The following is a 57,671-nucleotide window of genomic DNA, read 5'->3' as shown; positions in this document are numbered from 1 at the left end:
TTTCAAATATTTTGCTGAGACGTTCAACTTCTTCTGCTAAACTCTTGTTATTTTCCTTAGCATGGGCAAGGTAACCTGGTAATGCTTTGACCAATTTTTCAACCACTTTGTGTGATTCGATTTCACGAGTGAAAATATCATACAAGGCGTTGATTTCTTCTTGAATCTGCTCATTCTCATAGAGTGCATTATCTAATTCAAGAGCAGCAACATTGGCAAGATTGGCTTTCAATGCCGCATGCAGTTGTTGGAAACGTGCTTCCAAGTCGGTCTCTGTAAAATGATAACCAGATTCCAATAGTTTGCGATAACCAGATTCCAAATCTTCCAATTGGTCAGGAAGAGTTGTTTGTAGATCCTTCACAATTGCAGGAACTTTTTCAACAATGTGAGTCAAGGCTACAATATGGTTTTCTGCTGTGTCAAGAATTTCAGCAGCTTCAACAGGGTCACCTGATGAATTCAAGGTTACAAATTTTGAAAACTCAACTTGAATATTTTCAGATTGCTTCTCAATTTCGGGAAGCGCTGGGCCATACGCATCTGGATCAGAAGCCACTTGTTTTTGCAAGTTTTCAAACATATCCAAGGCATGAACAACTCGACCGCTATTCATTTCTTCTTTTTCTTTTAATTCAGATAAAGCTTGACGGATGGCCTTGATATCTTCATCAATTAATTGAACCTGACTCTCAATATTTCCAATTGCTTGCTTGGCTTTTAAAAAGCGGAAAGAATTGTTGTAGCCTTCTGCTTCAAAGAGGTTGTTCTCAATATCAGCAAAAGAATTGAGGGATAGGTCCACCCATTTTTGATTCCATTCACGAAATGCAACTTGACTTTGACCAATCAAATGCATATTCTTCACAGCCTCTACTTCATCATTTACCGGAAGGTTATACAACTCTTCTTTTCGTTCTTCCAGTGCTGCTAGTAAGGCTTCGTTACGCTTTCTCAATAAGACTGCCACTACATATCCTAAAACCAAAAGGACCCCAATGACAATAATGAGAATAATTAGTCCACGAGACATATAAAAACTCCTTCATTAAATTACTTGAAAGTAATCGTAGTTATTATATCATAAATATTCGAATAATTGGCAAATATCGCAGAATTTTATACATCAAGTGTACTATATTCGGCATTTTCTTCGATAAATTCACGGCGAGGTTCTACTCGATCTCCCATGAGCATATCAAAGATTTTATCTGCTTCTGCTGCATCATCCACTGTTACACGAGCCATGAGGCGGTGTTCTGGGTTCATAGTTGTTTCCCAGAGCTGATGATCATCCATCTCACCCAAACCTTTGTATCGTTGAATCGTTGGTTTGGAGCGACCTTCAGAATAGCGTTCTAAAGCCGCAGCCAATTCTGCTTCTTGGTTGACTCCTGGTTGAATGTATTCTTTGATCTCACTACCGACTTTTACACCATAAATTGGTGGTTGGGCGATATAAACATAGCCAGCCTCCAAAACGGGTTTCATATAGCGATAGATCAAGGTTAGGAGGAGGGTTCGAATATGAGCTCCATCGACATCGGCATCCGTCATGATGACTAATTTTTGATAACGGGCTTTTGATACATCAAATTCTGCACCAAAACCGGTTCCCATAGCTGTGAAAAGACTACGAATTTCTTCGTTGGCCAAAATCTTGTCCATGCTAGCCTTTTCCACGTTGAGGATTTTCCCACGAATAGGGAGAATTGCCTGGAACTCCCGGTTCCGACCTGATTTAGCAGATCCTCCGGCAGAATCTCCTTCGACGATGAAGAGTTCTGTCTCAGCTGGATTGTTAGATGAACAGTCTGCTAATTTACCAGGGAGGTTTGAGATTTCTAAACCAGATTTCTTGCGGGTGACTTCTCGGGCTCGCTTAGCAGCAACACGCGCTTTGGCAGCCAGAATTCCCTTTTCAACAATTTTCTTAGCAATCTGCGGATTTTCCAACAAGAAATCAGAGAAAGCATCGCTGAACAAACGGTTGGTAATCTTCACCACTTCAGAGTTTCCAAGTTTGGTCTTGGTTTGTCCTTCAAACTGTGGATTTGGGTGTTTAACAGAAATGACGGCTGTCAATCCTTCCCGAACATCTTCCCCTGTGAGATTCTCTTCATTGTCCTTGAGAAGTTTATTCTTACGAGCATAGTCGTTGATAACACGGGTTAAGGCTGTACGGAAACCTTGCTCATGAGTTCCACCTTCATGGGTATGGATGTTATTGGCAAAGCTCATGACGGTTTCGTGATAACCAGTCGTATACTGCATAGCCACTTCAACCGTGATATCATCCATTTCGCCATCAGTATAAATCGGAGTTTCGAAGATGACATCCTTGTTTTCGTTGATGTATTCTACATAACTAGCAATCCCACCTTCATAGTGGTAATCTTTCGTTTGCTCCTGGCCTTCACGCTTGTCTGTAATCGAGATCCGTAAACCACGGTTCAAGAAAGCCAACTCTTGAATCCGTTTGTTCAATTTCTCAAAATCAAATTCAGTTGTTTCTGTGAAAATTTCTGGGTCTGGAGTAAAGTGGACTGTAGTACCAGTTCGATCTGTTTCACCGATCACTTCAAGATCTGCAACGACTTGACCGCGTTTGTATTCTTGGTAATGAATTTGGCCATTCTTATGGACGTGTACATCTAGCTGAGTCGACAAGGCATTTACGACGGATGACCCAACTCCATGTAGTCCTCCAGAAACCTTGTAACCACCACCGCCAAATTTTCCTCCTGCATGGAGAACGGTAAAGACAGTTTCTACTGCCGGACGGCCTGTTTTTTCTTGAATATCAACCGGAATTCCCCGTCCATCATCGATGACTGTAATCGAATTATCAGCTTCGATAAAGACTTCGATATGGCTAGCAAAGCCAGCAAGGGCCTCATCGATAGAGTTATCGACGATTTCCCAGACCAAATGGTGAAGACCTTCTTTAGAAGTGGATCCGATATACATCCCCGGACGCATCCGAACTGCTTCTAAACCTTCTAAAACCTGGATCTGACTGGCATCATATTCTTGGCCAGTCGTTTCTTGTTTCAATTCTTCTGTCATTCTTTCCCTTTTCTAATTAAAAATATAGGCACTTAATTGATCCATTGAGTCAAACAAATAGGTCGCCATGCCAGCTCTCTGGCCAGCTTCAATATCGATCGGGCGATCTCCAATCACCAAGCCTGACTCAATTGCATACTTGTCTTTTAAATACAACATGGAAGTAGGATCTGGTTTACGTGGAAAACCGTCATCAGCTGTCACTACTTCTGTAAAGTAATGACGAATCCCTGTTTTTTCTAGGATGGTCTCTACATGATGGTCACGGTGAGAAACCAAAAAATGACGGGCTCCGTCTGCTGTCAGACGATCCAATAACTCCTCAGTCCCCTCGAATAAGCAGGGGATTTCAAGAGCTTCCTTCTCTCGCTTTTTATACTCTCCCAAAAAGTCTGGAAAGTCTGAGGCAAATTGCTGAACAGCATAATCCGTTGAAACCTTTAAAGCTGCATAAACAGAATCATGATCAGCCTCCCTTTGGAAATAATGTAAGGTCGCTACAAAAGCTTTTGTAGAGGTCTCATAATTGTCCAATAAAGTCCCACCAAGATCCCATATAAAATCATGATAATCCATAGCTTCAATTATACCATAATTTTCGAAAAATTGCTTGTAAAGTCAATGTTTTCACGGTTTTTTTACAGTCTTCTCCCTCCTATTTTACTTTCATTCAAAAAGCATTTATATTTTAAGAAATCCAGACGATAAAAAAATGAAGGCAGGAAATTTCTACCTTCATTTTTCTTCTCACCATCTAAGGTGCCGACGTTCCAAAAACATCTTGATAGAGCATGCCTTCTCTTAATTTTGTTGCATCTCCACCAAAATGCTTGACCAATGCATATGAAAAAGCAAGTGCCGTTGCAGGGCCCCGACTGGTCAAGATCTGACCATCCTGAACCACCGCTTCTTTCACATAGTGTCCTCTTCCAATTTCTTTTTCAAAGCCATCATAGCAGGTGTAGTGTTTTTTATCTAGTAGACCTGCCCGATCCAACACAATCGGGGCTGCACAAATAGCTGCAAGGCTTTTTCCTTGTTCATGGGCTTCTTTTAAAGACTGAATCAAGCCTTCATGGTCGCGTAGATTCGCCGCACCTGGCATCCCTCCTGGAAGGACAATGCCATCAAAATGATCCAATGAACCGGACCAGACCTCATCTACCTTCACTGTGATGCCATGGGAACCTGTCACTTCTTGATCAAATCCAACCATCTGACACTCGATTTCTGCTCTTCTCAAGACATCGACAACGGTCAAGGCTTCTATTTCCTCAAACCCACTTGCTAACATAACTGCTACTTTTGCCATATCAAATGATTCCTTTCTCGTGTAGTCGACTGAGTTGTTTTTGCCTCAATAGTCGACTTTCTTTTTTTCGTTCTTCACTTACCCGATTTTGATGGCTCATCGATAACAACAAGCCAATCCCAATGAGGTTACTAACAATAGCTGATCCCCCTTGTGAGATAAAAGGCAAGGGAATTCCAGTTAGAGGCAATATTCCTGTTACAGCCCCAATATTTTCAAATATGTGGAAGACTAACATCATAATAAACCCAGTCGAGATATAAGTATAAAACTGGTTATTGGATTTCAGAGTAATCCGCAACATTTTATAGACTAAAAACATGTATAAGAGGAGAAGAACCAAACCTCCTACAAAGCCAAAATCTTCCGCAATGACCGTAAAAATCATATCACTCTCTCGGACAGGGATCAACAGGTTGGACACATTAAAGCCTTGCCCCAATAAACCACCGCTTGCGATTGCCAACTGTCCTTGAGCCTGTTGAAAAGTCATAGTTTGAGCATAGTCAAAAGGATTCAACCAGGCTAAAATACGATTCATCTGATAGGTAGGCATCCCCAGAGTTTGATGGAGAAAGGCCCGCCCACCGTCGGATAGAAAGACGGCCAAAAAGAGAGCAATTCCACCTGCGAGGGTCAAAAAGACTGGTAAAATGATTTTCCAAGAGACCCCTGAAATAAGGACTACTCCTGAGAAGATAGCCATAAATACCAAGGAGGTTCCAAAATCATGTTGAAAGGCTAGAAGCCCTAGGACCGGTATGGTATAGGCAGCAATTTGGAGAATGAGAAAAAAGTCTTTTTTTAGCGTCCGATCTTCTTCCCTATTGTTTCGTAAAAAATGAACAATCGCACGAGAGACCATCAAGATATAAGAAATTTTCATAAACTCTGATGGCTGAAAAAGGCTGATCCCCTTGTAAGCCACCCAGTTTTTAGAACCGGTCGAAGCAACCAGGGTTGGGTTGTAAAAATAAAGGGGCAAGACCATTAAGACCAAGCCAAAGACATACAAATAGGGCGTTACTTTCCATAAAAATTCTGTATTAAAGAGCATGACGACAAAACTAATCATACATCCTAAAACAATCCAGGCAACCTGTTGGCCTAAAATTGACCAAACCAAGTCAGGATAATCATTCGAAACTGCAATGTAGACTGCCACCACTCCAAATGCCAATAATAACAGAACAGTGGTGATCAAGGAGAAATTTCCTCTAAGTTTGAAAGACTGACGTCTCTTCATTTCATCTCCCTTTCATTTAGATTCCTAAAACGTGTTGAAGTAGCAAACTAGAAATGGATACAGCTACCCAGGCAACAAGGCCGATGAGGAGAGGAGCCACCCCCTGCTTACGGAAGGCCTGAATAGACACTTGACTTCCAATGCCAACCAAGGCCATGGCCATCAAATATTGTGACAACCATTTACAGAAGGGAATCCAAGAACTTGGAAACCAGCCAAAGGACGTCACTAAAGAAGCCAAAAGGAAGTAAAAAATAAACCAAGGAACAATTTTACTCAATGCCACTTGCTTGCCTTCTCGATCCTGTTTCGACCGTCCTAGAAGTTTTAGTCCCAACATCCCAAAACAGATAGGAATTATCATCAGAGCTCGGGTCAACTTCACAACCGTAGCCACTTCACCCGCTGCTTTACTATAGGAAAATGCGGCCGCTACAACAGATGAGGTATCATTAATAGCTGTTCCTGCCCAAAAACCAAATTGCCGATCCGTCATAGCAAGGAGGTGACCAAAGAAAGGAAAGAGGAAAACCGCTAGGATATTAAAGAAAAAGATGGTCGACATGGACAGAGCGATGTCATTTTCATCAGCTTCTAGAACGGGAGAGGCTGCCGCGATTGCAGACCCTCCACAAATAGCTGTCCCCATTCCAACCAAGGCAGTTAAGATCTTTGGAGCTTTTAAGAGGTAGCCCATTGCAAAAGCAGAGAGAAAGGCAATACTGATGGTCGGTAAACTAATGACCAAAGAAGAAAGGCCCAATTGGGTCACCTTTTGAAAGGACAAGGTAAAGCCCATCAAGATAATGGAATATTGCAAGAGTTTTTTCCCTGAATAGGCTAGTCCCGGCCTGCTATTTTGAGGCAAGAGTTGACTAGCATTCAAGAGGATCCCACATAGGATAGCAAAGAGACTAGAGCCAAGGATAGGTACTGCTTTTCCTAACACCATAGATAGTCCTGCTGTGAGAGCGGCTAGCAAGACACCGGGAACATACTGAGTTCCATTGGGTTTTTGATTCATGTTAACTCCTAAATTGTTCAACAACTTCTTTTACTTCTCCTGTCTTAGCAATGACAAGAGGAGCTATTTTCTCTAAACTAGCTTGAATCTGCGAACCATATTGACGATTTAATAAGCGTTGATCTAATAAAATGACCAGAGATTCTTGCTCGCTCGAACGACTCGAGCGTCCAAGAGCCTGCTTCAAGCGTAAGATAGCTAGTGGCAAACTATAATCATAGAAAGGATTTTTCCCTTCTAGACGCAAGGTTTCGTGCAGCTTTTGTACAAAGAAATCACTTGGATTATCAAAAGGAATGCGAGGGATGACTTGAATGATTTTTGCTTGCTGGGCAAAATCGACCCCTTCCCAAAAACTACCGGATCCTAAAAGGACGGAAGCTTCCCCTCTATCAAATCGGCGTTTAATAGTTGCTGCTTCACCATTCTTATACTGAGCCAGATGACCCACTGTCATCAGCTGAGAAGTTGCTAAAAGCAAGTCCTTGGAAGTGAACAAGGCAAAGAGAGGCAAGCCAGTAGCTGCTAGATCATCCAAATAACTTGCTAAAGAGCTAGCTAATTCCTCTTGCGTCAAATTGGTCAAATCAGGAAATTCTCGATCGATGAAGATGGTTTGTCCTTGATGATAGGACAGTTCTTTCCCAATGAATTGGTAATTCTCAATTCCTAAAATCGAGGCTAGATTGACCTTTTTACTAATGGATAAGGTAGCTGAGACCAAGAGAAGTCTGGTAGTTGTTGGAATAAAGTCTTGAAGGGAAACCAAGCCCTCTCTTCCAGACTGCAAGCGAATTATCGGATGCTGATTCTCTTGTGTACGATCAATCCAAAAAATTTGAAAACGAGGATCAAAGACCGTTTTTAATGCAGCCAAGACTGGACTATCTAGTTCAGATAAATCCTGGCGAATTTTTTTCACCTGTTCCGCTGTTAGTTCGACCTTTCTGCTACCCGATTCAAGATGTTTGAGTAGAGCATTCAATTCAAATTGGAGACTTTCAAGGATCCGTCGTTTCAACAAGGATTTTTCTATTTCAATCTCCCGTTGCAGATCTAGCATGAAATCCGATAAGGATAAGGAAGCCCTTGAAAACTGCTCCAATGAAAAATAAAGTTTTTGTGCTTCATCCACCACTAGAGTCCGATTTTCTACTAGAGAAGGATCATCCTCCAATCGAGTCAATAAATAGGCATGATTGGTGAGCAAGACTCGACTCATTTTGGCTTTTTCTTGACCGAGACGCCAAAAATCTTCTGTGTAAAATAAAGATTTTTTTGATAGCTTCCCATCATGACGGATTCGTTGAACAAAATTCCCGTAACGATGGAGCTGTCCCACTTCGTTTAGATCACCCGTCCTTGTTTGGGTCAGCCAGACTAGCAATTGCATTTTGAACCGATTCCATAGGCGATTTTCCTCTGGTTCATGCAAGATTCGAAAGAACTCATCCAGTTTTAAATAATTTTGAGGACTTTTTAGGCTATGAAAAGAAGTCTGAAAAACGTCCTCAGTCGTCTTAGCTTCCTGCTGCATAATCTGGTCTTGTAAGACCTTGGTTGGAACACTGACGACAATCTGGTCCCTTGTATGCGCTAGTAAGGGAAGGAGGTAGCCATAGGTTTTTCCAATCCCAGTAGGTCCCTCGATAAAGGTTGCTACTTCTCTTGAAGACTGAAGACTTTCTTCAATTGACTGGGCAAACTCTTGCTGCAAGGGACGGGGTTCCATGCCCATTAACTGGATATTAATAGCAAACTGATCAGAAAAATTCTTGGCATCTCTTTTGATTAGAGGCTTACGAAGAAAAATCCCATGATGAGATGTCAAGTCCTCTTTATGAAAAGCTCCCGCATCCTCGAATGCATCCTCTATCAAGAGTCTCGACTCGTAAATCAGATTATCAGAAAATGACAGCAAGGTTTCCACCAATTCCCTTGGTAAGGAAGCAATCGTTTCACGAAGCTTAAGAAATAGCTGGGCGGTTGCTTCCGCATCAGAAATAGCTGAGTGGGCATGGTCTAGAGGAATCGCCAATTCTTCACACAGGCTACTTAAATTATATCTTTCTAGGGTTGGGAAAAAGACTTGGGCCAATTCAACCGTATCGATCCGGGGGGTTATGAGCTCAAAACCTTCCCAAAACAATGATTCTGCCAAGAGATTGGCATCAAATTTGACATTATGAGCCACAAAGACAGCATCTTCAATCAGTTCGTATACTTGTCTGGCTACCTGTGAAAAGTCAGGGGCCTTCTTTAGTTGCTGATTGGTAATGCCAGTCAGTTGGCGAATATGTTCGTCTAGTTCCTCATGGGGGTTGACATAAGTCTCATAGGTCTCTACAATCTGCCCATCTTGAATGATGACAATCCCGATTTGAATAATTTTTGCATTGCTGCTTGCACTGGTCGCTTCCAGGTCCACGACAGCATATTTTCTTTTAACATTCGTCGTCATAGCACTTAAAATTATATCATTTTCCGACTCGCTTTGCTTGGGTTTTTATGACATTGAAGGAGCCAAATCCAACCAAGCGATGATTCTTCGGTTTCTAGAGGCGTTTTAGTCAGCTATTTTATCATATTTTTGATAGACTAATAGAGAAAGGAGCTCTTATGAAAATCCACCGTATTGTCAACCCCATCGCTTATGAAAACACCTACCTACTTGAAAACGAGCACGATCTTCTCGTTGTTGACCCTGGCAGTGCTTGGGAAAATATCCGAAAGCGCATTGATCATCTCGCAAAACCAATTGCTGCTATTCTCCTAACCCATACCCACTACGACCATATCATGAGTTTAGAGAAAGTGCGGGAAACTTATGGCCATCCACCTGTTTATGTAGATGCTCATGAAGCGACTTGGCTCCAAAGTCCTGTGGACAATCTTTCCGGACTAGACCGACATTCTGACTTAATGGATGTGATCTGCCAGCCAGCCGAAAAGCATTTTGACTACCGAACAGCTTACCATTTGAAGGACTTCCATTTTTATGTCCTTCACACACCCGGACATTCCATCGGAGGTGTCTCTATTGTTTTTCCTAACGATCATCTCGTCTTGACAGGTGATGCCCTTTTCCGAGAAACCATTGGCCGGACCGATTTGCCGACAGGAAGCGGTCCCCAACTCCTAGAAAGCATCGAGACACAATTACTCACTCTTCCCTCCTCTTACGCAGTTTACCCAGGTCATGGCAATGATACCACCATCGGTCATGAAAAAATGTTTAATCCCTTCTTTCGAAATCGTTAAAAAAGAGAGTGGGACAGAAATCGGTCATTCGTTAGAATTCGATTTCGTCGTCCCACCTCCGCACAGTTGAGTAGGGGCTATAAAAGCTGATGAAATTAGCGTAGTAGAGCCCACTCAACCACTGCGTCTTGCTCGACAATCCAAAGACAATTGAGAGGCTAGGACTTTTGTCCCAGCCTCTCTTTTATATTCTTAAATCTTCAAAAAACGTCTCATTGAAATAGATGAGCCAATCGCTCCAATTAAAATACCGAGACCAAACAATCCACCGACCATAATCGGAACAAGAATGTTTGGACTGTATAAGAACAATTTCTGATCTTGTAGGGTATTGTACATGGACTTGTAGACAATATTATAGACATAATAGAGCAAGAGAGCAGGTGGAATTGCACCAATCAAGCCAATCCACGCACCTTCCAAAAGGAAAGGAGCACGAATATAGCCACTCTTAGCACCTACCAGACGCATAATCTTGATTTCTCGACTCCGTGAAATAATGGTAATCCGAATCGTATTGGAAATCAAGAAGACTGCGATAAAGATTAGTAAACCGGCACCAATCAAGCCCCAAATACGGATGAAGTTTCCGAGAGCAAAGAGACGTTGAGTATCAACTCCTCCATCTTTTACTTCAGACACCCCTTCAATTTTCTTAGCGGCCTTGGAAACTTCTTTCACATATTTAGGAGCCGTTGTCTCTACAAAATAGGCATCATAGAGAGGATTGGCATCCCCATCAAAAATTTTCCAGTTGTTACCGGCAGTCTTGATCAAGTTTTCATATTGTTCTTCCTTGCTAGAGAACTCAACCTTATCAACATTCTTCATGGCTGTCAATGCATTATAGACTTTCTTGTAGTCTTCATTATCAACCATCTGCCCTTCTTTTTCTATCTGCGGGCTTTGATCTTGTATATCCTTGCGCATATAGACAACAATTCGTACACTATTTTGAATATCATCTGATAGCTTAATCGTATTCGCAATCACTGAGGCAAAAATCGCTACTAGTCCGAGTGTAATCATCACCGAACTAACCGCAGCAATGGTCATCCAGCCATTCCGTTTTAAACTTTTAAATGATTCAATGAGATGGCGGAAAAATCTTCTAATCATCGTATCCGTACTCTCCTTCCGCTTCATCCCGTACAACACGTCCATTTTCAATGGCGATAACACGGTGACGAAGTGTATTTACAATTTGGCTATTATGAGTCGCCATCAAAACAGTGGTTCCTTGTAAATTAATTCGCTCCAAGAGATTCATAATTTCCCAAGAATTATCTGGGTCCAAGTTCCCTGTCGGTTCGTCCGCGATCAATACTTTAGGATTGTTCACAATAGCACGCGCAATGGCGATCCGTTGTTGCTCACCACCTGAAAGCTCATTTGGAAATGAACGAACCTTGTGTTTCAAACCAACAAGATCTAGCACTTCCATAACGCGTTTCTTAATGTTGCGACGACGCTCTCCAATTACTTCCATTGCGTAGGCAATATTTTCATATACCGTCTTTTTAGGAAGCAATTTGTAGTCTTGGAAGACTACCCCAACATTTCGACGCAACATCGGAATATCGCGTTTTTTAATTTTATCTAGGTCAAAACCAGCTACTTTCAAGGTTCCTTTATCATGTTTCACCTCACGGTAAAGCAAGCGAATAAAGGTTGATTTCCCTGCACCAGAAGGTCCTACAATATAGGCAAATTCTCCTGGTTCAATATGAACGGTCACTCCTCGAAGAGCTGTCGTTCCGTTGTCATACTTTTTGACAACATCTTTCATTTCAATCATTGACATGTATTGAAAATTCCTTTCCACAATTTATATAGAAGGAGGGCTTTAATTGAGACGCCATTTTAAATAGGCATCAATAAAGCCATCAATATCTCCGTCCATTACTTTATCAACTTGGGCTACTTCGTAACTCGTACGATGATCCTTCACCATGGTATATGGTGTAAAGACATAGGAGCGAATCTGACTTCCCCAGGTGATTTCTTTTTTATCACCCTTTAAGGAGTCCACCTCAGCCGCCTTCTTTTCTTGCTCCAATTGATAAAGTTTTGCCTGCAACATTTTCATTGCACGGTCACGGTTTCCGTACTGAGTCCGGTCAACCGTCGAAGCCACTACAATCCCTGTTGGGATGTGGGTCAATCGAACACCTGTTGAAACCTTGTTGACATTTTGTCCACCAGCTCCACCTGAACGGAAGGTATCCATCTTGATATCATCATCTCGGACTTCCACTTCAATCGTATCATCCAATTCTGGCATGACTTCAACTGACGTGAAGGAAGTATGACGACGCTTAGCTGAGTCGAATGGCGAGATCCGTACCAAACGGTGGACACCCATTTCTGATTTCAACAAGCCATAGGCATGCGGTCCTTCGAAGGACAGCGTCACTGATTTAATCCCAGCCTCGTCTCCTGCCTGATAGTCCAAGACTTCCACTTTGAAACCATGAGCATTTCCGAAGCGGGTATACATCCGAAGGAGCATATCTCCCCAGTCCTGAGCCTCAGTACCTCCAGATCCTGGATGGATTTCCAAGATTGCATTATTATTATCATAGGGTTCTGATAAGAGAAGCGTCATTTCATAACTGGTCATCATCTTATCCAACTCTATCAACTTCTCTTCTAGCTCTTCGTGAACGGATTCATCTTCTGAGAGAAACTCAAGAAGGATTTCGGATTCATCAAACAAGTCTGTCATTTGATGGAAATTCTCGTAGGTTTGTTTCAACTCATTTAATTCCTGAGATGTCTTTTGCGCTGCAATATTATCATCCCAAAAATCAGGTTCTGTCATTTTGTTTTCCAAAATGGCAATTTCTTCTTCCAGACCCTCTAAGTCAAAGAGACCCCCTGAAAGAAGCTAATTTTTCACGATTCGCGTCAATTTTCTGACGGATTTCTGAAATATCCATAAGTACCTCTTTCTAAGTATCAGTCTATTATACCACAAACCCCGTCATTTGCACATAGTAAGAGATAGTAGGAATCATTTGTCCTACAAAAATCGCATAAAACCAAGCCGTTGTCACTTCCTTTGTTACATAATTGTTAGATTTGTTACATGTTGGTTAACTTTCTTTTTCTTATCAACTTGTGATACACTAGTGATATGACACGTATTGGTTTTATGAGTGACCTGCACCTGGATTCCAATCAGTTTGGCGAGGCCGAACGCATGCAACTCCTTCAGGTCCTACAAGAAGAACAGATTGATCACCTTCATCTAGCTGGTGACATTTCCAATGACTTTAAGCAGATGAGTCTCCCCTTTATTCAGGACCTCCAAACCCAGCTCCCTGTTTCCTTTAATCTGGGCAATCACGATATGTTATACCTCTCAGAGGAGGAAATCCATCAGTATGATTTTCAAGTCCAGACCTTTGGAGATAGCCATTTAGTCAGTCTTGCTGGTTGGTACGATTATAGCTTTGTCCCTGAAAAGAGCAAGGAGGCCCACCTACGTACCAAAAATACTTTCTGGTTTGATCGAAGATTGGAACGTCCCTTAGACGACCCAACAATCACGCAAGAAGTTCTCTCCCAATTGGATCAGGTACTAGCTTCTTTAGATGGTAGAATCATCGTCGCTCTTCACTTTGTTCCCCACAAGGATTTTCTCGTTAGCCACCCCTACTTTCAGAAATTCAATGCCTTCTTAGGTAGTCAAGCTTTTCATGATCTCTTTGTAAAACATGGGGTAAGAGATGTAGTCTTCGGACACTTACATCATCGCCATTCTTCCAGAATCATCGATGGTATCCAATACTCCACGAGACCCTTAGGCTATGTCCGTGAGTGGCAATTGACGGAGGATTTTTTCAAGTCCTTCCCTCAGTACAAGATTTCCCAAATGTATCGTCTTCATAAACGCTACAATGCTGTGAAGGACTTACCTGAATTTCATCAATACAAAAGACAACATTTAGCAAATGAATTTCGTCAAGCTTTAACCATCCTTGACTACTAAAAAAATAAAAAGATTTCGATTCAAAAAGGAGCCGAAATCTTTTTTCGTTAAAATAGCTTATTCTTCTGTTTCAAGGAGATTCTTTGCAACAAGAGCTGCAAAGACACCACCAACGATTGGAGCAAGGATAAAGATCCAAATTTGTTGAAGGGCTGCACCACCTACAAAGAGAGCAGGAGCCAAGCTACGAGCTGGGTTAACAGAAAGACCTGTAATGTTCAAACCTACAAGAATGATCAAGGTCAAGCTCAAACCGATCACAAGTCCAGCAATTTTCCCATTTCCTTTAGAAGCTGATGTCACTGTCATAATGACCAAGATAAAGATAAAGGATGCAATCACTTCGAACAAGAATCCGCCAAGTGGAGTTACTCCTTTAGCCAAGGCATTTTCACCAAGACTAGCTGTTGACATACCAGAATTGGACAACAGGAAGAAAACAGAAGCAGTCGCAAGGAAAGCTCCCACTACTTGCGCTACAATGTAGTTGACCAAGTCTTTAGATGACAAGCGTTTGTTGACAAACATAGCAATAGAAACAGCTGGGTTCAAGTGGGCACCAGAAACAGTCCCAATAGAGTATGCTGCTGCAACAATAGACAAACCAAATGCCAAGGCAATTCCTAAATGACCAAGACCTTCAGTCCCATTTCCAAAAACAACAGCGCCAGTCCCGATAAAGACAAGCATAAATGTGCCGATTACTTCAGCAAAAAACTTTTTCATAATATAGTTTCCTTTCTTCAAACTGTCGTCTAGTTTATCAAAAATCAATTCTGGACTCAAGAAATATGCCCAAACATTTCTGCACACAAAAAAAGCCATCTGAAGATGACTTTTCAATGCTTAAATAGCGTTTTTATCCTTACCGAGTGCACGTTGGACGGCTTTGACAATTTCAACAAGAACCACAATCATAATTGCACCTACAGCAACCACCAACCATTGCGTCAAACTCAAGTTTGAAACGTGGAAGAGTTTATTAAATCCAGGTACCATAATGGTTGCCATTAAGAGAATAAAGGCTACTGGGATAGACCAGTTAAAGGTCTTGTTCTTGAAGAGTCCCACTTTAAAGATCGATTGATAGACCGATTTCACGTTAAAGGCATGGAGCAATTGGATTAAACCGAGAGTTGCAAAGGCCATAGTAAGGGCATCCGCATGGATTTCTGCGTGACTCTGGTGCTCTGGGAAAAGAATTGCCCATCCGTATACGCCAAGTACCAAGATAGTTTGGAAGATTCCTTGATATAGGATGGCTCCAAAGACCCCACCGTCAAAGAAGTTGGACTTACGTCCACGAGGTTTGTGGGTCATGACACCTGGCTCAGCTGGTTCCACACCAAGAGCGATAGCTGGTAGGGTATCTGTTACCAAGTTAATCCATAATAGATGCACTGGTTGAAGAACGTCCCAACCAAAGAGGGTTGCAAAGAAGATAGTGAAGACCTCAGCCATATTAGCAGACAAGAGGTATTGGATGGATTTTTGGATATTGGAGAAGACCTTACGTCCTTCTTCAACTGCTACGATAATGGTTGCGAAGTTATCATCGGCAAGGACCATATCAGAAGCTCCCTTAGAAACCTCTGTACCAGTAATCCCCATACCGATACCAATATCAGCAGTCTTAAGTGATGGCGCATCGTTGACCCCGTCACCAGTCATGGCAACAACCTTGCCTTCTTTTTGCCATGCTTTCACAATCCGAACCTTGTGCTCAGGCGATACACGCGCGTAAACAGAGTATTGCTTGAAGACTTTTTGGAATTCTTCATCAGAGAGCTCATTCAATTCAGCCCCTGTGAAGACATGGTCTTCTGTATCATTTGGATCGATGATACCGAGACGTTTGGCGATAGCTTCCGCTGTATCTTGGTGGTCACCAGTAATCATGATTGGACGGATGCCCGCCTCCTTAGCGACACGAACAGCTTCTGCAGCTTCTGGACGTTCAGGGTCAATCATGCCGACCAAACCAGAGAAGATAAGGTCAGATTCAACAATTTCAGATTCCAAGGTTGGAATTTCATTGCTGGTCTTATAAGCCATCATCAAGACACGAAGGGCTTGTTTGGCCAAGTCTTTGTTGGTAGCAAGGATAGCATTTTTATCTTCTTCTGTGATTGGGCGAACTTCTCCGTTGACTTCGATGCGTGTCACGCGTTTGAGCAATTGGTCAGGCGCACCCTTGACAGCGATAAAGTAAGAGCCATCTGCTTCCTTATGAATGGTAGACATGAGTTTACGGTCTGAGTCAAATGGCAATTCAGCCACACGTGGCTCATCCTTCAAGACTTCACGAACATCAAAGTTGTGGTCCAAACCAAACTGTACAAGAGCTGTCTCCGTTGGATCACCAATCAGCTTGCCAGATGGATCCACCTTGGTGTCATTGGCAAAGTTCATGATACGGAGGGTATTATTGCTAACAGCAATTTCAGATGCCGAGCTTTGCAATTGACCGTTGGTATAAACTTTCTCAACCGTCATTTGGTTCATAGTCAAGGTACCTGTTTTATCAGATGCGATGATTTCTGTTGAACCAAGAGTTTCAACCGCTGGCAATTTGCGGACAATCGAATTACGTTTTGCAAGGGTTGTAGTTCCCAAAGATAGAACGATAGTTACAATGGCAGGAAGCCCTTCTGGAATAGCCGCTACTGCAAGGGCAACTGCCACCATCAAGCCTTCTAATGGATGTTCACCACGAACAAAGACACCAACCAAGAAGGTAATCACTGCAATCACAATGATTAAGTAAGTCAAGGCCTTAGATAATTGTTCCAGGCTTTGCTTCAATGGTGTCTCTGTCTCGTCGGCATTAGCCAACATATCTGCAATCTTACCAACTTCTGTATACATACCAGTGTTAGTCACAACACCAATACCACGACCGTAAGTTACGTTTGAGTTTTGGTAAGCCATGTTAACACGGTCCCCGATACCAGCATCCGCTTCAACAAGTCCTGTCACATCTTTTTCAACTGGGACAGATTCCCCTGTAAGAGCTGCTTCTTCGATTTTAAGGGAAGCCGCTTCAAACAAGCGCATATCTGCAGGCACCACATCTCCAGCTTCAAGCAAGACGATATCTCCAGGTACCAATTCTTTCGAGTCAATCTCAATAACATGACCATCACGACGAACACGGGCCATCGGGCTAGACATATTTTTCAGAGCTTCAATGGCTGCTTCTGCTTGACCTTCTTGGTAAACACCAAAGGCAGCATTCAAGACAACAACGGCCAAGATGATAATAGCATCTGTTAAACCATCCATCCCTTCTGTAATCACAGAAAGTGCCGCTGCCGCAAGCAAGATGATAATCATCAAATCCTTAAATTGATCAAGGAATTTAGCTAGTAGGCTACGTTTCTCGCCCTCTTCCAACTCATTACGACCATAAGTCGCTAAACGTTCTTGAGCTTGAGCAGTTGACAAACCTTCGATAGATGAATCCAATTTCTTTAGGACTTCTTCTGCGGTTTGTGTGTAAAACAAGTCTTTATTTTGTTCTTTTGACAAAACAGTCTCCTCCTTTTTTGGCCTGTTTTTTAAAAAAACAAGTCTCGCTGTTTAATATAGTGCCGGAAATAATTCGTAATGACGACACTATCGCGGTTTCCCGCCAGCTACTCCCTTGAGTGGTTTCATTATACCACAACTCGTAAAAAAATCAAGAAAAACTACTGATAAACTAGTCTTCCCAAGTCAATTCTAAGTGATAGGTAGCGAATTGCTGACTTTCATCTGCCGTCAACAACTGATAAGACAAACCAAGCCTATTTTGCTCCAATCTATATTCCTGAGTATCAATCACAAACTGCTGCATGCCTAGGGGAGTTGGAATGAGCGCATGACCTTTCTCTGAAGCTATAAATTTCATGATGGATTTTGGCGTTGAAAAGCGCGTCATGGTCAATTCTTGATTATGAAATTTCAAAGCGACTTTTTCGCCTTCTTCGTTTACGTAAAGCAGATAGTGATAGCCACCTTTTTCCTTCCATTCCCCTTCGTAATATTGATCCATCACTTCCACTTGATCATCAAATTGAATCTGATTTTGTATTCTAATCTTCAAAAGTTCCCATCCTTTCCCTCTTTCCTTTATTTTACCAAAAACTTCTTTCTTTTTCCTATTGCAACCATCTCTCGATACCAATTTAGGCCGTTTTCTGCTATAATAGAGGCATGAATGAAAAAGTATTTCGGGATCCTGTACACAACTATATCCACGTGGATCACCCAGTCATTTACAAGCTCATTAATACAAAGGAATTTCAACGACTACGTCGCATCAAACAGTTGGGAACCTCTGGGTTTACCTTTCATGGGGGCGAGCATAGTCGTTTTTCGCACTGTCTAGGAGCCTATGAAATCGCTCGTCGCATCCTATCGATCTTTGATGAGAAATACACTGACCAATGGGACTCGAGCGAATCCCTTCTTACCATGGTTGCCGCCTTGCTCCATGATATCGGACACGGCGCTTATTCGCATACCTTTGAAGGGCTATTTGATACTGATCATGAAAAAATGACCCAGGAAATTATTACCTGTCCTGAAACAGAAATCTACCAGATATTAATTCAAGTAGCACCTGATTTTCCTCAAAAGGTAGCCAGTGTTATCGACCACACCTACCCTAATAAACAGGTAGTGCAGTTAATCTCTAGTCAGATTGATGTCGATCGCATGGATTACCTTCTACGAGACGCCTATTTCACTGGTGCTTCTTACGGAAATTTTGATTTAACTCGTATATTGCGTGTTATTCGCCCAGTAGAAAACGGAATTGCTTTTCAGGTCAATGGGATGCATGCGGTTGAAGATTATGTTGTTTCTCGCTACCAAATGTATATGCAGGTCTACTTCCACCCGGCTACTAGAGCGATGGAAGTCCTATTGCAGAACCTGCTCAAGCGGGCACGTCATCTCTACCTTGCGCATAAAGAGTTCTTTCAAGCGACTTCTCCTCGACTGATTCCATTTTTTGAACACCAAGTTAGCCTAGCCGATTACTTGGCTTTGGATGACGGCGTTATGAATACCTACTTTCAATCTTGGATGGAGAGTCCTGACTCTGTTCTCTCTGATTTGGCTCAGCGTTTTATCAATCGTAAGGTTTTCAAATCCATCCTCTTTCAAGATAAGGATGAAGAACAATTAGCTGCTCTCAAACAATTGATTCAAGAGGTCGGTTTCGATCCAACCTATTATACAGCTATCCATCGAAACTTTGACCTTCCTTACGACGTTTACCGACCAGATTCAGAAAAACCTCGTACTCAAATTGAGATTATCCAAAAGGATGGAAATTTAGCTGAGCTATCCCTTCTCTCTCCTATCGTTGCTTCCTTAGCCGGTAGCAGACAAGGGGATAACCGCTTCTATTTCCCAAAAGAAATGTTGCTTGAAAATAGCTTGTTTACACCTCAACTACAATTATTCCAGTCCTATATTGTTAACGATACCTTCACAGGAGAAAAAGATGAACATTAAACTTGTTGCCCTTGATATCGATGGGACCCTTTTAACATCTGACGGCCAAGTAACCCCCGAAGTTTTCCAAGCCATCCAAGATGCCAAAGCTCAAGGGGTCCATGTTGTCTTAGCAACTGGTCGTCCTCGTTCTGGTGTCCTTCGATTGTTAGAAGAACTTCATTTGGATCAGCCGGGTGATCTCGTCATCACCTTCAATGGAGGGCTCATTCAAGACGCCCACACTGGTGATACTCTCCATGAAGAACACCTCTCCTACAATGACTATTTAGATATTGAAGCACTAGCTCGCAAATTAGCTGTTCCTATGCACGCTAGTACCAAGTCTGGCATTTATACAGCTAATCGTAACATTGGTACCTATACCGTCCATGAAGCCAAATTGGTCCACTCGGATCTTTTCTACCGGACACCAGAAGAAATGAAGCAGCATACGGTTCTCAAGTGTATGTATGTCGACGAACCGGAAGTCTTAGAAAGAATCTTCTCCTCTATTCCAGATAGTTTTTACGACCGTTTTACGATTGTGCGTTCCGCACCTTTTTACCTTGAAATCTTGCCTAAAACAGTTGATAAAGGCCGGGCGCTCTTACACTTAGCGTCTAAGTTACACTTAAGTCCAGACCAAGTGATGGCGGTCGGCGATCAAGAAAACGACCAGGCTATGCTAGAAGTTGCTGGCTTCCCAGTCGCGATGGACAACGCTAGTCCTGAATTAAAAGAGATTGCTAAAGTTGTTACGCGATCCAACGATGAGTCGGGTGTTGCTTACGCCCTTAGAAAGTGGGTACTCCATTAATGTATACTTACAAAATCGGCATTACTGCCGAAGAACATGATGAATTCGTTAAAACTAGCCCCCAAACCAATTTGCTTCAGAGCTCCGATTGGGCAAAGATCAAAGACAACTGGGGCAATGAGCGCCTTGGCGTTTACCAAGATCACAAACTAGTCGCTGTCGCAAGTATTTTAATCCAACCACTTCCACTTGGTTTTACCATGCTCTATATCCCACGTGGACCTATTATGGATTACCAAAACAGCGAATTAGTAGCCTTCATGCTCCAATCCATCAAAACATATGCTAAAAGCAAGCGTGCTGTCTTTGCCAAATTTGATCCCTCTCTTTTCCTAAGAAAAGGATTAATCGGCCAAGATGTAAAAGATCAAGAGGCTACTTTAGCTATAATCCAATCCTTAAAAGAATCTGGAGTGGAATGGGTTGGACGGACAGAAGACATGGGAGAAACCATTCAACCACGTTTCCAGGCCAATATCTACAAGGAATACTTCACTGAGGACCAACTGTCCAAATCTACCAAGCAAGCCATTCGGACTGCTCGAAATAAAGGAGTTGAAGTCATCTTTGGAGGCACTGAACTCTTAGACGAATTTGCAGCTCTGATGAAAAAGACAGAAGCGCGAAAAGGCATCCATCTTCGTGGAAGAGACTATTATGAGAAACTGCTAACAACCTATGCAGGACAATCTTACATCACTCTATCAAGAATTAACTTGGCTGAGCGTCTTGCTTCACTCAAAGAGCAACTGAAAAAAAATCAAGCAGAAGCTAATCGTTTTAACGAAAAAACAAAACCAGGCAAGATCGATAATAACCGTCAAGAAAAAGAACGCTTGGAAGAAGAAATCCAATTTCTCCATCAAGAGCTAAAAGCAGGCCAAGAGATTGTTTCTCTTTCTGGAACCTTAACTCTTGAATTTGGAGGCACTTCAGAGAATGTCTATGCAGGAATGGATGAGAACTTCCGCCGCTATCAACCAGCCATTTTGACCTGGTATGAAACAGCCCAGCATGCCTTTGACCGTGGGGCTGATTGGCAAAACATGGGCGGAGTTGAGAACCATTTAGATGGAGGACTCTACCACTTCAAATCAAAATTTAATCCAATGATTGAAGAATTTGTTGGTGAATTCAACCTCCCAACAAGCATGCTTTATCCCCTTGTTAACAAGGCCTATCAATTACGAAAAAAACTAAGAATTAAACAGTAAGGTGACCTATGACATTCAAGATTATTAGTAGGGAAGATTTTTACCAACACTCTCTTACTACTTCCAATCACTCTTTTTTACAGAGTATTGAAATGGCTGATTTGCTTCATAAAAGAGGCGCAACTATTCATTATATTGGATGGGAAGAGCAAGGAACATTAGCTATCTCTTCCATTTTATACAGCCTACCTATGACGGGAGGCCTGCATTACGAAATCAATAGTGGGCCAATCGTTACGGATACTCGTTACCTACCAGATTTTTACAAAGCATTACAGGCTTATGTAAAAGAAAATGGTGGTATCGAATTCATTTTAAAACCCTATGACCACTATCAAGTTTTCGATAGCAATGGAAATCCGACTGAAGAAGAGCAAAAACAGCTCCTCCAATCATTACTGGATCTTGGCTATCAATTTGATGGCTTACAAGTGGGCTATCCCGGAGGAGAGCCTGTTTGGCATTATCTGAAGGACCTCACCGATTTTGATCCCAAATCTCTCCTAAAATCCTTCAACAAGAACTGTAGCCGGAATATTACGACTGCCCTCAACTATGATATTTCCATTCGAAATATTAGGAGAGAGGAAATCCCTCAGTTTAAACAAATTATTGAGGAAACTGGAAAACGTCAAGGCTTTGAAGACAAGAGCCTTGACTACTACTACGATCTCTATGATACCTTTGGAGACAAGGCAGAATTTCTCATTGCTGAAATCAATACAGCTGATGCACTCGCTTACTTGGACCAGAAGATTTCCTTGCTTAATCCTTCATCCAAACAATATGAGCAACAGCTACAAAAATTAGAGAAACAAAAGACAATTGTCCGGGAGACCTTGGCTGACGAAACAGTTGAAACAGTGCCCTTGGCCTGTGCCCTGATCATCTATAATCCATCAGAAGTGACCTATTTGTTTGGTGGTTCGTATACCAAATATCAGAAATTCTCTGCTGCCTTCTTGATTCAATACCATGCCATGAAGCGTGCATTAGAAAAAGGAATCACCTTATACAATTTCCTAGGCATTCAAGGGATCTTTGACGGCTCAGATGGTGTTCTTCGTTTCAAACAAAACTTTAATGGCTATATCGTCCGTAAGATGGGAACCTTCCGTTATTACCCAAATCCTCTGAAATTCAAAACCTTGTCCTTGATTAAACGACTCTTAGGACGCTCATAACAAACAAAGAGGCTGGGACAAAAGTCCTAGCCTCTCAATTGTCTTTGGATTGTCGAGCAAGACGCAGTGGTTGAGTGTGCTCTACTACGCTGATTTCATCAGCTTTTACAGCCCTACTCAACTATGCGGAGGTGGGACGACGAAATCGAATTCTAACGAATTACCGATTTCTGTCCCACTCTCTTTTTAGACAATAAAAAGACGAGAAGTCTCTCGCCTTTTTTATTCTGCATTAGTTTACGAAGTTCAACAATGCCAAGAAGCTTTCTGGATCAAGGGATGCACCACCAACAAGAGCTCCATCAACGTCTGGACATGCCATGTATTCAGCAACATTTTCAGGTTTCACTGAACCACCGTATTGAACACGTACTTTGTCAGCTACTTCTTGACCGAAGTCAGCAGCTACAACGTCACGAACAACTTTACACATTTTTTGTGCGTCGTCTTGTGAAGCTGATTTACCAGTACCGATTGCCCAGATTGGCTCATAAGCGATAACAGATGCAGCTACTTGTTCAGGAGTCAAACCAGCCAAAGCAGCAGATACTTGAGCACCTACGAATTCAGCAGCTTTACCAGCTTCGTAAGTTTCAAGGCTTTCACCACAACAGATGATTGGAAGCAAACCATTTGCAAAGATTGCTTTTGCTTTTTTGTTGATATCTTCGTCTGTTTCGTGGAAGTAGTCACGACGTTCTGAGTGACCGATCACAACATAGTCCGTACCGATTTCTTTCAAAACTTGTGGGCTAGTTTCACCAGTGAAGGCACCAGCGTTTTCAAAGTAGCAGTTTTGAGCAGCAACTTTAAGGTTAGTTCCTTTAGCTGCAGCTAATACAGTTGTCAAGTCAAGAGCAGGTGCAGCAATACCAGCTTCAACAAGATCAGATGAAGGAAGTTTTGATGCTACTGCTTCAACGAATGCTTTTGCTTCTTCTGGGTTTTTGTTCATTTTCCAGTTACCAGCAATAAATGGTTTACGTGACATTTCACATACCTCGTTTTTCTAATTTTATACTACCTATTTTACCATAATTTTCGTGATAATGAAAGGTTGCACAAACTCTTTTACTTTTTAAAACAATAAAAACCCCGTCTTCACGGGGTTTTCTGTCTGTCTATATAATTGTTAATCTGGGAACTAGATCGAATTAAGCTTCGATTTCAGTAACCATACCTGAACCAACAGTACGTCCACCTTCACGGATAGAGAATGTAGTACCTTGTTCAACAGCGATTGGGTGGATCAACTCAACGTCGATAGTCACGTTATCACCAGGCATTACCATTTCAGTTCCTGCTGGAAGTTCGATAGATCCAGTTACGTCAGTTGTACGGAAGTAGAACTGTGGACGGTAGTTGTTGAAGAATGGAGTATGACGTCCACCTTCTTCTTTAGTAAGGATGTAAACTTCACCTTTGAATTTAGTGTGTGGGTTGATTGAACCTGGTTTAGCGATAACTTGTCCACGTTCGATTTCATCACGTTGGATACCACGAAGAAGCACACCAACGTTGTCCCCTGCAAGACCTTCGTCAAGTTGTTTACGGAACATTTCAACACCAGTAACAACCGCTTTTTGGATTTCTTCTTTAATACCAACGATTTCGATTTCGTCGTTGACTTTAACGATACCACGGTCGATACGTCCTGATGCTACAGTACCACGTCCAGTGATTGAGAATACGTCTTCGACTGGAAGAAGCAATGGTTTGTCAGTATCGCGTTCTGGTTCTGGGATGTACTCATCAACAGTGTTCATCAAGTCCATGATGATGTCTTCGTATTTAGCATCACCTTCAAGAGCTTTAAGAGCTGAACCTTGGATAACTGGAAGGTCATCACCTGGGAAATCGTATTCTGAAAGAAGGTCACGGATTTCCATTTCAACCAATTCAAGCAATTCTTCATCGTCAACCAAGTCAACTTTGTTCATGAAGACGATCAAGTGTTTAACACCAACCTGACGTGAAAGAAGGATGTGCTCACGAGTTTGTGGCATTGGTCCGTCAGTTGAAGCTACTACAAGGATAGCTCCGTCCATTTGAGCGGCACCAGTGATCATGTTTTTAACGTAGTCCGCGTGTCCTGGAGCGTCGATGTGAGCGTAGTGACGTTTTTCAGTTTCGTACTCAACGTGCGCAGTGTTGATAGTGATACCGCGTTCGCGTTCTTCTGGAGCAGCATCGATAGACGCATAGTCTTTAGGTTGGTTAACTGATGAAGGCAAGCGACGTGCCAAAACAGTTGTGATAGCTGCAGTTAGGGTAGTTTTACCGTGGTCAACGTGTCCGATAGTACCAATGTTAACGTGTGGTTTACTACGATCGTATTTTTCTTTTGCCATTTGAGTAAAAGCCTCCAATAAAATATATTTTATAGATAGACAGTAGGCAATACAGTCTAACTTTCCTTACTATTTTATCAAATTTCGTCTAAATTGCAAGTGTTTTACTAGCTTTTTTTCTTATTTCTTTTTTCTTAAAGGAATTTATCCAAATGAAAGTTTGTGAAATCTCATTTCCACTTCTTTTTTGAAATAAACAGCTAGATATTTCATTTTTTGTGACCTATTTTACGTGTTTTTCACAATCATTTTCACTTTATTCCAGTAAAAAAACCAATCCCTTTAATTGGGATTGGTTTTAAGGGGTCACGATTAACCAGAATTACGCAATCCTGTCGCGACACCATTGATCGTGATATGAATCAACTTGTCCTGATCGGCAGGCAATTCACCGCGTCTTTGGCGTTTAATTAATTCTAATTGAATATAGTTCAGAACATTAAAGTATGGCATACGATAATCTAAACTATCTTTTAGATAAGGGTTCTCAGCCAAGAGTTCATCATGACCTTCAATCTGTAAAATAACATCCTTAGTCAATTGCCACTCGTCCAGGATAATATTGAAGATGTCACGAACCTCTTCTTCTTCACACAGCTTGGCGTATTCAAAAGCAATGTTCATATTGGCTTTTGAAAGCACCATATCTACGTTTGAAAGAAGAGACTTGAAGAATGGCCATTTTTGGTACATATAACGTAAGGTTTCAATGTTTTCAGGATCAGCATCAATAAATTCTTTAAAACTGGACCCTACACCGTACCAGCCAGGGAACATCACGCGGCTCTGTGACCATGAGAAGACCCATGGAATGGCACGCAAACCACCGATTTCTTTGATGGTCTTACGGGCTGCTGGACGGGAACCAATATTGAAACTAGAAATGGCCTTAATCGGACTGGATTCGAAGAAGTAATCATAGAAATGTTCATTGCCAAAAACCAGTTCACGATAAATATCATAGCTACGATTGACAATCTGATCCATAATCTCATTGTACTGATCGGACATGCTCTTTTCACTCTTCATCTTAGCAATCATCCGGTTAATTGTTGCAGAGACCAACATTTCTAAGTTGTAATAAGCTGCATCCTTATTCCCATATTTGTTGCCAATGACCTCACCTTGCTCAGTCAAACGAATTCGGTCATTAATGGATCTTAATGGTTGTGAGGTGATAGCTTCATAGGTTGGGCCACCACCACGACCAACCGTTCCACCACGGCCATGGAAGAAGGTGATCTTGACACCAAATTCGTCGCCAATCGCTGTTAATTGTTGTTGGGCCTTATAAAGAGTCCAACAAGAAGATAGATAACCACCGTCTTTATTACTATCTGAATAACCCAGCATAATTTCTTGGTAGTTATTCTTAGAAGCAATCCATCGTTTAGCTATTGGAAGTGAAAGATACTTTCTCATCGTATCCTCAGACTGATCTAAGTCTTCGATCGTCTCAAAGAGGGGAACAATTTGCACACGTGCGCTTTCCTTATCAATCAGTCCCACTTCTTTCAACATAATGGCCAACTCAAGCATATCAGATACACTGGTCGCGTGAGAAATAATTGTTTGACGAATGACATCTTCTCCTAAGCGGTCTTTTAATTCACGCGCTGTTTGGAAAATAGCTAATTCTTTCTCAAGCAATTCTGATTTTTCTGCATGGGTAGCAGATAAAATCCGAGGATCTTCTAACAACTCTTGTAACAGCAACTCGCACTTTTCGTCTTCTGACAAATCACTGTAGTGATCATTAATCCCTGCTTCTTTTAATAGTTCTGCAACACAGGCTTCATGGACACTCGAATCTTGACGCATATCAATCGAAGCCAAGAAGAATCCAAAGACTTCTACTGCTTCTAATAACTCAGCAAACTCACCTGAGATTAAAGCCTCTGCCTTATTTTCAATCAATGATTCTTGAATCAGGGTCAAATCCTGTTTAAATTCTTCAACTGTTTCGTAATAAGGAGGACGATCTTCTGCCAACTCTTGGATAGCACCACTGATACGGGTACCGATATAATCGGAAACCACTCCTTGTTGATGGGTGTGAGCACCGAGAAGACGTTCAATTGGATGGCGCTCATCTACTGTTGAGCCAACTACTGACCATTCCTTAATATTCAATAAGGTTTGGACCAATTTGGATTGAATATAATGGAAGGCTCGACGGTAGGGTTCCTTCTCTCTAAAGACAGAGGTATCACTCGAACGGGCCGCCATCTCTTCAACCGCTTGACTGGTTTTTGAAAGATTGGTAGAAAGGGAGAAATTCCGATATAGGCTAGATATTTTCTGAATATAGTAGTTTAGAATAACTTCACTTTGAATGGTAGCTGATCGCTTCAAGGTCTCAGCAGTTACAAAAGGATTCCCATCCCGGTCTCCACCAATCCACATTCCCATCGTAATCGGTTTAGGTTGCTGTAACTCGATCCCTTGCTCCTTGGCAAGACGTTTGTATTCCAACATTAAGTTAGGAACAGCCTGAAGGAAGGAACTATTATAGTATTCCATGACATTGGTAATCTCATTTGTTACCTTGAGTTTCTTTTCACGGATCATATCGGTTTGCATCATAATTTCAATATTTCGACGCAAATTATTGTACCATTTGGTCTCGTTCATCAAGCCTGCTTTTACATCCCGGTGTTGGCGCAAAAGGCTGTGAATCTGAGTGGTTAGGTCCAACATGGTTTTCCGTTGCACTTGGGTCGGATGAGCTGTCAATACTGGTACCACGTTGAGGCGTTCCAAAATTTCCTGAGCATTTTCAGTCTCAGCCACCTGGCGGATGGTTGACGATAGTTTCCCTAGATAGTCCTGTCCCACATTATTCTGATGATTGATTTCAAAAGCCAAATCGACATCTTCAGAGATATTAATCAATAAGGGGAGAATGGCAAAGTATCGAGAAATCACGATCATCTCTTCATTTGATAGCTCTCTAACAATTTGATCCAATTTTAAATAGTCTTTTGAGACAGATAGTTTTTTCAATTCAAGAATCTTATCAAAGGTTTCTGGACTCACCAAATTTTTAGCAATGTCTTCTAAAATAGTGGTTAAAATCTCAACTTCTTCTTTGATAATCTCTTTGTTGGTATAGCTCTCTAGTTTTTGTAAAGTCATGATAACTCCTTTCTTTACTCACTCCGGCTTAGTAATAGCTTTGGATCTTCTGAGGCTTCTCGTATGAAGGAGCCTCTTGAATAGCCAGGGCGCGCTTTTCACTCGCATCAATATTTAAGACAAGGGCAATCGCAATAGATAAGACCCACAAACTATTTCCTCCTTGTGATAGGAAGGGGAAGGTCACCCCTGTCGAAGGAATCAACCCAGAAATCCCACCAATATTAATAAAGGTTTGAGTCAGAAGCATCCCTCCTATACCGATGGCCATCATCGAATTAAATGGATCTCTTGCCCGTATCCCCACAAGAATAATACGCAAAATTAAGAAGAACAACAAGGCTAAGATGAGACTAGCTCCCACAAAACCAAGTTCTTCAATGACGATCGAAAAGACAAAGTCTGTATGTGCTTCTGGCAAATACCCTTGCTTTTCAATCGAATTTCCAAGCCCTAAGCCAAACCAGCCCCCATTACTCATGGCGTAATAGGAATTGGCCAATTGGTGTCCAGAATCTGATAAATCATTAAAGGGATTATAAAAAGCACTGAAACGTTTCGCTACATATCCAAAGACAGGGATTTTAGAAAATCTCTCAACCCCAATTAACTTGATGGAATAAAGGAGAACAGTCGATCCCCCCACTAGCATAGCTAATAGGCTTGAGAACCAGCGGTAGGCTATCCCACTTGCACTAATCATGATTAAAGTTGTTAGTGCGAGAATGGTCGCATTTCCTAAGTCTGGCATGATTACTACAATAGCGATCAAGAAGAGCACCATCCAACGCCAATCTGCCAAATCACGAGGAATCCATTGATTATGGGTAAGTGCCTGGTAATCATATTGCTGAATCTCTTCTTGCTTTTTAGAGAAAACCAAGGCCAAATACCAAACTAGGATAATTTTCAAGTACTCAGCTGGCTGAATAGAGAAACCTCCAAAATTCAACCACCCATGCGCCCCATTCACCGTGTCTGTGATAAAACGCGATAGCAAGAGAAGGATCGTCTCCGCAATGATAACAATCCCAATGAAAGCCTTTTTCTTAAGGTTATTCAATTTCACCTTATAGATAAAGAGAATGGTAACCAAACTCAGAACAAAAAAGATTCCCTGGCTTTTGATCATCCCAAAAGGACTAACTCCTTTTTGGATGGCTAATGCACTCGTTGTCGAGTAGACAATAATCAATCCTAATATTGACAAAAGGAGGTACGGAATCAGGATTGAATAGTTTAAAAAATGACGTTTTTCTAATTTCATGTAACACCCATACTTCTAATTTTCAGTCTTCATTATATCACCTTTCAATAGTAAAAAAAAGGAAATACCAAATAAGATTCGGTTTTCACCTGTCATAGAGGATTAATCAGATCAGTCTAGCCCTTTTTTTCCTCCTACTAGCTTAGTCCAAAAAAGTAATCCGCATTTTTACGACAATCGTTTGTTTTTGCGCTTTCAGACCCTTTGTTTTGCCTTTTTCCATCTTTTGCGGTAAAATGATTCTGTATGAGAAAAAGGATTAAACCAATTGTCCTCTTCGTCTTTTTCTTAAGCATCTTTTCCTTTCTGCTCATTTCTAAGACAGTAGCAGATATTCAAAGGAATCAACTTGCTAGAAGCAAGACCACACAAGAGGCAAAGAAAACCAATCAATCAAAAGTCCCATCTTCCTCTTCTTCTGACTCAGTAGAAGAACTAGATCAAGAATTTTTGAATCGACCAATTATCGACATCTCTGGTTGGCAATTACCAAGCGAGATTGATTATGATCTCTTAGCACAGAATGTTTCTGGGGTCATTGTTCGCGTTCATAGTGGCGCTCAAGCTAAAAAAGAAAATGCTGCGACTTATTTAAATGGAATAGACAAATCATATGAAACTCATATTAAAGAGTTTCAAAAACGAAATATTCCAGTTGCGGTTTATGCTTACGTAGCTGCCAAGGACAAAAAAGAAATGGAAAAGGAAGCAGAAGAGTTCTATCAGGCATCCAAAAAATACAAACCAACCTATTATTGGCTGGATGTAGAAGAAAAAACCATGGGTGATATGAACGCCGGAGTGGAAGCCTTCCGTGCCAAGCTAGCATCATTGGGAGCCAAAAATATCGGAATCTATATCGGGACCTACTTCATGGAAGAACATAGTATCTCCACTGATAAATTTACCGCCCTCTGGATTCCAACTTATGGTTATGATGACGGCTATTACAATGCAGCTCCATCTACTGATGATGAATATGATCTTCACCAGTATACCTCTCAAGGGCAATTGAATGGCTTCACCCACTACTTGGACTTGAACCAGATTGCACCCACACAAGATCAAGAGAAAATCTACCGAAAACTATTTACAGTAGAAAAGAATTAAAAGAGGCAGACGCCTCTTTTTCTCTTAAACTGCAACTCAAAGAGTATGATATAATATTAGAAAATTTAGAGAAAGACAATAGTAAGATGGCGAAAAAACAAAAAGTAAAAAAAACATTGGTGGAACAAATTTTGCAAAAAGCAAAGATCCCCCATATGGGATTACAAATCAATGCCCTTGAAGGAATAATTCCAGAAGGGATTAGGACTGAGCAAATTTATAAGACATTGGCCCTGACTGGTGATAAAACTGGTCCTGTTATCGGAATTGTTCCCATCTCTGCCCACCTGTCAGAGAAAAAATTGGCCAAACTATCTGGCAATAAAAAAGTCAACATGATTCCACAGAAAGACTTAGAAAAAACAACAGGCTATGTCCACGGGGCCAATAATCCTGTTGGCATTCGACAAAAACACAACTACCCTATTTTCATTGACCAATCTGCCTTGGAACTAGATCAGATGATTGTCTCTGCAGGTGAAGTTGGTCACAGTATTCAAATCAAGGCACAAGATTTAGCTGATTTTGTCAAGGCTAGCTTCGAAAACTTGGTCGAGTAAAGGATAAAACCACTATGAAACTATATTTTGTCCGTCATGGACGCACTGAGTGGAACGAGGAGGGCCGTATTCAAGGGGCCAATGGCGATTCACCACTTCTTCCTTCTTCCATCCAGCAAATCAAAAAACTAGGGTATGCTCTTTCACCGATAAGATTTGATGCCGTCTTTTCTAGTGATTTAAAACGAGCAGTCGACACCGCCCAACTGATTATGGATCAAAATCAGTTCCCCATCCATGTAGAAGAAATCTCTGATTTGCGGGAATGGAGTCTAGGACAATTGGAAGGATGTAAAATTGATACCATTCGATCCAAATATCCTCAAGAAATGGATGCTTTCCGCCACGATCTATCACAATTCCATCACGATCTATTCGATGCGGAATCCCTTTCTGATACAACCAAGCGGACCTTTGATTTTGTGAAAAGCTTGAAAGGAAAAAAATTCGATACCGTTCTTATCGTTGGCCATGGGGCTAATTTAACCGCTTCTATCCGGACCCTACTTGGCTATAAACCAGAAGAACTTCGCAAAAATGGTGGTCTCACCAATGCCAGTGTGACCATTTTGACTACAGATGATTTTGAGCACTTTGACCTCTTACAATGGAATGATACTTCCTATTTGGAAGACTAAAAAACACTGATAGCAAGATAATTGTTTTAGAATAGAGGCAAAGTCTATTTAGAAACTTTCCTTAGGTGAATGCGGACGTCAGCGAACTTCGAAGAAGTTCCATGACTTAGTTTTGGACCTAAGGTTCCAAAACTCCCGAGTTCCTGAAACAATTTAGTTTCAGGAACTTTTCTCACTGCGGAAAGTTTTTAATCTTCTTAAATAACAAAAAAATAAAAGTTATTTTTTGAAAATCATCTAGTTGTCTTATGTAAAACAGTAGTCTGTATACATTCAAAAACACTGATCTTGCGATCAGTGTTTTCTTTTAGCTTATTTCATAGTTGGGAAGAGCAATACGTCACGGATAGTAGTTGTATCAGTAAGGAGCATGCAGAGACGGTCGATACCGATTCCCAATCCTCCTGTTGGTGGCATACCATATTCAAGAGCTTCTACATAATCGTAGTCAATTCCAGTTGCTTCGTCGTCTCCCAATTCTTTGGCGCGTGCCTGCGCTTCGAAACGCTCCAATTGGTCGATTGGGTCGTTCAATTCTGTAAAGGCATTAGCATATTCCTTGGTCATGATGAAGAGCTCAAAACGATCCGTGAAACGAGGATCTTCGTCATTCTTCTTAGCCAATGGAGATACAGCTACAGGGTGTCCATAGACAAAGGTTGGTTGTGTCAAGGTTTCTTCTACATATTCCTCGAAGAAAGCATTGATGATATGCCCCACTTCAGTGTAGTGTTTTTCAACTGGCACATGTTTTTCTTTGGCAAGGGCTGCTGCTTCTTCAAAGCTCATTTCCTGCCAGAAGTCAACACCAGCAATTTCCTTGATGGCATCCACCATGTGGACACGCTTGAATGGTTCATTGATCTTGATTTCAGTTCCTTGGTAGTTAACAGTACCATCCCCATGAATGGCTTTCGCAGCGTGTTGGATAATCCCTTCCGTCAAGTCCATAATATCTTGGTAGTCAGCATAGGCTTGGTAGACTTCGATGGAGGTGAATTCAGGGTTGTGGGTAGCATCCATTCCTTCGTTACGGAAGATACGTCCGATTTCATAGACGCGCTCCATTCCACCAACGATCAAACGTTTCAAGTGAAGCTCGGTCGCGATACGAAGTACCATGTCAATGTTTTGGGCATTGTGGTGAGTGATAAACGGACGCGCAGATGCTCCACCAGCTTCATTGTGAAGAACAGGTGTTTCTACTTCAAGGAAGCCTTGACCATCCAAGTAACGACGGATTTCTGAAATGATTTTCGAACGGGTTACAAAGCGGTTAAAGCTTTCACGGTTCGAAATCAAATCCAAGTAGCGTTTGCGGTAGATGGTTTCCACATCAGACAAGCCATGGAATTTTTCAGGCAAGGGACGAAGGGCTTTAGACAAATGGGTGATGTGAGTAGCTTTGATGGAAAGTTCACCCATGTCTGTCCGCATCACTTCACCTTCTACCCCAAGGAAATCTCCAAGGTCAGCCTTTTTGAAAATTTCATAATTTTCTTCACCGACCGCATCTTTCCGAACGTAAATTTGGATTTGACCTTCACGGTCTTGAAGGTGGGCAAAGCCAACCTTCCCTTTCCCACGTTTGGTTACAAGACGACCCGCAATAATGGCCGTTTCGTTCAAATCATGAAGTTGTTCTTTATCTAATTCTGAATATTTTTCTTTCAATTGACCAGAATCTGCAGTTCGTTCGAATCGCTTTCCAAATGGGTCGATTCCTTGTTCACGAAGGGCCGCCATCTTTTCGCGACGGACAATCTGCTGGTCATTTAATTCTTCCATATGTTCAGTAGTCATTTGGAACCTCCTAAGTTATTCTCCCCTATTTTATCATATTTGACGGGGAAATACACTATTCTTGAGCAGGAAAAATGAAAAAAGGAATGGAAGGAAAGGGTTCCTTCTCCCTTTTCCATCACATTCCATTCATTCATGATCAAATTCTGCTTCATCCGATTCAAGCATGTAGGTCATTCATCCTTATTCATAGCGAAGAGCTTCAATCGGATCGAGTTTTGATGCCTTGCTTGCTGGTAAGATACCAAAGACAATTCCGACACAAGCTGAAAAGATGATACTTCCGATAGCCACTGACATGGAGACGACTGGTGGTCCTTCTAGAGCACCTGCGGCAGCTGTGGCGATGAGGGCATTGACACCATAAGCCAATCCCAGACCGAGAATTCCTCCCATCATGGTCAAGACCATGGATTCGATGAGGAATTGAATCAAGATTTTTCCACGAGTAGCTCCAAGAGCTTTTCTCAGACCGATTTCACGTGTCCGCTCAGTCACAGATACCAACATGATATTCATGACCCCAATCCCACCAACGAGAAGGGAGATTCCTGCAATCGCTCCGATGACTGTTGTCATAATACTGAGCATTTGATTGGTCTGCTCCAAGATACTATCCATGTTAAAGATTTGGAACTCTCCTTGGCGAACTCCCGATAACTCGGTTAATTTTTTCGCTGCTTCGATCCCAGTTGGTTTAATCTGTTTGACATCTGGGATATGTACCACAATAGTAGAAATTTCTTCTGTTCCAAATTCTGAAGCTACTTGGGTATTGGCCATCAAGGCACTTCCTCCAGAAGAAACCCCGTATAATGCAGATCCAGCATTTGGATCCTTGAAGATCCCTACCACCCGATAGTTGTTGTCTCCGACAGCAACCACTTGGTTGAGGGCACTTTCCGTCCCAAATAAGGTCGAAGCTAAACCTTCATCCAACATGATGACCCGTGAGAAACTCTGATAATCTGAAGGATTTAGTTTTCTTCCTGAAACCAATTCAAATTTTCTTACTGAGAAATAAGTATCATTAACCCCCATGATATTGACCCCTTCAGATTTTTTCTTCTGATAGGAGATAGTGGCATTGGCCGTATTTCCAACATAGTAGCCATCAATACCAGGAATCTTGGTTAATTCCTTAACCCATTCTTCTTGAACGACGGGTGGTGTTTCAAGGATTGGGTTGTCAACGTCCTCGCTAGTTTCCTCTCCATAGCCTGCTGGCGGTGACATTCCTTGGTCTTCTTCACTGGCAACACCGCCTTCGCCACCACCTTCTGCGCCTCCTTCTTCTGAGACAGGTTCTGGGCCAAGATTAAAACCAGTCATGTAGCCACTCTTTCGAGCGGAGTAGGAAATCTGAACATATTGTTGATCCTTGGTAAAGGTCTTAGTCACTCCCGCTTTCATCCCATCTCCGAGAGCCATGATGACAACGACTGAGGCAACCCCGATGATAATCCCTACCATGGTTAAGAACGATCTCATTTTATGTCCCATAATGGAACTAATAGCGAATTTCCAGTTCTGCATCAGGCCCTCCTTTCGTTGCGGCTATCCGAAGAAATCACTCCATCTCGAATGACAATCTGACGTTTGGCATAGGCAGCAATCTCTGTTTCGTGGGTCACCATGATGATAGTTTTCCCTTCTTGATTGAGGGCTGTCAAAAGCTCCATAATCTGATCGCCGGTCTTGGAGTCGAGAGCTCCTGTTGGTTCATCCGCTAAGATAATAGAAGGATGATTGACTAAAGCACGCGCGATGGCCACCCGTTGTTTTTGCCCTCCGGACAGTTCCGAAGGAAGGTGGTGCATCCGCGTATCTAGCTCAACTTTCTTTAAAAATTGTTCAGCTAATTCCTTTCGTTTAGAAGGATTTACTCCTGCATAAATCAAGGGAAGCTCGACATTTTGAAAAGCATTGAGTTTTGATAGAAGAAAGAATTGTTGGAAGACAAAGCCTATTTGCTCATTACGAACCTGGGCTAATTTCTTCTCACTGAGATTTCCAACTTCTTCCCCCTCTAGCCTGTACTCACCGCTGGTCGGACGATCTAGAAGTCCAATGATGTTCATTAGGGTAGATTTACCAGACCCGGAAGGTCCCATAATAGCTAGAAATTCCCCTTCTTCCACATCTAAATGGATATCCTTTAATACCTGTAGGGTTTGATCGCCATTTTGATAACTTTTATTGATGTTTTTCAGCTCAATCAATTTTGTCATATTTTCCGACCTCTTTCCCATCTTCCAAATCGCCAGAAGGGTTGGTGATGACTTGAGCATCCTTGTTCAAACCAGATAAGACTTCTTGATTTTCTGCATCTGCATTTCCTAAGGTAACATTGACTTTTTTAGCCTTGCCAGCTTCAATGGTCCAAACATAGCTTTGATCGCCATCTGATAAGACACTGGTCACAGGAACTAAAGGATGGATGGTTGAACTTTTTACTTCAATATTGACAGAGAAACCTTGTTTCAAATCACCAATCTCACTGGTAATGTCTACCGTAAATGGATATTTAGCTCCCCCTGTTCCTTGTCCAGAACCTGCGGCATTTGCACCAGCCTGACCTGCATCTGTCGGATAGTTGGCAACGTAGCTAATCTTTCCGGTCCATTTTTTTCCAGGATAGACCTTAGAGGTTAAGGTCACTTCCTGACCAACTGAAATGTTGGCTAGATTGTATTCAGACAACTCACCTTTTACTTGAAGGTTACCGTTGCTAACGATATGAACCAGAGTTTGGTTGGTTCCGGTTGTTGATTTGGAAACATCTTTATTGACTTCTACAACCGTTCCATCTGTACTACTTTTTACGGTTGTAGCATCCAACAAGGCCTTGGCTTTTTCCATATTGGCTACTGCATCTGCACGAGCATCGCGCAAATCACCCACTTGTGTATCCAAGGAGCGTTGGGCTTGAGAGGCCGAACTACTATCTGCTTCCTCATCCCCTGTTGTGTCAATGGTCACTCCATTGGTCAAGAGATCGTTCAATTGACGATCTGCCTTATTGACCGCACGTACCGCCGCGTCATAGGCAGATTGTGCTTCTGTACTACTATATTGAACAATAGCTTGTCCAGCGGTTACTTGATCCCCGACATTCACTAGGATAGATTGCAAATCTCCTTTGGTTCCGTCAAAGTAAATATATTGTTCTTGATTGGCTGTGACCTTACCTGTCAATAAAACAGAAGAAGCAATTGAACCTTCTTTCACGGTTTGTACCATAGGTGTCATATTGACCATTTCTTCAGGGCCACTACTTGATTTTCCAAAAGCAAGCCAGCTCCCCATTCCTACAACTGCTATTGCAGCACCTGTCGCTGTAATCATTTGCCATTTTTTAAGTTTCTTCATTTCTTTCCTCCAGTATTCGAAAGCGTTTCAATTTATAAGTTTAGTATATCATATTTCCTCATTTTTCAATTCAGAATCATCCGTTTTGCACGTTTTTTTTGCTATCTTGTTTTCTCCTCCTATTCAACGATGGCAATTTCTTGATTTTTGTAACCCATGTTGTTACAATGAAAGTGTAAATCAACAAAGGAGTACTAACCATGAAAGAATTTGATATTATCTCCATTGGTGGAGGTAGCGGAGGGATTGCTACCATGAACCGAGCTGGAGAACATGGAGCCCGCGCTGCTGTTATTGAAGAAAAACAGCTAGGTGGGACCTGTGTCAACAAAGGATGTGTCCCTAAAAAAATTATGTGGTATGGCGCCCAAATTGCTGAAGCCATTCGTGATTACGGTCCAGATTATGGGTTTACTTCTGAACAGACCAATTTTGATTTTGCGACCTTAAGAAAAAATCGCGAAGCTTATATTGATCGGGCTCGTTCTTCTTATGATGGCAGTTTTAAACGAAATGGTGTGGAGTATATCCAAGGTCGCGCTCGCTTTGTCGACGCCCATACAGTCGAAGTCAACGGGGAAACCATCAAGGCTAAACACATTGTGATCGCTACAGGGGCTCATGCTTACATCCCAGATCTACCTGGAGCAGACCTAGGAGAAACCTCTGACGATGTCTTTGCTTGGGAAGAACTACCAAAATCAGTTGCCATTATTGGCGCTGGCTACATTGCGGTAGAACTAGCCGGTGTGCTACATGCCCTTGGTGTTAAGACAGACCTCTTCGTTCGAGGGGATCGTCCTTTAAGAAAGTTTGATTCTTACATTGTCGATGGCTTAATGGAGGAGATGGATAAACAAGGATTGCCTCTCCATCCTCACAAGGTTCCTGTCCGACTCACAAAGGAAGAAAATGGTCAAATCCGAGTCTATTTCGAAGATCAAACATCTTTTGTCGCTGATCATGTCATCTGGGCGACCGGCCGAAAACCAAACGTCCAAGACCTTAATCTAGAAGCCGCAGGTGTCACCTTAAATGAAAAAGGATTCATTGCAGTGGATGAATACCAGAATACGGTTGTTCCTGACATCTATGCTCTTGGAGATGTCACAGGCGAAAAAGAATTAACTCCTGTCGCTATCAAGGCAGGGCGTACCCTATCCGAACGTCTCTTTAATGGAAAAACCGATGCTAAAATGGACTACGCAACCATTCCGACCGTTATCTTTTCCCATCCCGCTATTGGTACAGTCGGTCTCACTCAAGAAGAAGCCGAAAAACAATATGGAAAAGACGCCATCAAGGTCTATACTTCAAGTTTCGCCTCTATGTATTCAGCTGTGACCCAGCATCGTCAGTTGGCTAAATTTAAACTCATCACTGCAGGACCGGAAGAAACCGTTGTCGGTCTCCATGGACTTGGATATGGGGTGGATGAAATGATCCAAGGATTTGCCGTTGCTATCAAGATGGGAGCCACAAAAGCTGATTTCGATGCAACCGTCGCTATTCATCCAACTGGATCCGAAGAATTCGTTACCATGCGCTAATATCAGAAAAGGTTTGTCTGACAAGCCTTTTTCTTCTGTTTTTATTTTAATGGATCATCATTGGAGCTACCATAGTCTAATCTTTCATTTTAACTTTCTTTCCTTACATTTTTGTAAGATAACTAGGTTTGATAAGATAACCATCAGATTCACTAATAGATTTCAACATCCATATAAAAGAGCCTGAAGATACGCTTCAGGCTCTGTTTTTTTAAGGCAAGATAGCAATGGCACGAACAGGTGAACCAGTTGCCTTGTCCCAGTGAGGGAAGGCAATTGAAATCAAGGCACCTACTGCTGGCACTTGATCCAAGTGGTTCAAGACTTCTACTTGGTAGATATTTTGTTCCAAAAGGTAGTATTCATTGACCAAGCCATGCTCTGCTGCTGGAATACCAGCATCTGTGTCAAAGGTTTCATGACCCACAGCCTTAACATGGCGTTCATGAATCAAGAATTCCAAAGCTTCACGGCTCCATCCTGGACTTTGTTGAACCCCATTTTCATCGAGGTTACGCATAGCATCTTGATCTGGCCAACGTTTTGACCAATCACTACGGAAGGCAACAAAAGCTCCTTCTACAATTTGTCCATGTTCAGCTTCAAAATCTAAGATATCTTGTTTGCTCAAGATAAAGTTTGGATTAGCTGCCACTTCTTTAGACTTGTCGATAACATAGAGTGGCAAGAGGAGATCTTTGAGGTCAATCTCATCCAACCAACGGCCACCTTCTACAAAGTGAATCGGTGCATCAATATGTGTTCCGTATTGACCAACTACTGTAAATTTTTGGACATGGAAACCGTCTTTTAATGTGAAAAGGTCTTCTTGTTGCAGAGCAGGAAGGGCTGGGAAGTGTGGACTTTCTGCATTGATTTGGTGACTCAAGTCCACCCATTTTTTAGCTTGCAATTCTTTATAAATACTTAGTAAATCTGACATATGGATTCCTTTCCTATAAGTGCTACATGAGATAAACGAATAAGGTTATTATAACAGTCTATCCCATCATCCACAATGATTTGCGTTAATCTTGTTTTCTTGAATGGGATATAGTTTCAAACTATAATTATAGAAAGCATCAAAAAAGAGGCTGGGACAAAAGTCCTAGCCTCTCAATTGTCTTTGGATTATCGAGCAAGATGCAGTGGTTGAGTGGGCTCTACCACGCTGATTTCATCAGTTTTTACAGCCCTACTCAACTGTGCGGAGGTGGGACGACGAAATCGAATTCTAACGAATTACCGATTTCTGTCCCACACTCTTTCTTACTCAGCCTATTACTGTTTAAATGCATCTAGCAGAACTTGGAATTCTTCATTGGTGAGCGTGATCCCCTTGCCCATCTTCGTATGGTCTGGGCTCCAAGTTCGGATATCATATTTGGCAGGTGCTCCATTAAAGCTAACCCGGTTTAACTCCTTGGTCCATCCTTTTTCATTTTCAGATAAGACCAAGAGTTGTTCTACAATTTCAAAACTAAAATCTGCCATTTCATACTCCTTTCAATGTCTTTCACCTTAATAATTCGTAAAAAATTTTACAAAATGAATGAAATTTTCTATAATATATTGTATCAACTTATGGAGAATTATGCTATGAAAAGATTTCTTGAGCTTCTCAAGGACCGAGCCAATGAATTTTTCAACGATAAAACCTCTCAACCAGCTCCTTTAGAGGATGGTAAAACGATTCAAATTATTGAACTGGCCCTTCGAAAAAAACAAGGAGTCCATGTCATCTTCCAAAATAAGAGTTTTACAGGCGATATCGTGAAATATGATCAGGAACGAAAACAACTCATTGTCAAGAATTTTAAAAAGAGTATGTCAACTATCATTCGAATTTCAGACATTCAAAAGATTAGTCTCGTTCCACATACGATTCGAATCGCACAACAAAAAACACCGTAAACTTCCAAGCTTGGGAAGCCTGCGGTGTTTTTTTTACGTTTTAGGCACGAACTGTTTGGCTAGTTCCATCTTCTTTATAGAGGTTGATCAAGCCTTCTTTGAGTGCACGGATCATATCACCTGGTTCAACTAGTGTTGGCATATGAATGGTCAATAACTCCATCGGATTTGGAGCCCGATCAATTTTATTGCCCTTGGCATCATGCAAATCTTCAATGACTGTTTCAAAATGACGGAACCCAGGTCCGTAAAATTCTACTTGGTCTCCTTCATTGATGACATTCCGTTGTCTAATGGTCGCAATTTGCTTGTCCGCATCATAGGCTACCACTTCTCCGACAAACTTGTACTCTGGAATCTTCCGACGAGCCCCAAACAGTTGCTCATTTTCAGATGGTGTTCCGTAATAGAATCCTGTAGCCAACTCACGTTGGGCTACCTTCCACATTTCATCTACTAGATCTTGCTTAATCGCTTCAAACTTCTCAGGACTTTCCAAATAAGCATCAACAGCTGCCTTGTAGCAGTTCGTTACGGTAGAGACATAGTGAATGGACTTCATCCGACCTTCAATCTTGAGACTGTCCACTCCATTTTCAATCATATCAGGGATATGGTCAATCATCGACATATCCACAGCTGACATCGAGAATTCTTCAGGGATTTCCCCTTTGAGACTCTTACGTTCTTGGCCAAATGGCATATCATAGAGATCATACTTCCAACGACAAGATTGGGAACATCCGCCACGGTTGGCATCCCGCATACTCATATGATTGGAAAGGGTACAGCGACCTGAATAGGAAATACACATCGCTCCATGAACAAAGGCTTCAATCTCAACGCCCGTCCGCTTACGAATCTCAGCTAGCTCTTCCATAGAAACTTCACGAGCCAAAACGACCCGTGTCAAGCCCAAGTCTTTCCAAAACTCTAGAGTTTCATAGTTGGTGGCACTAGCTTGGGTAGAGAGGTGAATTTCCAAGCCAGGAGCTTCTGTCGCTGCAATGGTAATCAAGGCAGGGTCTGATACAATGACCGCTGCAATACCTATATCCCGTAAGCGACGGAACCATTCACCAGCTCCAACTTCATTTCCTTCATGCATGACCATATTGGCCGCAACATAGACCTTGGCACCATACTTGGCCGCAAATTGGACTCCTTCTTCCATTTGCTCGAAGGTGAAGTTCCCTGCACGGCTACGAAGACCATAGGCCTGACCACCGATGAAGACGGCATCCGCACCATAGCGAACAGCAACCTTTAGTTTTTCAAGTGTTCCCGCAGGTGATAGAACCTCAGGACGTTTCAATTGTTTTGTCATCATATCTCCTAGTATATTACAAGTATATTAGTTAGATTATCAATCTTGTCTATTTTATAGCAAATCCAGTCGAAAGGCAATGGTTTGGGAATTGTTTTGACAATTCTCATTCTTTACCATCACCAAAAAGGAAGGCCCGCACTCTTGGCAGGCTTTTCTCCTTTATTTAACCATGTCTGGATCGTAATCATAAAATCCAGTGTCAAGGAAACGATTCTTAGGATGCAATTGGTGAATCTGCTCATCCAATAAGAAGGCTTGATCAGATGTGAAAGTCCCAGCTTCTAAAAGCTCACGTGCTTTCACAAAACACTTGGCAATTTCCACAAAGTTTTGACCAGGTGTATAAATCCCCTCTAACTTCCAGTGGGTGAAACCATGCTCCACTAATTCAGAGAGTTTGGTCATCAAATCCAGGTCATTATTGGCAAAAATATGAGTTCCATGCTTGTCCTCAAAGATAGAATAGTGGCTTTCTGGATCTCCTGGTTCTGCCAAAAAGAGATCGCGCTCTCTCGTCTTTTCGTCATCGATGTGCGTAAAATTGTAGTAATTCTGCAAAAGAGGGCGTTTGGAATGATGAATCACACTGGCCCCATAAACCAATACTTCAGCAGGAATCTCTAAGATTTCTGGCATCTTGAAGAGCTCTGCAGATGGGATTTCTCGAGCAAGAACAGCTTCTGAAGCACCAGCCTTTTGTCCCCAGAAATTAATCTGACGGCTACTTGTCACCATGGTAGAAGCATCATAAATGGTTTTAAAGTTGTAGCCATCCCGCTTCAATACATAAAAGACGCCTGCATCTCCCACCGTGATATAATCAACGTTTATCGAAGCAAGGAAATCTAAAAATGGTTTGATACGATCCATCATGTCTTGGTGCATCAAGGCATTGACAGCCACTGTCATTTCCTTTCCTGCAGCATGGACTAGGTCAGAAATTCGACTTAATTCGTCATACGAGAAAGTGTGAGGAAGTCGTAATCCAAATTCCTTTTCTCCGACATAAATACGGTCCACACCTACTTCTAGAAGGGCTTGAACCTGTTCAATACTTTCAGCTGTAGCTTTAATAATTATCTTTTTCATGAAAACTATTATACCAAAAAAGTCATTTTGCTCTCTAAATTTCTTAATTTTGTAAAAATTGTAACAGTTTTGTAACATTTCTATGCTTGAAAACGTGTTAAAATAATAGAGTACTGTTAGGAGAGAGAAATATGCCCGCAAGAAAACTTAGAGTTGTTGAAGAATACGACTATGTCGAAGTCCCTCTTCAACAAGAGAATACAACAACTAATTATGATTTTAACCTTGATACTGAACCAGCTCCGCAATTAAGTGAGCTACTGTTTTTCCTTAATATTGCTGTGTTTTGTGTCTTAACTGTTTTATTTAGTTTCGTCTTTTTATCAATGAAGATGAATACCTTCTTTGCTTTTGCCTCAGCAATTGCTTGTAGTTTGGGAAGTATCCAAGCTTTCCGTATTTTCCAGTTAAAACGGGAACAGGACTAAGATTAATTTTTTAGCCTCCTTCGGGAGGCTTTTTGGCATTTCCCATACTCGTTTGTCATTGTATAAGAGAAATCCCTCACCATTGGTGAGGGATTTTTGAATGTTGACTAACCATTGTGTTACATAAAACAGCTTGACGATTTTCAAAAAATGACTTTTACTTTTTTAGCCATTTGAGAAAATTAAAACTTTCCGCTGTGAGAAAAGTGCCTGAAACAAAGTTGTTTCAGGCACTCGGGAGTTTTGAGACCTTAGGCTCAAAACTAAGTCATGGAACTTCTTCTAAGTTCGCTGACGTCCGTACTCACCTAAGGGAAGTTTTTCAGAAGACTTTATCTTCAATCTGAATCCATTACCATTGGTGAGGGATTATTTTATTCTTCTTCTACAGCTGTTTCTTTGATCTCTTCTTCCACTTCTGGAAGAGCTGTTTCTTCTTCTAATTCAAGGACAATCTCTTCACTTTCTTTTTCCTGTTTAGGCTGGAAAGGACTTGCTTGATTGCCGGTCTTTTGCTGGATTTTTTCCTTAATCGTTTGGATAGCATCTTGTGAAAATTCTACCACATCCTGCGTCTTATCTTTCACTGTCTCGATAACAGTGTCTTTGTTGATCTCGCCACTTTCAACTTTTTCCTTGGTTTGCTGAATAGCGTCTGATGCTTGCTTGGATAGTTCCATTGCAGATTGTTTCACTGAATCATGAACTTCTTGTGGATTTTCTTGGTATTCTTTTACAAAACCTTTCACTTTCCCAGTCAACTCTTTCCCTTTTTTGGTTGTCAGGAAGTAGGCTGCGGATGCGCCAGTGATTGTTCCAATTAATAATGATGATAAACGTCCCATAAGGTACCTCTTTTCTTATTTAAATAATTTCATAGCCATGCGAGCTGCTTTTAATCCGACAGATGTTTTAACGGTCTTTCCACCAACAACGACAGCTTTTTTGCTAATCTGACGTGCTTGATCATTCAGATCCGACACAGATACAGATAAATCTGCTACTGCTGTGAAGAGTGGATCAATGGTTGCAACCTTTTGATTCAAATCTTCTGTCAAAACATTCACTTTTGCTAACAACTCATTGGTTTGGTGTAAGGTTACATTTACATCTGATGTCAAGGTCTTAATCGTTACTTGAGTCTCATCTACAACTTTTCCAATCTTTGAAAACAAGATAATCAAGTAGATGACCAAAACTACTAAAGCTAACCCTAAAAGCCCATATGCAATTTCAATAAACATTTCTTTTCTCCTTAATTTATTTCCGTTCTATAAAATGGTGCATTCTTTTTTCGTTGATAGATCATGATGCTGATACCAAGTAGGATGAGGATCAGGGAAAGCCATTGTGATACTCGAATTCCCAAAAACATCAAGCTATCTGTCCGCATTCCTTCAATAATCATTCGACCAAAGCCATACCAGATTAGATAGAAAGCAGTAATTTCGCCCTTTCTCAACAGTTTCGGACGACGACGCAAGTAAAGAATCAGTACAAAACCAAGCAAGTTCCAACAAGATTCATATAAGAAGGTCGGTTGGCGGTAATGTCCATCGATAAACATCTGATTCCGAATGAAAGAAGGTAAATAATCTAAATTCTTAACAATGGCTCCGTAGGCTTCTTGGTTAACAAAATTGCCCCAACGGCCAATACTTTGAGCTATCATGACACTCGGTGCAGCGATATCTAAAAAATCAACCGGATCAATCAAACGACTGCGTGAAAATAGGTAGAGGACTAGAGCCCCTGCCAGGAGTCCACCATAGATAGCGATCCCACCGTTCCATACGGCAAAAATCTCTCCTGGATGTTCCCTGTAATAAGACCATTGAAAAATAACATAGTAGAGACGGGCCCCTATGATCGCTACTGGAAAAGCAATCAGAATGAAATCAATAATATCGTCTGACTCTATCCCTTTACGAGGGGCTTCTTTCATAGACAGGATAACCGCCAAAAGGAGACCGAGGACGATACAAATCGCATACCAGCGAATGCTAAAGGGACCAAGTTGAATGGCTACTGGATTCATACTTTCACCTCATTCTGATCAATCAACTGGGTCAATCGATCTTCAAAGGTTTTAGTAGCATCATATCCCATTTCTTTGGCGCGGTAGTTCATCGCTGCTGCTTCAATGACAACGGAAATATTGCGACCTGTCTTAACAGGGATACGAATTCTTGGAATGGTCACTCCACAGAACTCAATTTCTTCTGCATTATTGCCTAGACGATCGTAGGTTTGTTCCTTGGTGTAGTTTTCCAAGTAGACAGCGATTTGGACCTGTGAAGAATCCTTCACAGCACTGGCACCATAGAGACTCATAACATCAATGATCCCTACCCCCCGAATCTCTAGCAGATGTCGTAGAATTTCAGCAGGCTCACCCCACAAGGTCATCTCATCACGGGCGAAGACATCTACGCGGTCATCCGCTACCAAACGATGGCCTCGCTTGACAAGCTCTAAAGCAGTCTCACTCTTCCCGATTCCACTATCTCCTTGGATCAGAACCCCCATGCCATAGATATCCATCAAGACACCATGGACACTAGTTCTTTCCGCAAGGAGAGAATCTAGGTAGCTTGATAGTTCGCCAGACAGGCGACTAGTTGGAACGCGACTGCTTAAAATCGCGATTTGCTTTTCCTCTGCAGCACGGAGCATTTCTTCTGGAATCTCCAAATCACGCGCAATAATGATAACTGGTGTTTCCGGCTGGAACATCTTTCTCAAAACTTGGTGACGATTGTGGGAGGTCATCTTGATGAGGTAAGACCACTCTTTCATCCCAACCAATTGAATTCGTTCTGGAGTATAGTAATCAAAATATCCTGTCATTTCAAGTCCAGGACGTGAAATATCTGCCGTTGTGATTTCTTTTTCAAATAGGCTTTCATTGCCGTACACAACCTTCAAACGAAGCTTATCAATTAAATCTCGGACTGTTATTGCCATAGGCTTCTCCCTTTTTGTTTTCTCTTACTATTATAGCAAATTATCCCAGGTAAGACTTACTCAAGCATCTTTTTTTGATATCGAAACTGATGCTATTATTCTCACACTCATTCCAGTACTCTTTGATGTTTCTCTTTAACCTTCTTATCCCATTTTTCCATCGTTTCTTCATTTGAAAAAAAAGATGAGAGTGGGACAGAAATCGGTAATTCGTTAGAATTCGATTTCGTCGTCCCACCTCCGCACAGTTGAGTAGGGCTATAAAAGCTGATGAAATCAGCGTAGTAGAGCTCACTCAACCACTGCGTCTTGCTCGATAATCCAAAGACAATTGAGAGGCTAGGACTTTTGTCCCAGCCTCACATTCTTATTCGATTCATGAAAATTCTTTAAAAGAATGGATCATCGTCTTTGATTACTTGTGCATCCTTCCGTTTGCGAGGTCCGAGGCCATACTTTTCTCTTTCAAGGTCTTCTTTATACGGCAAGGAGAAGGCACACAGGCAATAAATAGCCAAGCCTACAAGCCCATAAGCATGAAAGATACTGAAGAGCACAAAGAGAAAACGCAATAGGTTTGCATCGAGCCCAAATCGATCCGCTAGTCCAGCAAATACTCCGAAAACGATTCTGCCTCGACGTAATTTATAAAAAGTTGGATTCAAGGGCCTACCTCCTATTATTTTAGAACAGTATATCCCGAAATCAAGTCACTGTCATCCGACTCAAGGCCGATTTCCTGAATCAATTGTCCCTTGATACTTAAGTAGTCCTCGACACCGCCCACAGCGGTACTTTTGCAGATCAATCTGCCGCTTTCTCCTGAATTCTTGCCCACAGCTCGTACAAACATAAATCTTATAGTTTCCCTTATCAACTGAAGGGGCATACCGCAAGCCGTCTACCTTTTTGAGTAAGGCCTTGAAATCTTGATCCTGATGGCGATAGCCCTTTTTCATGTAGTAGAGATGGTAGTGACACAATTCATGGCGGACAATCTTTCGAAAAATCTCCCAGCCAAATCTTTCTAGGATGCTGGGATTGAAATCCAGATGGCCATCTTTAGGAAAGAAGCGACCGCCGGTCGACCTCAAGCGAGGGTTCCAGATGGCTTGGTGAAGAAATGGGCGACCAAAATCTTCCAGCGATACTTCTTGAACGTATTTAGTCAGATTCATGTGGTGCCAAGAGGGAAAGATTTACTTTTTCCCGTTCTAAATCAATCTTGTAGACCCAAACGGTCACTAGGTCACCAACTGAAACAACTTGACTTGGATGCTTAATAAATTGCTGACTCATCTGTGAAATGTGGATCAAACCATCTTCATGAATCCCAATATCGACAAAGGCTCCAAAGTCAACAACATTGCGGACAACTCCTTCTAGTTTTTGACCAATCTTCAAGTCTTTCAAATCAAGAACATCCTGGCGAAGGACGGGAGCATCAAAAGAATCACGTAAATCGCGACCTGGTTTGAGAAGATCTGCGACAATATCTTTCAAGGTTTCAGGGCCAATTTCAAGCTCCTGGGCCATAGAAACCGTGTCAATTTGTTTCAACTTGGCTTGGGCCTCTTCATCCATCTCCGTGATCCCAAGTAAGGTAAAGAGCTTTTTCACTGCAGGGTAACTTTCTGGATGGACCCCTGTCCGATCGAGGAAATTCTCACTTTCTGGGATCCGTAAGAAACCAGCTGCTTGTTCAAAAGCCTTGGCTCCTAGACGAGGAACCTTTTTGATCTGTGCCCGAGAAGTGATCAACCCTTCTTCTTCCCGGTACTTCACGATATTCTCAGAAATGGTTTTATTGAGACCAGCCACGTGGGACAAGAGGGCTGGACTAGCAGTGTTAATATTAACTCCGACTTGGTTTACCACGGTATCGACTACGAAATCAAGGCTTTCAGATAATTTCTTCTGGCTGACATCGTGCTGGTACTGGCCAACTCCGATTGATTTTGGATCAATCTTAACCAACTCAGCCAGTGGATCCTGCAAACGACGGGCAATGGAGATGGCTGAACGCTTTTCAACCGTCAGTTCTGGAAACTCATGGCGAGCCAATTCACTAGCTGAATAGACGGAGGCACCACTTTCATTCACAATAACATAACTGACATTTGGAACTTCCTTGAGGACTTCCGCAACAAAGGCTTCGCTCTCTCGACTAGCCGTCCCGTTCCCGATCGCAATGATTTCCACGTCGTATTGACGAATCAACCGTTTCAGTTCTTCTTTGGCTGCTTCAATTTGTGCTGGTTTAGCCGGTGCAACAGGGTAAATCACCTGAGTGGTCAACATCTTTCCTGTCTGATCGACGACAGCTAATTTAGCACCTGTGCGAAAAGCAGGGTCAAATCCCAAGACCACGCGCCCCTTGAGGGGAGCAATCAGCAAGAGGTGACGAAGATTTTCTGAGAAAAGCTGAATAGCTCCATCTTCTGCCACTTCTGTCAGTTCTGTCCGAATTCGACGCTCCATAGCTGGTAGCATTTTCTTTTTCAGGGCTTGGTTAATAACTTCTTCGATGTAGCTATTCTTCGATTTAAATCGGGCTTCAAAGTGACGAATCAAACGGTCTACAGGATGCTCAAATCCAACCTTTAATACCCCTAATTTCTCTCCACGGTTTAAGGCAAGGGTTCGGTAGCCCTGCATGTTTGCAATCTTCTCAGAAAAATCATAATAGATTTGGAAGACTTGCTTCTCGTCTTTGCTTTCATCCTTCAAGCTAGAGGTGATTAAAGAGTGTTTGCGAATCTCCTGGTAGGTAAGGTTGCGCAATTGTGGATCTTCCGCAATGGCTTCGACCAAGATATCGATAGCACCAGAGATTGCATCCTTTACAGTTGGAAAAGCTTCTGATAAGAATTCTTCTGCTGCAGTTTCCAAGTCCTTTTGATCTTGCAGAATCATCCGAGCAAGTGGGAAAAGTCCTGCCTCACGTGCAATGGTTGCCTTGGTCCGGCGTTTTTCCTTGTAGGGAAGATACAATTCTTCCACATCCGCTAATTTTTCAGCTTGCTCAATCGCTTCTTTTAAGGCTGGGGTCAGTTTCCCAAGCTCTTCAATCTTAGCGAGAACCGTTTCTTTCCGATCAGCCAAGGCCGTCAAAGACTTGTCCATGTCGATAATGGCTTTGATGGCTACTTCATCTAGATTCCCTGTAGCATCTTTCCGATACCGAGCGATAAAGGGGATGGTGGATCCCTCTGCTGTCAAGGTCAAAACAGTATCAATTTGTTTGAGACTGACGCCCAATTCTTGGGCTATTTTTTCATATTTTTCCATAGCTTCTATTATACCATAGAAGGCCTTCTATACTGCTTTTTCATCTTACTTTTGGACTTGATTTTCCCCTCTTTTTTGAGAATTTGATATAATGAGAAAAAAAGAAAAGGAGACCTATCATGGCGATTAAATTTTCAAAAACAGACGATTTAGACAAACTCTTTGAGGAATTTGCTGTCTTACCAGATCCCCCTCAAGTCACTTTACCAGATGACAAGAAGAATGAAACAACAGGGGAAAAAGTGCAGAAGGATTCTAACAAATGAGTTTCTTCCAACAGTTGCCAACCAGTGTCCTTCAAGCAGGAGCAATTTTTCTTTCGATTATGATTGAAGCCCTTCCCTTTGTTTTGATTGGAAGTATTATTTCAGGGGCGATTGATGTCTACATCACCCCTGAAAAAGTTTACCGAGCCCTTCCCAAAAATAAATGGGGGAGAATTCTGTTTGGGACCTTGATTGGCTTTGTTTTCCCTTCCTGTGAGTGTGGTATCGTCCCCATCATCAATCGCTTTTTAGAGAAGAAGGTGCCTAGCTATACAGCTGTGCCCTTCCTAGTGACAGCCCCGGTTATTAACCCCATTGTCCTCTTTGCCACTTATTCTGCCTTTGGCAATTCTATTCAAATGGCTCTCTTACGAGCGATCGGCTCTATCCTGGTAGCGACTGTTCTTGGGATTTTCCTAGGATTTTTCCAAACAGCTTCTATTCAACGGGCCAACCGCAAGGAAGTCCATATTCATGACTTTTCAAAACTATCTGCCAGTCAACGCTTCTTCCAAGTGTTCGTGCAGGCCATTGATGAGTTTTTCGACACTGGACGCTATCTGGTCTTCGGTTGTTTATTTGCCAGTGTGGTTCAGGTTTATGTGCCAACTCGCGTGCTGACTTCTATTTCAGCGACGCCACTCCTAGCCATTCTCCTCCTTATGCTTCTCTCCTTCCTCCTCTCCTTGTGTAGTGAGGCGGACGCCTTTATCGGATCCTCCCTTCTCTCGAGTTTTGGCTTAGCTCCCGTTTTAGCCTTTCTGGTTATCGGACCTATGCTAGACGTCAAGAACCTCTTGATGATGAAGAATTATCTGACCAATCGCTTTATTGTCCAATTCATTAGCATCGTCAGTCTCGTTGTCTTGGTTTATGCTTGGCTCGTGGGGGTGGTCTTATGATTCGATTTCTCATTTTAGCAGGCTATTTCGAAATTACTATGTATTTGCAGCTTTCTGGTAAGCTCAACCAATACATCAATATGCACTATTCCTATTTAGCCTATATCTCTATGATTCTTTCCTTCCTCTTGGCTGTCGTCCAGCTCTATATTTGGATGAAGAATCTGCCCGTTCATAGTCACCTCACCAGTAAAAAAGCCAAAGTCATGAGTATTCTTCTGCTCCTGATTCCCTTGATTGTAGGGATTGGCTTCCCGACTGTGACCTTGGATTCCCAAACGGTTTCAGCCAAGGGCTATCATTTTCCCATCGCGGCTGGCTCTTCCAAAGATATTCAAAATGATGAGGGGACAACCAACCAATACCTCAAGCCAGATACTAGCAGTTATTTTACTAAGTCTGCTTATGAATCTGAGATGAGGGCTGCAGCCAAGAAGTACCTCAAGCAAGATCATATCCAGATCACGACAGAAAACTATATGGAAGTCATGGAAGTGATCTACGACTATCCAGATGAATTTGCTGGAAAAACCTTTACCCTAACCGGCTTCATTTATAAGGATCCCCAGGATCCGGGCAGTCAGTTCCTTTTCCGTTTTGGAATTATTCACTGTATCGCTGATTCAGGAGTCTATGGTTTGTTAACCAAAGGAGCCTCCCAAACCTATGACGATAATACCTGGGTCCAGGCTACTGGAACTCTCAAGATCCAATACCATAAACAACTTGGCCAAACCCTTCCTATCCTAGAAATAAAGGAAGCCCACTCAGTAGAAAAACCTACGAATCCTTATGTCTATCGGGTCTTCTAAGGGCTGTTAAACATCTCTCGGTTGTGACCTTTCGGTCCAACCTTTTTTAGTGGCTTCTTCCACTTTCATTCTCTTTTAAAGTCCGAATCCTTTTACTTTCAAAGAGAAATTTTCTGAATTTTATGGTAGAATATGGTTTATCAAGTTAGAAAATAGGTATGAACATGTCCTCAAAAGTAATTGTAACCATTTTCGGGGCCAGTGGAGATTTAGCTCAACGCAAACTCTACCCTTCCCTTTTTAGACTCTATAAAGCTGGAAATCTTTCCGAGCATTTTGCAGTGATTGGAACTGCTCGTCGACCTTGGAGCAAAGAATACTTTGAATCCGTTGTCGTTGAATCCATTTCAGATTTAGCAGACAGTCCTGAACAGGCGCAAGAATTTGCCAGCCATTTTTACTATCAAAGCCACGATGTTAATGATACGGAGCACTACATCAAGCTTCGTGAACTTCAAAATCAGCTTAACGATACCTACCAAGCTGAACATAATAAACTCTTCTTCCTATCCATGGCACCTCAATTCTTTGGTACGATTGCCAAACATTTGAAATCTGAAGGCATTGTGGATGGAAAAGGCTTTGAGCGTTTGATCGTTGAAAAACCATTTGGAACGGATTTGGAAACAGCTAGTCAGCTCAACAAAGAATTGGAAGAAACCTTTGAGGAAGAGCAAATTTTCCGGATCGACCATTATCTTGGTAAAGAAATGATCCAGTCCATCTTTGCCCTCCGCTTTGCCAACCTAATCTTTGAAAACATCTGGAACCGTGACTATATCGACAATGTTCAAATCACTTTTGCAGAACGACTAGGAGTCGAAGAACGTGGTGGCTACTATGATGAATCTGGTGCCCTCCGCGACATGGTCCAAAACCATACCCTTCAACTGCTTTCTCTCTTAGCTATGGACAAACCAGCCTCCTTCACCAAGGAAGATATCCGTAAAGAGAAGGTGAAAGTCTTTGAACAATTGGTCAACCCATCTGATGAAGAATTAAAGAAACTATTTATCCGAGGTCAATACCGTTCTGGAAAAATTCAAGGGAAAAAGGACATCTCTTACCGTAGTGAACCAAATGTCAACCCTGAATCCATGACCGAGACTTTTGCCTCTGGAGCCTTCTTTGTGGATAGCGATCGCTTCCGTGGAGTCCCTTTCTTCTTCCGTACAGGAAAACGTCTGACCAAAAAGGGTACCCATGTCAATATCGTCTTCAAACAAATGGACTCTATTTTTGGTCAGGAAATTGCACCAAATGTGCTCACCATCTACATTCAACCAAATGAAGGTTTCTCTCTCAGTGTCAACGGAAAAGAAGTTGGCGAGCAGTTCCAGATTGCTCCCATTTCCTTCGACTATGTAACAGAAGCTACTGCAACTGGTGCTTCTCCAGAGCCTTACGAAAAATTGATCTATGATGTCTTGAACAATGACTCAACCAACTTCAGCCACTGGAACGAAGTTAGAGCCTCTTGGCAGTTAATTGACCGAATCGAACACATGTGGGCTGAAAATCAAGTCCCTCTTCATGAATATAAATCTGGAACCATGGGACCTCAAGCTTCCTTTGACCTCTTGAAGGATTACAATGCACAATGGGTCTGGCAACCAGCAATTGAAGAATAAATTATCCGACTGACTAAAAGTGTAACTTAAAAACTCATCTCTTTCTTGAGATGAGTTTTTTTGTTTATATCAAGCCTTCTAACAAGCCACGCATAAAGTTTTCAGAATTGAATTCACCGATGTCATCGATTTTTTCACCAAAACCGATTAATTTCACTGGAATATCCAACTCTTCTCGAATGGCAAGAACCACTCCTCCTCGAGCTGTTCCATCAATCTTAGTGAGGACGATGCCAGTAATCGGAGTAATCTTTGAGAATTCCTTGGCTTGGACCAGGGCATTTTGTCCTGTAGACGCATCCAAGGCCAAGAAGGTTTCATGAGGGGCTGTAGGATCCACGCGCTTGATAATGCGACCGATTTTTTCTAATTCAGCCATTAGATTGTCTTTATTCTGAAGGCGACCAGCCGTATCAATCATCAAAACATCGACTTGTTCTGCCACTGCTCGTTCCATCCCATCAAAGACCACACTTGCAGGATCTGATTTTTCAGGACCTGTGACAACGGGCACATCCACACGGCGTCCCCATTCAGCCAACTGAGCAACAGCTCCCGCCCGGAAGGTATCTGCTGCGACTAGCATCACTTTTTTCCCTTCCTTCTTGTACTTATGAGCTAGTTTTCCGATAGAAGTGGTTTTCCCAACGCCATTCACTCCGACGAAGAGCATGACGGTCAAGCCGTCCTTAAAGTTGATTTGCTCATTGTATTGGCCATCTTTTTCGTAGAGATCCACCAATTTTTCAATGATCACTCGACGCAAGGCATCCGGCTTCTTGGCATTTTCCAAGCGTGCTTCATAGCGGAGCTCTTCCGTCAGATTCGAAGCGACTTGGACTCCGACGTCACTCATGATCAAGAGTTCTTCTAAGTCTTCAAAGAATTCTTCATCGACAGAACGGAAGTTAGCAAAGAATGCATTTAGGGCAGCACCAAAGCCAGTCCGAGTTTTCTTTAAGCTCCGATTGTATTTTTCTTGAACCGTTTCTGTAGGTTCAGCAATCACTGGCTCACTTGTAGGTTCTTCTACTAAAGACTCTTCTTCAACTTCTTCTGAAATTTCAGGTTCGCTAGTAGGTTCCTCTACTGACAATTCTGCTTCAAGCTCTTCTGTATCTTCAGGTTCGCTAGTTGTTTCTTCTACTGGAGTGTCTTCTTCAAACTCTCCTGTTTCTTCCTCTGAACTTTCAGTAGTTGCTTCTTCAATTACTTCCTCGGGTTCTTTGGAAAGACTTGAAGTTTCATCTTCTGTTTCATTCTTTACAAGAACATCTTCTTCAAAGGCTTCTTGGGCAAGATCTGATGAAGAATTCAGAGGCTCATCTTCAAGATTCTCTTCTTGTAAAGCTTCTATTTCTATAGTTTGTTCTTCAGGAACAGGGGCAGGCTCGGTTACTTCCTCAGGAGAGCTATCCTGCTTCACTTGAGAAGGGTCCTCTTCCTCGATAGCTGTTTCCTGATTTACAGACTCTTCTGTACGAACTTCTTCTTCAATAGATGCTGTCGACTCTTGCGATGATCGCGCTGATTCGGCAGCCATTCGCTCTTTTAATTCTGCATAGTAGGCTTCCATTGCCGAGATCTTAGCTTCATCACTTTGTGAAGCCTTTTGTGATACCGGCTCAGCCGGGGAACTTGCTTCCTCAGGGCTTTCCACAAGCTCTTCTGTATGATCTTGAACTTGTGGTTTTGTTTCTTCTTTTCTTCCAAATAGTCGGTCAAATAATCCCATTATTGACCCTCCTTCAATACATATTCTTCAATCGCTCTTCCGACTGCATCTTCATCATTAGTGTAGTCTGAGACTAGTGTGGCAATCTCTTTCACCTCATCCACCGCATTGGCCATGGCGATTCCTAGTCCTGCCCATTTTAACATGCTGGCATCGTTGGCTTCATCTCCACACGCCATGACTTGACTAGCGTCGATTCCTAAATACTCCACCAAAGCTTCCAAGCCTCGATCCTTTTGCACTCCTTTGGGGCACCATTCCAAGAGCATGTCTCTGGATTTAAAAATCTCAAAACGCTCCCTTAATTCAGGAGAAATCTTTGGAATAGCGCCATCCAAATAGTCCTGTTGAAAGGCCGTTACACACTTATTGTAGGAAATCTGACTGGACAAATCTTCAATAGAAACGGGAATAAAGTTCAAGTAAGGATTATAGAGAGGGTAAAGAGATTCTTGATCAGATACCAGTGTATAAACATCCCCTTCGCTGATGGCATCTAGGGGCAAACCAAGGGCCTCTGTCTCCTCATAAATACGGACGACATCATCACGAGAGAAAACTGTCTTTGCAATGATCTCCCCTGTATTCTTTTGTACCAAGCCACCATTAAAAGTAATGGTGTATTCATCTGACAAGCCGGCAGTCCCAATCTCTTGAAGCAGAAAATCCATAGCCTTGAGGGGGCGACCCGTCGTCAAAACTACCTTGACCCCTTTTTCTTGAGCTGCACGAATGGCAGCCAGATTCCGAGGGGAGATTTTCTTTTCTGAGTTTAAGAGAGTACCGTCCAAGTCTAGTGCGATAACCTTAATCTGACTCATAATTCTTCCTCCATGAAGCGAAGGACAGATCCTGTCGAATGGTGAGCTAATACTTTTTCAGCCAATTCCAAAATCTCTGGACGGGCATTTTCTGGCGCAATTGGATGGCCAACAACCTGCATCATATGAAGATCATTGAGATTATCCCCAAAAGCTAGGACTTGATCTCGACTAATGCCTAGCTGATCCATTAGTGCTTGGATGGCGACTCCCTTGTCCACATAATCCAAGACAATATCAATGCACTCATAACCAGTGGTCATGGCCTTAACCCCTTCAACGTTTTGGGTAACCCAGGCCTCACCTTCCGCCAATACTTCTTGATCAAAATTAGTGGTCATCTTGAAGACAATATCATCAATTTCTGAAAGATCTGACACCTTTTGAATGTTTTCATTGTAGTTTTGTGAAGCATCTAGATAGTCTGGATCAACCGTCTTTAGAACATAGCTCCCGCGTTTTCCCGTTAACAAGCACTTATTTTTATCGAAATAAGGACTTTCTTGTAACTTGGCAAACATGGCTTGGTAAAATTCAGGACTCATGGTCGCTTCATAGACATCTTCACCATGAAACTCAACAACACTGCCGTTTTCAGCTATAAAAATAACTTGATCCTGAACCTCTTTAAAGATTGTCTTCAAAGAGAGGAGAGACCGACCACTTGCTGCCGCAAAGTAGATCCCTTTTTCTTGAAACTTCTTTAATACCTTTAGGAATAAAGTTCGATCAAATTGATGATTTTCATCCAAAAAGGTCCCATCCATGTCTGTTGCGACTAATTTAATTTCCATTATCCATTCCTTCTATATCTTTCAGCTTCACAGATACAATCTTAGAGACTCCAGATTCTTGCATGGTCACTCCATAGATGGAATCTGCTGCCGCCATGGTTCCCTTACGGTGGGTAACCACAATAAACTGACTTTCCTTATCAAAACGATTGAGGTAATCCCCAAAACGTTTAACATTGGCCTCGTCTAGAGCCGCTTCTACCTCATCCAAGATGACAAATGGAATAGTCTTGACACGAATGATTGAGAAGAGCAGCGCCAATGCTGACAAAGCTTTCTCCCCACCACTCATCAAATTCAAGGATTGAATTTTCTTACCAGGCGGTTGAACAGAAATCTCGACCCCAGCAGACAAGAGATCCCCATCCGTCAAGATGAGATCTGCTGATCCTCCCCCAAACATCTGTTTAAAGGTGACTCGGAAGGATTCACGAATCGCTTCAAACGTAGACTTAAAGCGTTCTTTCACCTCATCATTCATGTCATTAATGGTTTCAAGAAGAAGATTCTTCGCTGCCAAGACATCTTCTCGTTGACTGGAAAGGAAATCAAACCGAGTCTTGACCTCATCGTATTGTTCGATAGCATCAATATTGACAGGTCCTAAGACTTTAATCGCTTTCTCCAAGTCTTTTAAGACTTGCTCAGACTGGGCTAGATTTTCTAGTTCGTTGGCCTGATTAGATGCCTCTTCAAAACTCATCTTGAATTCATCGGTCAGAGCTAACATCAATTTATTTAGCTTATCCGCCAAGCGATCACGATTGGATTCTGCTTTGGCCTGTAGGCGAATCCACTCCTCATTTTGACGACGGGCTTGCTCCATATGACCCGCTACATCTTCAGACTGGCCTTCCAAATCCTCTAATTCAAATTGCTTACGAATCACAGCTTGCTCCAGAGCGGTTTTCTCTTGAAGGGTTGCTTGCAGTTGTTTTTCAAGGACAGAAACATCGATTTGCTCATGTCGATCTTCTCCCTGCTCAATCGCATATTGGAGAGCTTGGATTTCCCGTTCAGTAGAAGCCAACTCTTGCTGCAAGCGTTCGGCATCTGTTTGGTCATAAGTCAATCGACTCTTCAACTCTGTTTTCTGTAATTGGAGCTTGGCAATGGCTGCTCGTAAATTTTCAATTTTCTCGACAACGACATCTTTATTGAGCTTGACTTCTTCAATCTCAGCAGTGACTTGCTCTTTTTCCGCCTCAATTTCTTTCAGTCGCGCTTGCAAGTGATCCCGTTTTTTGAGAAGCTCCTGGTCGCTACCTTCATCCAGCTCTGTACGGAT

Annotated in this window: 52 protein-coding genes (2 of these 52 only partly in view); 16 read left to right on the top strand and 36 right to left on the bottom strand. The window is 42.0% G+C overall.

The genetic code is table 11. From position 1 onward, the window contains the following. The 7 genes from ezrA to LXO72_RS01575 all read right to left on the bottom strand — a co-directional run. Positions 1-1,033 carry the 5' portion of a septation ring formation regulator EzrA gene (gene ezrA / locus LXO72_RS01605; protein WP_023027062.1) on the bottom strand. It extends 692 nt beyond the left edge of the window, so the window shows 1,033 of its 1,725 coding nt (coding positions 1-1,033); the start codon lies at positions 1,031-1,033; the stop codon falls past the left edge of the window. Positions 1,034-1,119: 86 nt separating this feature from the next. Continuing rightward, a complete protein-coding gene (gyrB, locus tag LXO72_RS01600; RefSeq protein WP_023023814.1) occupies positions 1,120-3,069 on the bottom strand; it encodes a DNA topoisomerase (ATP-hydrolyzing) subunit B in 1,950 nt (649 codons plus the stop codon). Between the two features lie 12 nt (positions 3,070-3,081). Then, on the bottom strand, positions 3,082-3,645 hold the full coding sequence (locus LXO72_RS01595; RefSeq protein WP_023023816.1) for an HAD-IA family hydrolase: 564 nt from the start codon (positions 3,643-3,645) through the stop codon (positions 3,082-3,084). A 178-nt stretch (positions 3,646-3,823) separates the two neighbouring features. Continuing rightward, positions 3,824-4,381, bottom strand: coding sequence for a DJ-1 family glyoxalase III (locus LXO72_RS01590; RefSeq protein ID WP_023023818.1), 558 nt, complete (start codon positions 4,379-4,381; stop codon positions 3,824-3,826). 1 nt (position 4,382) lies between these two features. Next, positions 4,383-5,627, bottom strand: coding sequence for an FtsW/RodA/SpoVE family cell cycle protein (locus tag LXO72_RS01585; RefSeq protein ID WP_233331316.1), 1,245 nt, complete (start codon positions 5,625-5,627; stop codon positions 4,383-4,385). 16 nt (positions 5,628-5,643) lie between these two features. Further along, on the bottom strand, positions 5,644-6,651 hold the full coding sequence (locus LXO72_RS01580; protein ID WP_023023822.1) for a YeiH family protein: 1,008 nt from the start codon (positions 6,649-6,651) through the stop codon (positions 5,644-5,646). 1 nt (position 6,652) lies between these two features. Beyond that, complete coding sequence (locus LXO72_RS01575; protein ID WP_042507476.1) at positions 6,653-9,112, bottom strand: bifunctional DnaQ family exonuclease/ATP-dependent helicase; 2,460 nt, start codon at positions 9,110-9,112, stop codon at positions 6,653-6,655. 158 nt (positions 9,113-9,270) lie between these two features. On the opposite strand from LXO72_RS01575, the gene LXO72_RS01570 reads away from it, so the two are divergent. Next, the gene (locus tag LXO72_RS01570) at positions 9,271-9,912 is read left to right on the top strand and encodes an MBL fold metallo-hydrolase (protein WP_023027068.1); all 642 of its coding nucleotides are present in this window, start codon (positions 9,271-9,273) and stop codon (positions 9,910-9,912) included. A 192-nt stretch (positions 9,913-10,104) separates the two neighbouring features. Here LXO72_RS01570 and ftsX read toward each other — a convergent pair whose 3' ends face one another. From ftsX to prfB, 3 genes are all read right to left on the bottom strand, one after another. Further along, a complete protein-coding gene (gene ftsX / locus LXO72_RS01565) occupies positions 10,105-11,031 on the bottom strand; it encodes a permease-like cell division protein FtsX (RefSeq protein ID WP_123160463.1) in 927 nt (308 codons plus the stop codon). After that, complete coding sequence (gene ftsE / locus LXO72_RS01560; protein ID WP_023023829.1) at positions 11,024-11,716, bottom strand: cell division ATP-binding protein FtsE; 693 nt, start codon at positions 11,714-11,716, stop codon at positions 11,024-11,026. Before ftsE ends, ftsX begins: the two co-directional genes overlap by 8 nt. 42 nt (positions 11,717-11,758) lie before the next feature. Next, positions 11,759-12,854 (bottom strand): peptide chain release factor 2 gene (gene prfB / locus LXO72_RS01555; RefSeq protein WP_111674402.1). Its coding sequence is split into 2 segments (ribosomal slippage): positions 11,759-12,781 and positions 12,783-12,854, totalling 1,095 coding nucleotides; the frame shifts between segments, so codons are not numbered across the junction. A gap of 197 nt (positions 12,855-13,051) precedes the next feature. Here prfB and LXO72_RS01550 point away from each other — a divergent pair. Further along, a complete protein-coding gene (locus LXO72_RS01550; RefSeq protein ID WP_125374310.1) occupies positions 13,052-13,909 on the top strand; it encodes a metallophosphoesterase in 858 nt (285 codons plus the stop codon). Between the two features lie 57 nt (positions 13,910-13,966). Here LXO72_RS01550 and LXO72_RS01545 read toward each other — a convergent pair whose 3' ends face one another. The 3 genes from LXO72_RS01545 to LXO72_RS01535 all read right to left on the bottom strand — a co-directional run bounded on the left by LXO72_RS01545 (position 13,967) and on the right by LXO72_RS01535 (position 17,996). Next, positions 13,967-14,635, bottom strand: a complete 669-nt coding sequence (locus LXO72_RS01545) for an MIP/aquaporin family protein (RefSeq protein ID WP_023023834.1) — start codon at positions 14,633-14,635, stop codon at positions 13,967-13,969. 120 nt (positions 14,636-14,755) lie between these two features. Beyond that, positions 14,756-17,440: a cation-translocating P-type ATPase gene (locus LXO72_RS01540; RefSeq protein WP_123160466.1), complete on the bottom strand. Its 2,685-nt coding sequence runs from the start codon at positions 17,438-17,440 to the stop codon at positions 14,756-14,758. Between the two features lie 172 nt (positions 17,441-17,612). After that, positions 17,613-17,996, bottom strand: a complete 384-nt coding sequence (locus LXO72_RS01535; protein ID WP_233331315.1) for a DUF1934 domain-containing protein — start codon at positions 17,994-17,996, stop codon at positions 17,613-17,615. Between the two features lie 110 nt (positions 17,997-18,106). On the opposite strand from LXO72_RS01535, the gene LXO72_RS01530 reads away from it, so the two are divergent. Genes LXO72_RS01530 through LXO72_RS01515 form a run of 4 tightly spaced genes read left to right on the top strand, consistent with a single transcriptional unit; the run spans position 18,107 to position 22,614 of the window. Beyond that, positions 18,107-19,417: an HD domain-containing protein gene (locus LXO72_RS01530; protein ID WP_233331314.1), complete on the top strand. Its 1,311-nt coding sequence runs from the start codon at positions 18,107-18,109 to the stop codon at positions 19,415-19,417. Then, entirely contained in the window at positions 19,407-20,216 is an 810-nt protein-coding gene (yidA, locus tag LXO72_RS01525; protein ID WP_233331313.1) for a sugar-phosphatase, read from the top strand. Before LXO72_RS01530 ends, yidA begins: the two co-directional genes overlap by 11 nt. Next, positions 20,216-21,430, top strand: coding sequence for an aminoacyltransferase (locus LXO72_RS01520; protein ID WP_233331312.1), 1,215 nt, complete (start codon positions 20,216-20,218; stop codon positions 21,428-21,430). The genes yidA and LXO72_RS01520 overlap by 1 nt, the downstream gene beginning before the upstream one ends. An 8-nt stretch (positions 21,431-21,438) precedes the next feature. Further along, a complete protein-coding gene (locus LXO72_RS01515) occupies positions 21,439-22,614 on the top strand; it encodes an aminoacyltransferase (RefSeq protein ID WP_233331311.1) in 1,176 nt (391 codons plus the stop codon). Positions 22,615-22,846: 232 nt separating this feature from the next. On the opposite strand, the gene tpiA is transcribed toward LXO72_RS01515, so the two are convergent. From tpiA to ftsW, 4 genes are all read right to left on the bottom strand, one after another. Continuing rightward, positions 22,847-23,605, bottom strand: a complete 759-nt coding sequence (gene tpiA, locus LXO72_RS01510) for a triose-phosphate isomerase (protein ID WP_233331310.1) — start codon at positions 23,603-23,605, stop codon at positions 22,847-22,849. A 163-nt stretch (positions 23,606-23,768) separates the two neighbouring features. Continuing rightward, on the bottom strand, positions 23,769-24,965 hold the full coding sequence (tuf, locus tag LXO72_RS01505; protein ID WP_006595927.1) for an elongation factor Tu: 1,197 nt from the start codon (positions 24,963-24,965) through the stop codon (positions 23,769-23,771). A gap of 312 nt (positions 24,966-25,277) precedes the next feature. Then, positions 25,278-28,103 carry a phosphoenolpyruvate carboxylase gene (gene ppc, locus LXO72_RS01500; protein WP_233331309.1) on the bottom strand — a complete coding sequence of 942 codons (2,826 nt, stop codon included), beginning with the start codon at positions 28,101-28,103 and terminating at the stop codon, positions 25,278-25,280. Between the two features lie 28 nt (positions 28,104-28,131). Then, complete coding sequence (gene ftsW / locus LXO72_RS01495) at positions 28,132-29,370, bottom strand: cell division peptidoglycan polymerase FtsW (protein ID WP_233331308.1); 1,239 nt, start codon at positions 29,368-29,370, stop codon at positions 28,132-28,134. A 246-nt stretch (positions 29,371-29,616) separates the two neighbouring features. Here ftsW and LXO72_RS01490 point away from each other — a divergent pair, with 246 nt between their 5' ends. From LXO72_RS01490 to LXO72_RS01480, 3 genes are all read left to right on the top strand, one after another. Continuing rightward, the gene (locus LXO72_RS01490) at positions 29,617-30,480 is read left to right on the top strand and encodes a GH25 family lysozyme (RefSeq protein ID WP_233331307.1); all 864 of its coding nucleotides are present in this window, start codon (positions 29,617-29,619) and stop codon (positions 30,478-30,480) included. Positions 30,481-30,566: 86 nt separating this feature from the next. Then, positions 30,567-31,040, top strand: a complete 474-nt coding sequence (locus tag LXO72_RS01485) for an aminoacyl-tRNA deacylase (RefSeq protein WP_125374320.1) — start codon at positions 30,567-30,569, stop codon at positions 31,038-31,040. A 14-nt stretch (positions 31,041-31,054) separates the two neighbouring features. Next, the gene (locus LXO72_RS01480) at positions 31,055-31,678 is read left to right on the top strand and encodes a histidine phosphatase family protein (RefSeq protein ID WP_233331306.1); all 624 of its coding nucleotides are present in this window, start codon (positions 31,055-31,057) and stop codon (positions 31,676-31,678) included. Between the two features lie 312 nt (positions 31,679-31,990). On the opposite strand, the gene lysS is transcribed toward LXO72_RS01480, so the two are convergent. From lysS to LXO72_RS01460, 4 genes are all read right to left on the bottom strand, one after another. Next, complete coding sequence (lysS, locus tag LXO72_RS01475; protein WP_233331305.1) at positions 31,991-33,481, bottom strand: lysine--tRNA ligase; 1,491 nt, start codon at positions 33,479-33,481, stop codon at positions 31,991-31,993. Between the two features lie 183 nt (positions 33,482-33,664). Further along, positions 33,665-35,017, bottom strand: coding sequence for an ABC transporter permease (locus LXO72_RS01470; RefSeq protein WP_154857691.1), 1,353 nt, complete (start codon positions 35,015-35,017; stop codon positions 33,665-33,667). Continuing rightward, the gene (locus LXO72_RS01465; protein ID WP_006595919.1) at positions 35,017-35,712 is read right to left on the bottom strand and encodes an ABC transporter ATP-binding protein; all 696 of its coding nucleotides are present in this window, start codon (positions 35,710-35,712) and stop codon (positions 35,017-35,019) included. Before LXO72_RS01465 ends, LXO72_RS01470 begins: the two co-directional genes overlap by 1 nt. Then, on the bottom strand, positions 35,696-36,853 hold the full coding sequence (locus tag LXO72_RS01460) for an efflux RND transporter periplasmic adaptor subunit (protein WP_154857687.1): 1,158 nt from the start codon (positions 36,851-36,853) through the stop codon (positions 35,696-35,698). Before LXO72_RS01460 ends, LXO72_RS01465 begins: the two co-directional genes overlap by 17 nt. Before the next feature lie 200 nt (positions 36,854-37,053). Between LXO72_RS01460 and gorA the strand changes: the two genes are divergently transcribed. After that, a complete protein-coding gene (gene gorA, locus LXO72_RS01455) occupies positions 37,054-38,403 on the top strand; it encodes a glutathione-disulfide reductase (protein ID WP_061564194.1) in 1,350 nt (449 codons plus the stop codon). Positions 38,404-38,614: 211 nt separating this feature from the next. On the opposite strand, the gene LXO72_RS01450 is transcribed toward gorA, so the two are convergent. Continuing rightward, positions 38,615-39,346, bottom strand: a complete 732-nt coding sequence (locus LXO72_RS01450; RefSeq protein ID WP_048717387.1) for a cyclase family protein — start codon at positions 39,344-39,346, stop codon at positions 38,615-38,617. Between the two features lie 338 nt (positions 39,347-39,684). After that, on the bottom strand, positions 39,685-39,897 hold the full coding sequence (locus LXO72_RS01445; protein WP_195610871.1) for a YdbC family protein: 213 nt from the start codon (positions 39,895-39,897) through the stop codon (positions 39,685-39,687). A gap of 90 nt (positions 39,898-39,987) precedes the next feature. Between LXO72_RS01445 and LXO72_RS01440 the strand changes: the two genes are divergently transcribed. Next, a complete protein-coding gene (locus LXO72_RS01440) occupies positions 39,988-40,317 on the top strand; it encodes a hypothetical protein (RefSeq protein ID WP_040803002.1) in 330 nt (109 codons plus the stop codon). 40 nt (positions 40,318-40,357) lie between these two features. Here LXO72_RS01440 and LXO72_RS01435 read toward each other — a convergent pair whose 3' ends face one another. Together LXO72_RS01435 and LXO72_RS01430 are read right to left on the bottom strand one after the other, a co-directional pair. Then, the gene (locus LXO72_RS01435) at positions 40,358-41,644 is read right to left on the bottom strand and encodes a peptidase U32 family protein (RefSeq protein ID WP_233331304.1); all 1,287 of its coding nucleotides are present in this window, start codon (positions 41,642-41,644) and stop codon (positions 40,358-40,360) included. A gap of 162 nt (positions 41,645-41,806) precedes the next feature. Then, on the bottom strand, positions 41,807-42,736 hold the full coding sequence (locus LXO72_RS01430) for a peptidase U32 family protein (RefSeq protein ID WP_154857682.1): 930 nt from the start codon (positions 42,734-42,736) through the stop codon (positions 41,807-41,809). A gap of 131 nt (positions 42,737-42,867) precedes the next feature. On the opposite strand from LXO72_RS01430, the gene LXO72_RS01425 reads away from it, so the two are divergent. Beyond that, positions 42,868-43,164, top strand: coding sequence for a DUF3270 family protein (locus LXO72_RS01425; protein WP_154857680.1), 297 nt, complete (start codon positions 42,868-42,870; stop codon positions 43,162-43,164). A 374-nt stretch (positions 43,165-43,538) separates the two neighbouring features. Here LXO72_RS01425 and LXO72_RS01420 read toward each other — a convergent pair whose 3' ends face one another. From LXO72_RS01420 to LXO72_RS01385, 7 genes are all read right to left on the bottom strand, one after another. Beyond that, positions 43,539-44,009, bottom strand: coding sequence for a YtxH domain-containing protein (locus LXO72_RS01420; protein WP_006595910.1), 471 nt, complete (start codon positions 44,007-44,009; stop codon positions 43,539-43,541). A 15-nt stretch (positions 44,010-44,024) separates the two neighbouring features. Continuing rightward, positions 44,025-44,408, bottom strand: coding sequence for a DUF948 domain-containing protein (locus LXO72_RS01415; RefSeq protein ID WP_006595909.1), 384 nt, complete (start codon positions 44,406-44,408; stop codon positions 44,025-44,027). Between the two features lie 11 nt (positions 44,409-44,419). Further along, positions 44,420-45,202: a prolipoprotein diacylglyceryl transferase gene (gene lgt, locus LXO72_RS01410; RefSeq protein ID WP_154857679.1), complete on the bottom strand. Its 783-nt coding sequence runs from the start codon at positions 45,200-45,202 to the stop codon at positions 44,420-44,422. Further along, entirely contained in the window at positions 45,199-46,131 is a 933-nt protein-coding gene (gene hprK / locus LXO72_RS01405) for an HPr(Ser) kinase/phosphatase (protein WP_233331303.1), read from the bottom strand. The genes lgt and hprK overlap by 4 nt, the downstream gene beginning before the upstream one ends. Positions 46,132-46,520: 389 nt before the next feature. After that, on the bottom strand, positions 46,521-46,796 hold the full coding sequence (locus tag LXO72_RS01395; RefSeq protein ID WP_048689503.1) for a PspC domain-containing protein: 276 nt from the start codon (positions 46,794-46,796) through the stop codon (positions 46,521-46,523). Between the two features lie 60 nt (positions 46,797-46,856). Continuing rightward, positions 46,857-47,309 carry a SprT family protein gene (locus LXO72_RS01390; RefSeq protein ID WP_154857677.1) on the bottom strand — a complete coding sequence of 151 codons (453 nt, stop codon included), beginning with the start codon at positions 47,307-47,309 and terminating at the stop codon, positions 46,857-46,859. Next, entirely contained in the window at positions 47,296-49,422 is a 2,127-nt protein-coding gene (locus LXO72_RS01385) for a Tex family protein (RefSeq protein WP_233331302.1), read from the bottom strand. Before LXO72_RS01385 ends, LXO72_RS01390 begins: the two co-directional genes overlap by 14 nt. 119 nt (positions 49,423-49,541) lie before the next feature. Between LXO72_RS01385 and LXO72_RS01380 the strand changes: the two genes are divergently transcribed. The 4 genes from LXO72_RS01380 to zwf all read left to right on the top strand — a co-directional run bounded on the left by LXO72_RS01380 (position 49,542) and on the right by zwf (position 53,033). Further along, positions 49,542-49,688: an SPJ_0845 family protein gene (locus tag LXO72_RS01380; protein WP_233331301.1), complete on the top strand. Its 147-nt coding sequence runs from the start codon at positions 49,542-49,544 to the stop codon at positions 49,686-49,688. After that, positions 49,685-50,590 carry a permease gene (locus tag LXO72_RS01375; RefSeq protein WP_233331300.1) on the top strand — a complete coding sequence of 302 codons (906 nt, stop codon included), beginning with the start codon at positions 49,685-49,687 and terminating at the stop codon, positions 50,588-50,590. Before LXO72_RS01380 ends, LXO72_RS01375 begins: the two co-directional genes overlap by 4 nt. After that, a complete protein-coding gene (locus tag LXO72_RS01370) occupies positions 50,587-51,402 on the top strand; it encodes a TIGR03943 family putative permease subunit (protein WP_048717404.1) in 816 nt (271 codons plus the stop codon). Before LXO72_RS01375 ends, LXO72_RS01370 begins: the two co-directional genes overlap by 4 nt. A gap of 164 nt (positions 51,403-51,566) precedes the next feature. Further along, on the top strand, positions 51,567-53,033 hold the full coding sequence (zwf, locus tag LXO72_RS01365) for a glucose-6-phosphate dehydrogenase (RefSeq protein ID WP_233331299.1): 1,467 nt from the start codon (positions 51,567-51,569) through the stop codon (positions 53,031-53,033). 64 nt (positions 53,034-53,097) lie between these two features. Here zwf and ftsY read toward each other — a convergent pair whose 3' ends face one another. The 4 genes in view from ftsY to smc are tightly spaced (each overlapping or abutting the next) and all read right to left on the bottom strand, a layout consistent with a single transcriptional unit that may run on beyond the window. Next, positions 53,098-54,768: a signal recognition particle-docking protein FtsY gene (gene ftsY / locus LXO72_RS01360; protein WP_233331298.1), complete on the bottom strand. Its 1,671-nt coding sequence runs from the start codon at positions 54,766-54,768 to the stop codon at positions 53,098-53,100. After that, on the bottom strand, positions 54,768-55,589 hold the full coding sequence (locus LXO72_RS01355; protein ID WP_233331297.1) for a Cof-type HAD-IIB family hydrolase: 822 nt from the start codon (positions 55,587-55,589) through the stop codon (positions 54,768-54,770). Before LXO72_RS01355 ends, ftsY begins: the two co-directional genes overlap by 1 nt. After that, the gene (locus LXO72_RS01350; RefSeq protein ID WP_233331296.1) at positions 55,586-56,383 is read right to left on the bottom strand and encodes an HAD family hydrolase; all 798 of its coding nucleotides are present in this window, start codon (positions 56,381-56,383) and stop codon (positions 55,586-55,588) included. The genes LXO72_RS01355 and LXO72_RS01350 overlap by 4 nt, the downstream gene beginning before the upstream one ends. Continuing rightward, a protein-coding gene (gene smc / locus LXO72_RS01345) for a chromosome segregation protein SMC (RefSeq protein ID WP_233331295.1) crosses the window boundary here: on the bottom strand, positions 56,373-57,671 show its 3' end. 2,247 nt of this gene lie beyond the right edge of the window; 1,299 of the gene's 3,546 nt are visible here — the last part of the coding sequence; its start codon lies off the right edge, out of view — the gene reads right to left on this strand; its stop codon occupies positions 56,373-56,375. Before smc ends, LXO72_RS01350 begins: the two co-directional genes overlap by 11 nt.

Source organism: Streptococcus sp. XMC, from assembly GCF_021341835.1.
Classification (GTDB): domain Bacteria; phylum Bacillota; class Bacilli; order Lactobacillales; family Streptococcaceae; genus Streptococcus.
This window is presented reverse-complemented; position numbering and strand designations above follow the sequence as displayed.

What these genes read in the sequence shown, in the direction of transcription:
- gyrB (WP_023023814.1), bottom strand. Translation starts at nt 3,069, where the DNA reads ATGACAGAAGAATTGAAACAAGAAACGACTGGCCAAGAATATGATGCC.
- LXO72_RS01595 (WP_023023816.1), bottom strand. Translation starts at nt 3,645, where the DNA reads ATGGATTATCATGATTTTATATGGGATCTTGGTGGGACTTTATTGGAC.
- LXO72_RS01590 (WP_023023818.1), bottom strand. Translation starts at nt 4,381, where the DNA reads ATGGCAAAAGTAGCAGTTATGTTAGCAAGTGGGTTTGAGGAAATAGAA.
- LXO72_RS01585 (WP_233331316.1), bottom strand. Translation starts at nt 5,627, where the DNA reads ATGAAGAGACGTCAGTCTTTCAAACTTAGAGGAAATTTCTCCTTGATC.
- LXO72_RS01580 (WP_023023822.1), bottom strand. Translation starts at nt 6,651, where the DNA reads ATGAATCAAAAACCCAATGGAACTCAGTATGTTCCCGGTGTCTTGCTA.
- LXO72_RS01575 (WP_042507476.1), bottom strand. Translation starts at nt 9,112, where the DNA reads ATGACGACGAATGTTAAAAGAAAATATGCTGTCGTGGACCTGGAAGCG.
- LXO72_RS01570 (WP_023027068.1), top strand. Translation starts at nt 9,271, where the DNA reads ATGAAAATCCACCGTATTGTCAACCCCATCGCTTATGAAAACACCTAC.
- ftsX (WP_123160463.1), bottom strand. Translation starts at nt 11,031, where the DNA reads ATGATTAGAAGATTTTTCCGCCATCTCATTGAATCATTTAAAAGTTTA.
- ftsE (WP_023023829.1), bottom strand. Translation starts at nt 11,716, where the DNA reads ATGTCAATGATTGAAATGAAAGATGTTGTCAAAAAGTATGACAACGGA.
- LXO72_RS01550 (WP_125374310.1), top strand. Translation starts at nt 13,052, where the DNA reads ATGACACGTATTGGTTTTATGAGTGACCTGCACCTGGATTCCAATCAG.
- LXO72_RS01545 (WP_023023834.1), bottom strand. Translation starts at nt 14,635, where the DNA reads ATGAAAAAGTTTTTTGCTGAAGTAATCGGCACATTTATGCTTGTCTTT.
- LXO72_RS01530 (WP_233331314.1), top strand. Translation starts at nt 18,107, where the DNA reads ATGAATGAAAAAGTATTTCGGGATCCTGTACACAACTATATCCACGTG.
- yidA (WP_233331313.1), top strand. Translation starts at nt 19,407, where the DNA reads ATGAACATTAAACTTGTTGCCCTTGATATCGATGGGACCCTTTTAACA.
- LXO72_RS01520 (WP_233331312.1), top strand. Translation starts at nt 20,216, where the DNA reads ATGTATACTTACAAAATCGGCATTACTGCCGAAGAACATGATGAATTC.
- LXO72_RS01515 (WP_233331311.1), top strand. Translation starts at nt 21,439, where the DNA reads ATGACATTCAAGATTATTAGTAGGGAAGATTTTTACCAACACTCTCTT.
- tpiA (WP_233331310.1), bottom strand. Translation starts at nt 23,605, where the DNA reads ATGTCACGTAAACCATTTATTGCTGGTAACTGGAAAATGAACAAAAAC.
- tuf (WP_006595927.1), bottom strand. Translation starts at nt 24,965, where the DNA reads ATGGCAAAAGAAAAATACGATCGTAGTAAACCACACGTTAACATTGGT.
- ppc (WP_233331309.1), bottom strand. Translation starts at nt 28,103, where the DNA reads ATGACTTTACAAAAACTAGAGAGCTATACCAACAAAGAGATTATCAAA.
- ftsW (WP_233331308.1), bottom strand. Translation starts at nt 29,370, where the DNA reads ATGAAATTAGAAAAACGTCATTTTTTAAACTATTCAATCCTGATTCCG.
- LXO72_RS01490 (WP_233331307.1), top strand. Translation starts at nt 29,617, where the DNA reads ATGAGAAAAAGGATTAAACCAATTGTCCTCTTCGTCTTTTTCTTAAGC.
- LXO72_RS01485 (WP_125374320.1), top strand. Translation starts at nt 30,567, where the DNA reads ATGGCGAAAAAACAAAAAGTAAAAAAAACATTGGTGGAACAAATTTTG.
- LXO72_RS01480 (WP_233331306.1), top strand. Translation starts at nt 31,055, where the DNA reads ATGAAACTATATTTTGTCCGTCATGGACGCACTGAGTGGAACGAGGAG.
- lysS (WP_233331305.1), bottom strand. Translation starts at nt 33,481, where the DNA reads ATGACTACTGAACATATGGAAGAATTAAATGACCAGCAGATTGTCCGT.
- LXO72_RS01470 (WP_154857691.1), bottom strand. Translation starts at nt 35,017, where the DNA reads ATGCAGAACTGGAAATTCGCTATTAGTTCCATTATGGGACATAAAATG.
- LXO72_RS01465 (WP_006595919.1), bottom strand. Translation starts at nt 35,712, where the DNA reads ATGACAAAATTGATTGAGCTGAAAAACATCAATAAAAGTTATCAAAAT.
- LXO72_RS01460 (WP_154857687.1), bottom strand. Translation starts at nt 36,853, where the DNA reads ATGAAGAAACTTAAAAAATGGCAAATGATTACAGCGACAGGTGCTGCA.
- gorA (WP_061564194.1), top strand. Translation starts at nt 37,054, where the DNA reads ATGAAAGAATTTGATATTATCTCCATTGGTGGAGGTAGCGGAGGGATT.
- LXO72_RS01450 (WP_048717387.1), bottom strand. Translation starts at nt 39,346, where the DNA reads ATGTCAGATTTACTAAGTATTTATAAAGAATTGCAAGCTAAAAAATGG.
- LXO72_RS01445 (WP_195610871.1), bottom strand. Translation starts at nt 39,897, where the DNA reads ATGGCAGATTTTAGTTTTGAAATTGTAGAACAACTCTTGGTCTTATCT.
- LXO72_RS01440 (WP_040803002.1), top strand. Translation starts at nt 39,988, where the DNA reads ATGGAGAATTATGCTATGAAAAGATTTCTTGAGCTTCTCAAGGACCGA.
- LXO72_RS01435 (WP_233331304.1), bottom strand. Translation starts at nt 41,644, where the DNA reads ATGACAAAACAATTGAAACGTCCTGAGGTTCTATCACCTGCGGGAACA.
- LXO72_RS01430 (WP_154857682.1), bottom strand. Translation starts at nt 42,736, where the DNA reads ATGAAAAAGATAATTATTAAAGCTACAGCTGAAAGTATTGAACAGGTT.
- LXO72_RS01425 (WP_154857680.1), top strand. Translation starts at nt 42,868, where the DNA reads ATGCCCGCAAGAAAACTTAGAGTTGTTGAAGAATACGACTATGTCGAA.
- LXO72_RS01420 (WP_006595910.1), bottom strand. Translation starts at nt 44,009, where the DNA reads ATGGGACGTTTATCATCATTATTAATTGGAACAATCACTGGCGCATCC.
- LXO72_RS01415 (WP_006595909.1), bottom strand. Translation starts at nt 44,408, where the DNA reads ATGTTTATTGAAATTGCATATGGGCTTTTAGGGTTAGCTTTAGTAGTT.
- lgt (WP_154857679.1), bottom strand. Translation starts at nt 45,202, where the DNA reads ATGAATCCAGTAGCCATTCAACTTGGTCCCTTTAGCATTCGCTGGTAT.
- hprK (WP_233331303.1), bottom strand. Translation starts at nt 46,131, where the DNA reads ATGGCAATAACAGTCCGAGATTTAATTGATAAGCTTCGTTTGAAGGTT.
- LXO72_RS01390 (WP_154857677.1), bottom strand. Translation starts at nt 47,309, where the DNA reads ATGAATCTGACTAAATACGTTCAAGAAGTATCGCTGGAAGATTTTGGT.
- LXO72_RS01385 (WP_233331302.1), bottom strand. Translation starts at nt 49,422, where the DNA reads ATGGAAAAATATGAAAAAATAGCCCAAGAATTGGGCGTCAGTCTCAAA.
- LXO72_RS01380 (WP_233331301.1), top strand. Translation starts at nt 49,542, where the DNA reads ATGGCGATTAAATTTTCAAAAACAGACGATTTAGACAAACTCTTTGAG.
- LXO72_RS01375 (WP_233331300.1), top strand. Translation starts at nt 49,685, where the DNA reads ATGAGTTTCTTCCAACAGTTGCCAACCAGTGTCCTTCAAGCAGGAGCA.
- LXO72_RS01370 (WP_048717404.1), top strand. Translation starts at nt 50,587, where the DNA reads ATGATTCGATTTCTCATTTTAGCAGGCTATTTCGAAATTACTATGTAT.
- zwf (WP_233331299.1), top strand. Translation starts at nt 51,567, where the DNA reads ATGTCCTCAAAAGTAATTGTAACCATTTTCGGGGCCAGTGGAGATTTA.
- ftsY (WP_233331298.1), bottom strand. Translation starts at nt 54,768, where the DNA reads ATGGGATTATTTGACCGACTATTTGGAAGAAAAGAAGAAACAAAACCA.
- LXO72_RS01355 (WP_233331297.1), bottom strand. Translation starts at nt 55,589, where the DNA reads ATGAGTCAGATTAAGGTTATCGCACTAGACTTGGACGGTACTCTCTTA.
- LXO72_RS01350 (WP_233331296.1), bottom strand. Translation starts at nt 56,383, where the DNA reads ATGGAAATTAAATTAGTCGCAACAGACATGGATGGGACCTTTTTGGAT.